Annotated in this window: 58 protein-coding genes (2 of these 58 cut by a window edge); 19 read left to right on the forward strand and 39 right to left on the reverse strand. The window is 73.3% G+C overall.

Annotated features, from left to right (window positions below; all coding sequences use genetic code 11):
• Both FHX45_RS06280 and FHX45_RS06285 read left to right on the forward strand, forming a co-directional pair.
• Window positions 1–111, forward strand: the final stretch of a protein-coding gene (locus tag FHX45_RS06280) for a N,N-dimethylformamidase beta subunit family domain-containing protein (protein WP_167097503.1). The gene continues 1,377 nt to the left of window position 1, outside the view; 111 of the gene's 1,488 nt are visible here — the last part of the coding sequence; its start codon lies off the left edge, out of view; it ends in the stop codon at window positions 109–111.
• Between the two features lie 139 nt (window positions 112–250).
• Window positions 251–1,447 (forward strand): MFS transporter, encoded by a 1,197-nt coding sequence (locus FHX45_RS06285; RefSeq protein WP_341771371.1) that lies wholly within the window; start codon window positions 251–253, stop codon window positions 1,445–1,447.
• On the opposite strand, the gene FHX45_RS06290 is transcribed toward FHX45_RS06285, so the two are convergent.
• The 8 genes from FHX45_RS06290 to FHX45_RS06325 form a co-directional block, all read right to left on the reverse strand.
• On the reverse strand, window positions 1,434–3,071 hold the full coding sequence (locus FHX45_RS06290; protein ID WP_167097505.1) for an ATP-binding cassette domain-containing protein: 1,638 nt from the start codon (window positions 3,069–3,071) through the stop codon (window positions 1,434–1,436). The genes FHX45_RS06285 and FHX45_RS06290 overlap by 14 nt on opposite strands.
• A 50-nt stretch (window positions 3,072–3,121) precedes the next feature.
• Window positions 3,122–3,538: a TA system VapC family ribonuclease toxin gene (locus FHX45_RS06295; protein ID WP_167097507.1), complete on the reverse strand. Its 417-nt coding sequence runs from the start codon at window positions 3,536–3,538 to the stop codon at window positions 3,122–3,124.
• The gene (locus FHX45_RS06300; protein ID WP_167097509.1) at window positions 3,535–3,762 is read right to left on the reverse strand and encodes an antitoxin; all 228 of its coding nucleotides are present in this window, start codon (window positions 3,760–3,762) and stop codon (window positions 3,535–3,537) included. The genes FHX45_RS06295 and FHX45_RS06300 overlap by 4 nt, the downstream gene beginning before the upstream one ends.
• A 38-nt stretch (window positions 3,763–3,800) precedes the next feature.
• The gene (locus FHX45_RS06305; protein ID WP_167097511.1) at window positions 3,801–5,003 is read right to left on the reverse strand and encodes a cytochrome P450; all 1,203 of its coding nucleotides are present in this window, start codon (window positions 5,001–5,003) and stop codon (window positions 3,801–3,803) included.
• A 155-nt stretch (window positions 5,004–5,158) separates the two neighbouring features.
• Window positions 5,159–6,208, reverse strand: a complete 1,050-nt coding sequence (locus FHX45_RS06310; protein ID WP_167097513.1) for an LLM class flavin-dependent oxidoreductase — start codon at window positions 6,206–6,208, stop codon at window positions 5,159–5,161.
• Complete coding sequence (locus tag FHX45_RS06315; protein ID WP_167097515.1) at window positions 6,208–6,714, reverse strand: SRPBCC family protein; 507 nt, start codon at window positions 6,712–6,714, stop codon at window positions 6,208–6,210. The genes FHX45_RS06310 and FHX45_RS06315 overlap by 1 nt, the downstream gene beginning before the upstream one ends.
• Before the next feature lie 53 nt (window positions 6,715–6,767).
• Entirely contained in the window at window positions 6,768–7,268 is a 501-nt protein-coding gene (locus tag FHX45_RS06320) for a winged helix-turn-helix transcriptional regulator (RefSeq protein ID WP_167097517.1), read from the reverse strand.
• Between the two features lie 118 nt (window positions 7,269–7,386).
• Window positions 7,387–7,923: a DUF4232 domain-containing protein gene (locus FHX45_RS06325; protein WP_167097519.1), complete on the reverse strand. Its 537-nt coding sequence runs from the start codon at window positions 7,921–7,923 to the stop codon at window positions 7,387–7,389.
• Between the two features lie 153 nt (window positions 7,924–8,076).
• On the opposite strand from FHX45_RS06325, the gene FHX45_RS06330 reads away from it, so the two are divergent.
• On the forward strand, window positions 8,077–8,940 hold the full coding sequence (locus tag FHX45_RS06330) for an exodeoxyribonuclease III (protein ID WP_481725934.1): 864 nt from the start codon (window positions 8,077–8,079) through the stop codon (window positions 8,938–8,940).
• Between the two features lie 44 nt (window positions 8,941–8,984).
• Here FHX45_RS06330 and FHX45_RS06335 read toward each other — a convergent pair whose 3' ends face one another.
• Window positions 8,985–10,103: an NDMA-dependent alcohol dehydrogenase gene (locus FHX45_RS06335; RefSeq protein WP_167097523.1), complete on the reverse strand. Its 1,119-nt coding sequence runs from the start codon at window positions 10,101–10,103 to the stop codon at window positions 8,985–8,987.
• 162 nt (window positions 10,104–10,265) lie between these two features.
• Here FHX45_RS06335 and FHX45_RS06340 point away from each other — a divergent pair, with 162 nt between their 5' ends.
• Window positions 10,266–10,607 (forward strand): DUF1330 domain-containing protein, encoded by a 342-nt coding sequence (locus tag FHX45_RS06340; protein ID WP_167097525.1) that lies wholly within the window; start codon window positions 10,266–10,268, stop codon window positions 10,605–10,607.
• A 111-nt stretch (window positions 10,608–10,718) separates the two neighbouring features.
• Window positions 10,719–11,288, forward strand: coding sequence for a TIGR03086 family metal-binding protein (locus FHX45_RS06345; RefSeq protein ID WP_167108510.1), 570 nt, complete (start codon window positions 10,719–10,721; stop codon window positions 11,286–11,288).
• Window positions 11,289–11,316: 28 nt separating this feature from the next.
• On the opposite strand, the gene FHX45_RS06350 is transcribed toward FHX45_RS06345, so the two are convergent.
• The 10 genes from FHX45_RS06350 to FHX45_RS06395 form a co-directional block, all read right to left on the reverse strand.
• Entirely contained in the window at window positions 11,317–12,138 is an 822-nt protein-coding gene (locus FHX45_RS06350) for an HpcH/HpaI aldolase/citrate lyase family protein (protein WP_167097527.1), read from the reverse strand.
• Window positions 12,135–13,343: a CoA transferase gene (locus FHX45_RS06355; protein ID WP_167097529.1), complete on the reverse strand. Its 1,209-nt coding sequence runs from the start codon at window positions 13,341–13,343 to the stop codon at window positions 12,135–12,137. The genes FHX45_RS06350 and FHX45_RS06355 overlap by 4 nt, the downstream gene beginning before the upstream one ends.
• Window positions 13,340–15,265 (reverse strand): SUMF1/EgtB/PvdO family nonheme iron enzyme, encoded by a 1,926-nt coding sequence (locus FHX45_RS06360; RefSeq protein WP_167097531.1) that lies wholly within the window; start codon window positions 15,263–15,265, stop codon window positions 13,340–13,342. Before FHX45_RS06360 ends, FHX45_RS06355 begins: the two co-directional genes overlap by 4 nt.
• Window positions 15,262–16,158: a ribokinase gene (locus FHX45_RS06365; protein ID WP_167097533.1), complete on the reverse strand. Its 897-nt coding sequence runs from the start codon at window positions 16,156–16,158 to the stop codon at window positions 15,262–15,264. Before FHX45_RS06365 ends, FHX45_RS06360 begins: the two co-directional genes overlap by 4 nt.
• The gene (locus tag FHX45_RS06370) at window positions 16,155–17,483 is read right to left on the reverse strand and encodes an ADP-ribosylglycohydrolase family protein (RefSeq protein ID WP_167097535.1); all 1,329 of its coding nucleotides are present in this window, start codon (window positions 17,481–17,483) and stop codon (window positions 16,155–16,157) included. Before FHX45_RS06370 ends, FHX45_RS06365 begins: the two co-directional genes overlap by 4 nt.
• 153 nt (window positions 17,484–17,636) lie before the next feature.
• Window positions 17,637–18,797, reverse strand: coding sequence for an ADP-ribosylglycohydrolase family protein (locus FHX45_RS06375; RefSeq protein ID WP_341771372.1), 1,161 nt, complete (start codon window positions 18,795–18,797; stop codon window positions 17,637–17,639).
• Window positions 18,798–18,920: 123 nt separating this feature from the next.
• Complete coding sequence (locus tag FHX45_RS06380) at window positions 18,921–20,201, reverse strand: ABC transporter substrate-binding protein (protein ID WP_167097539.1); 1,281 nt, start codon at window positions 20,199–20,201, stop codon at window positions 18,921–18,923.
• A gap of 26 nt (window positions 20,202–20,227) precedes the next feature.
• A complete protein-coding gene (locus tag FHX45_RS06385; RefSeq protein ID WP_167097541.1) occupies window positions 20,228–21,055 on the reverse strand; it encodes a carbohydrate ABC transporter permease in 828 nt (275 codons plus the stop codon).
• 5 nt (window positions 21,056–21,060) lie between these two features.
• Entirely contained in the window at window positions 21,061–22,017 is a 957-nt protein-coding gene (locus FHX45_RS06390; RefSeq protein ID WP_167097543.1) for a carbohydrate ABC transporter permease, read from the reverse strand.
• The gene (locus tag FHX45_RS06395) at window positions 22,014–23,039 is read right to left on the reverse strand and encodes a LacI family DNA-binding transcriptional regulator (protein WP_167097545.1); all 1,026 of its coding nucleotides are present in this window, start codon (window positions 23,037–23,039) and stop codon (window positions 22,014–22,016) included. The genes FHX45_RS06390 and FHX45_RS06395 overlap by 4 nt, the downstream gene beginning before the upstream one ends.
• 513 nt (window positions 23,040–23,552) lie before the next feature.
• On the opposite strand from FHX45_RS06395, the gene FHX45_RS06400 reads away from it, so the two are divergent.
• On the forward strand, window positions 23,553–24,560 hold the full coding sequence (locus tag FHX45_RS06400; RefSeq protein ID WP_167097547.1) for an LLM class flavin-dependent oxidoreductase: 1,008 nt from the start codon (window positions 23,553–23,555) through the stop codon (window positions 24,558–24,560).
• Window positions 24,561–24,600: 40 nt separating this feature from the next.
• Here the strand turns inward: FHX45_RS06400 and FHX45_RS06405 are convergent, their stop codons facing one another.
• Entirely contained in the window at window positions 24,601–25,335 is a 735-nt protein-coding gene (locus FHX45_RS06405) for a GAF and ANTAR domain-containing protein (RefSeq protein ID WP_167097549.1), read from the reverse strand.
• A 265-nt stretch (window positions 25,336–25,600) separates the two neighbouring features.
• Between FHX45_RS06405 and FHX45_RS06410 the strand changes: the two genes are divergently transcribed.
• The gene (locus FHX45_RS06410) at window positions 25,601–25,945 is read left to right on the forward strand and encodes an anti-sigma factor antagonist (protein ID WP_167097551.1); all 345 of its coding nucleotides are present in this window, start codon (window positions 25,601–25,603) and stop codon (window positions 25,943–25,945) included.
• 4 nt (window positions 25,946–25,949) lie between these two features.
• On the opposite strand, the gene FHX45_RS06415 is transcribed toward FHX45_RS06410, so the two are convergent.
• The 5 genes from FHX45_RS06415 to FHX45_RS06435 all read right to left on the reverse strand — a co-directional run bounded on the left by FHX45_RS06415 (window position 25,950) and on the right by FHX45_RS06435 (window position 31,364).
• Window positions 25,950–26,705 (reverse strand): ANTAR domain-containing protein, encoded by a 756-nt coding sequence (locus tag FHX45_RS06415; RefSeq protein ID WP_167097553.1) that lies wholly within the window; start codon window positions 26,703–26,705, stop codon window positions 25,950–25,952.
• Window positions 26,706–26,826: 121 nt separating this feature from the next.
• Window positions 26,827–27,819, reverse strand: a complete 993-nt coding sequence (locus FHX45_RS06420; protein WP_167097555.1) for an LLM class flavin-dependent oxidoreductase — start codon at window positions 27,817–27,819, stop codon at window positions 26,827–26,829.
• 140 nt (window positions 27,820–27,959) lie between these two features.
• Window positions 27,960–28,964, reverse strand: coding sequence for a glucose-6-phosphate dehydrogenase (coenzyme-F420) (fgd, locus tag FHX45_RS06425; protein ID WP_167097557.1), 1,005 nt, complete (start codon window positions 28,962–28,964; stop codon window positions 27,960–27,962).
• A gap of 162 nt (window positions 28,965–29,126) precedes the next feature.
• Window positions 29,127–29,936, reverse strand: a complete 810-nt coding sequence (locus tag FHX45_RS06430; protein WP_167097559.1) for a helix-turn-helix transcriptional regulator — start codon at window positions 29,934–29,936, stop codon at window positions 29,127–29,129.
• A gap of 123 nt (window positions 29,937–30,059) precedes the next feature.
• Window positions 30,060–31,364, reverse strand: a complete 1,305-nt coding sequence (locus tag FHX45_RS06435; RefSeq protein WP_167097561.1) for an MFS transporter — start codon at window positions 31,362–31,364, stop codon at window positions 30,060–30,062.
• A 111-nt stretch (window positions 31,365–31,475) separates the two neighbouring features.
• Between FHX45_RS06435 and FHX45_RS06440 the strand changes: the two genes are divergently transcribed.
• The 4 genes from FHX45_RS06440 to FHX45_RS06455 all read left to right on the forward strand — a co-directional run bounded on the left by FHX45_RS06440 (window position 31,476) and on the right by FHX45_RS06455 (window position 34,378).
• Entirely contained in the window at window positions 31,476–32,381 is a 906-nt protein-coding gene (locus FHX45_RS06440; RefSeq protein ID WP_167097563.1) for a DUF6772 family protein, read from the forward strand.
• Window positions 32,378–32,713, forward strand: coding sequence for a hypothetical protein (locus FHX45_RS06445; protein WP_341771374.1), 336 nt, complete (start codon window positions 32,378–32,380; stop codon window positions 32,711–32,713). Before FHX45_RS06440 ends, FHX45_RS06445 begins: the two co-directional genes overlap by 4 nt.
• A gap of 15 nt (window positions 32,714–32,728) precedes the next feature.
• Complete coding sequence (locus FHX45_RS06450; protein WP_167097565.1) at window positions 32,729–33,757, forward strand: substrate-binding domain-containing protein; 1,029 nt, start codon at window positions 32,729–32,731, stop codon at window positions 33,755–33,757.
• Window positions 33,758–33,967: 210 nt separating this feature from the next.
• Window positions 33,968–34,378, forward strand: coding sequence for a DUF6292 family protein (locus tag FHX45_RS06455; RefSeq protein WP_167097567.1), 411 nt, complete (start codon window positions 33,968–33,970; stop codon window positions 34,376–34,378).
• On the opposite strand, the gene FHX45_RS06460 is transcribed toward FHX45_RS06455, so the two are convergent.
• Both FHX45_RS06460 and FHX45_RS06465 read right to left on the reverse strand, forming a co-directional pair.
• A complete protein-coding gene (locus FHX45_RS06460; RefSeq protein WP_167097569.1) occupies window positions 34,369–34,746 on the reverse strand; it encodes a DUF5994 family protein in 378 nt (125 codons plus the stop codon). The genes FHX45_RS06455 and FHX45_RS06460 overlap by 10 nt on opposite strands.
• 167 nt (window positions 34,747–34,913) lie before the next feature.
• The gene (locus FHX45_RS06465; protein WP_167097571.1) at window positions 34,914–35,819 is read right to left on the reverse strand and encodes a DivIVA domain-containing protein; all 906 of its coding nucleotides are present in this window, start codon (window positions 35,817–35,819) and stop codon (window positions 34,914–34,916) included.
• Between the two features lie 496 nt (window positions 35,820–36,315).
• On the opposite strand from FHX45_RS06465, the gene FHX45_RS06470 reads away from it, so the two are divergent.
• The 5 genes from FHX45_RS06470 to FHX45_RS06490 all read left to right on the forward strand — a co-directional run bounded on the left by FHX45_RS06470 (window position 36,316) and on the right by FHX45_RS06490 (window position 39,670).
• Window positions 36,316–36,669 (forward strand): hypothetical protein, encoded by a 354-nt coding sequence (locus FHX45_RS06470; RefSeq protein ID WP_167097573.1) that lies wholly within the window; start codon window positions 36,316–36,318, stop codon window positions 36,667–36,669.
• Window positions 36,666–38,039 (forward strand): ferric reductase-like transmembrane domain-containing protein, encoded by a 1,374-nt coding sequence (locus tag FHX45_RS06475; RefSeq protein WP_167097575.1) that lies wholly within the window; start codon window positions 36,666–36,668, stop codon window positions 38,037–38,039. The genes FHX45_RS06470 and FHX45_RS06475 overlap by 4 nt, the downstream gene beginning before the upstream one ends.
• Window positions 38,040–38,043: 4 nt before the next feature.
• Window positions 38,044–38,478 (forward strand): FMN-binding protein, encoded by a 435-nt coding sequence (locus FHX45_RS06480; protein ID WP_167097577.1) that lies wholly within the window; start codon window positions 38,044–38,046, stop codon window positions 38,476–38,478.
• Window positions 38,475–39,233 carry an FAD:protein FMN transferase gene (locus FHX45_RS06485; RefSeq protein WP_341771375.1) on the forward strand — a complete coding sequence of 253 codons (759 nt, stop codon included), beginning with the start codon at window positions 38,475–38,477 and terminating at the stop codon, window positions 39,231–39,233. The genes FHX45_RS06480 and FHX45_RS06485 overlap by 4 nt, the downstream gene beginning before the upstream one ends.
• A gap of 134 nt (window positions 39,234–39,367) precedes the next feature.
• The gene (locus tag FHX45_RS06490) at window positions 39,368–39,670 is read left to right on the forward strand and encodes an STAS domain-containing protein (protein WP_167097579.1); all 303 of its coding nucleotides are present in this window, start codon (window positions 39,368–39,370) and stop codon (window positions 39,668–39,670) included.
• A gap of 62 nt (window positions 39,671–39,732) precedes the next feature.
• On the opposite strand, the gene FHX45_RS06495 is transcribed toward FHX45_RS06490, so the two are convergent.
• The 7 genes from FHX45_RS06495 to FHX45_RS06525 all read right to left on the reverse strand — a co-directional run bounded on the left by FHX45_RS06495 (window position 39,733) and on the right by FHX45_RS06525 (window position 48,891).
• Window positions 39,733–39,888, reverse strand: a complete 156-nt coding sequence (locus FHX45_RS06495) for a DUF6131 family protein (protein ID WP_167097581.1) — start codon at window positions 39,886–39,888, stop codon at window positions 39,733–39,735.
• A 175-nt stretch (window positions 39,889–40,063) separates the two neighbouring features.
• Window positions 40,064–41,659, reverse strand: a complete 1,596-nt coding sequence (locus FHX45_RS06500; RefSeq protein WP_167097583.1) for a gamma-glutamyltransferase — start codon at window positions 41,657–41,659, stop codon at window positions 40,064–40,066.
• Window positions 41,659–42,993, reverse strand: coding sequence for an MFS transporter (locus FHX45_RS06505; protein WP_167097585.1), 1,335 nt, complete (start codon window positions 42,991–42,993; stop codon window positions 41,659–41,661). The genes FHX45_RS06500 and FHX45_RS06505 overlap by 1 nt, the downstream gene beginning before the upstream one ends.
• A 36-nt stretch (window positions 42,994–43,029) precedes the next feature.
• Window positions 43,030–44,139 (reverse strand): NAD(P)/FAD-dependent oxidoreductase, encoded by a 1,110-nt coding sequence (locus FHX45_RS06510; protein WP_167097587.1) that lies wholly within the window; start codon window positions 44,137–44,139, stop codon window positions 43,030–43,032.
• Window positions 44,136–45,167: a Gfo/Idh/MocA family protein gene (locus FHX45_RS06515; protein ID WP_167097589.1), complete on the reverse strand. Its 1,032-nt coding sequence runs from the start codon at window positions 45,165–45,167 to the stop codon at window positions 44,136–44,138. Before FHX45_RS06515 ends, FHX45_RS06510 begins: the two co-directional genes overlap by 4 nt.
• Window positions 45,164–46,792: a hydantoinase B/oxoprolinase family protein gene (locus FHX45_RS06520; RefSeq protein WP_208405826.1), complete on the reverse strand. Its 1,629-nt coding sequence runs from the start codon at window positions 46,790–46,792 to the stop codon at window positions 45,164–45,166. Before FHX45_RS06520 ends, FHX45_RS06515 begins: the two co-directional genes overlap by 4 nt.
• 35 nt (window positions 46,793–46,827) lie before the next feature.
• Window positions 46,828–48,891, reverse strand: coding sequence for a hydantoinase/oxoprolinase family protein (locus tag FHX45_RS06525; RefSeq protein WP_167097593.1), 2,064 nt, complete (start codon window positions 48,889–48,891; stop codon window positions 46,828–46,830).
• A gap of 117 nt (window positions 48,892–49,008) precedes the next feature.
• Between FHX45_RS06525 and FHX45_RS06530 the strand changes: the two genes are divergently transcribed.
• The gene (locus tag FHX45_RS06530; protein ID WP_167097595.1) at window positions 49,009–50,070 is read left to right on the forward strand and encodes a substrate-binding domain-containing protein; all 1,062 of its coding nucleotides are present in this window, start codon (window positions 49,009–49,011) and stop codon (window positions 50,068–50,070) included.
• Between the two features lie 4 nt (window positions 50,071–50,074).
• On the opposite strand, the gene FHX45_RS28350 is transcribed toward FHX45_RS06530, so the two are convergent.
• The gene (locus tag FHX45_RS28350; protein WP_279588847.1) at window positions 50,075–50,206 is read right to left on the reverse strand and encodes a hypothetical protein; all 132 of its coding nucleotides are present in this window, start codon (window positions 50,204–50,206) and stop codon (window positions 50,075–50,077) included.
• 249 nt (window positions 50,207–50,455) lie between these two features.
• On the opposite strand from FHX45_RS28350, the gene FHX45_RS06535 reads away from it, so the two are divergent.
• Together FHX45_RS06535 and infA are read left to right on the forward strand one after the other, a co-directional pair.
• A complete protein-coding gene (locus FHX45_RS06535; protein ID WP_167097597.1) occupies window positions 50,456–51,256 on the forward strand; it encodes a GNAT family N-acetyltransferase in 801 nt (266 codons plus the stop codon).
• Complete coding sequence (infA, locus tag FHX45_RS06540; protein ID WP_167097599.1) at window positions 51,246–51,467, forward strand: translation initiation factor IF-1; 222 nt, start codon at window positions 51,246–51,248, stop codon at window positions 51,465–51,467. The genes FHX45_RS06535 and infA overlap by 11 nt, the downstream gene beginning before the upstream one ends.
• Window positions 51,468–51,557: 90 nt before the next feature.
• Here the strand turns inward: infA and FHX45_RS06545 are convergent, their stop codons facing one another.
• The 4 genes in view from FHX45_RS06545 to FHX45_RS06560 are tightly spaced (at most 45 nt apart) and all read right to left on the reverse strand, a layout consistent with a single transcriptional unit that may run on beyond the window.
• Window positions 51,558–53,162, reverse strand: a complete 1,605-nt coding sequence (locus FHX45_RS06545; protein ID WP_167097601.1) for a protein kinase domain-containing protein — start codon at window positions 53,160–53,162, stop codon at window positions 51,558–51,560.
• A gap of 9 nt (window positions 53,163–53,171) precedes the next feature.
• Window positions 53,172–53,768, reverse strand: coding sequence for a CPBP family intramembrane glutamic endopeptidase (locus FHX45_RS06550; RefSeq protein ID WP_341771376.1), 597 nt, complete (start codon window positions 53,766–53,768; stop codon window positions 53,172–53,174).
• Window positions 53,765–54,655 (reverse strand): NAD(P)H-binding protein, encoded by an 891-nt coding sequence (locus FHX45_RS06555; RefSeq protein ID WP_167097603.1) that lies wholly within the window; start codon window positions 54,653–54,655, stop codon window positions 53,765–53,767. The genes FHX45_RS06550 and FHX45_RS06555 overlap by 4 nt, the downstream gene beginning before the upstream one ends.
• 45 nt (window positions 54,656–54,700) lie before the next feature.
• On the reverse strand, window positions 54,701–55,270 hold the final stretch of the coding sequence (locus tag FHX45_RS06560) for an aldehyde dehydrogenase (RefSeq protein ID WP_167097605.1). Its footprint extends 891 nt past the window's final position; the window shows 570 of its 1,461 coding nt (coding positions 892–1,461); its start codon lies off the right edge, out of view; its stop codon occupies window positions 54,701–54,703.

A 55,270-nucleotide genomic window follows, 5' to 3' on the forward strand; every position in this document is an offset into this window, starting at 1 on the left:
CACACGGCCGTCACCGCCATCACGACCCGGCTGCTGCGGGCGTTCGCCGACGGCCCCACCGGCACCACCCACCCCGCCACCGACAACCTCGCCGCGCTCGGGGTGCACTGACCGAACAGGACTCCCGGCCCGGCCGGTTTTCCCGCCTGCCGGCCGTTTTCGGCACCACGTCGCGACCGCACCACGCCGGTCACGGTGATGGCGGGTTTCCGCCAGCACCGCGCCGGGCCCGCCCCCTACCGTCGGTGCGGTGCAAACCACTCTTTCGCCTGCCCCGCAGGTGCTGCGCGCGCCGGTCGTGGGGTTCCTGACGCTCGCCGCCGCCCTCGGCACCGCCACCCTCTACCCACTGCAACCCTCGATCGCGGAGGTGGCCGGGTCGCTGCGGGTCCCGCCGGCCGTGGTCGGTTCGGTGCTCGCCTGCGGTCCGGTCGGGTACCTCGCCGGTCTCGCGGTGCTGGTCCCGCTCGTGGACCGGTTCCCGCCGCGGACCGTGGTGGCCGCGCAGTTCGCCGCGCTCGCCGGCGCCCTGGCCCTGGCGGGGGCCGCCGGTTCCGCCGTGGTGCTCGGATTGGTGCTGGCCGTGATCGGCGCCGGCTCCGCGGTGGGCGCGCAGCTGAGCTCGGTGGCGGGACGGTTCGCCGATCCGCCGCGCCGGGCCACCGTCCTCGGCGTGGTGACCTCGGGGATCTCCGCGGGGATCCTCGCCGGCCGGATCGGCGGCGGCTGGCTGACCGAGCTGATCGGCTGGCGCACCATGCTTCTGGTGTTCGCGATCGCGTGCGCCGCCATCGCGATCGCCGCCCGGTTGGTGCTGCCCGCCGCGGTGGGCAGCGCCGGGACCGGCTACCTGGCCACCCTGCGCGGGTTGCCGCGGCTCTACGTCCACTTCCCGCTGCTGCGGCTCGCCGCCGCCCGCGGCGCCCTCTGGTTCTTCGCGTTCTGCGCCGTGTGGGCGGGCATCGCGGTCGCGCTGTCCCAGCCGCCGTTTTCGTATTCACCGGAGCGGATCGGCGCGTACGCGGCGGCCGGGTTGCTCGGCATCGTCGGCACCCGGGTCGCCGGCGCGTGGACCGACCGGGCCGGGGCGCGACGGGTGATCCTGGCCGGACTCGCCCTCGCCGCCGCGTCGGCGGTGACACTCGCCGTGTGCCTGGCGAACACGGCCCTCACCCTGCTGTGCCTGGGCCTGTTCGACGCCGGGCTGTTCGCGGCGCAGGTGGCCAACCAGAGCACGGTGCTCGCGCTCGACCCGGCGGCGCCCGCCCGGTTCAACAGCGCCTACATGGTCGTCTACTTCGTCGGCGGCAGCATCGGCACCGCGGCGGGTGCGGCCGCCGTGGGCTGGTTCGGCTGGCCCGCCACCGCGGCCATCGGCGCGGGGGCGGTCCTCGCCGCCGCGGCGATCACCGCGGCCCGCCGGTCCGCAGGTGTCACACCTCGGTGACCGTGCCGCCGGCGACCGCCAGCCGGCGGGTGAGGCGCACCGCGTCGAGCATGCGGCGGTCGTGGGTCACCAGCAGCAGCGTGCCCGGGAAACCGTCCACAGCGGACTCGAGCTGTTCGATCGCGGGCAGGTCCAGGTGGTTGGTCGGTTCGTCGAGCACCAGCAGGTTGACCCCGCGCGCCTGCAACAGCGCCAGCGCCGCCCGGGTGCGTTCGCCGGGCGAGAGGGTCGCGGCCGGGCGCAGCACGTGCGCGGCCGCCAGCCCGAACTTGGCCAGCAGGGTGCGGACGTCGGCGTCGGCGAGCTCCGGGACCTCCCGCGCGAACGCCTCGGCCAGCGGGAGGTCAGCGAGGAACAACCGCCGCGCCTGGTCGACCTCACCGACCCGCACCCCGGGGCCGAGCGCGGCGGTGCCCTCGTCCAGCGGGACGCGGCCGAGCAACGCGGCCAGCAGGGTGGACTTGCCGGCGCCGTTGGCCCCGGTGATCGCGACCCGGTCCGCCCAGTCGATCCGCAGGTCCACCGGCCCGAGCGTGAACCGGCCGCGGCGGACCACCGCCGACCGCAGCGTCGCCACCACGGTGCCGGCCCGCGGGGCCGCGGCGATCTCCATCCGCAGCTCCCACTCCTTGCGCGGCTCCTCCACGACCTCCAGGCGTTCGATCATCCGGTCGGTCTGGCGGGCCTTCGCGGCCTGCTTCTCGGTGGACTCGGCGCGGAACTTGCGGCTGCTCTTGTCGTTGTCCCCGGCCTTGCGGCGCGCGTTGCGCACGCCCTTCTCCATCCAGGCGCGCTGCGTCCGCGCCCGCGTTTCCAGCGCCGTCCGGGTCGCCGCGTACTCCTCGTAATCCGCGCGGGCGTGCCGCCGGGCCACCGCGCGCTCCTCCAGGTAGGCGCTGTACCCGCCGCCGTAGAGCCGCACCTGCTGCTGCGGCAGGTCCAGCTCCAGCACCCGGTCGACGGTGCGGGCGAGGAATTCACGGTCGTGGCTGACCAGCGCGGTGGCCGCCCGCAGGCCGGTGACGAACCGCTCGAGCCGGTCCAGCCCGTCCAGGTCGAGGTCGTTGGTGGGTTCGTCGAGCAGGAAGACGTCGTAGCGGCTGAGCAGCAGCGACGCCAGCCCGGCGCGGGCCGCCTGCCCGCCCGACAGCGACGTCATGGGCTGGTCCAGGTCGACCGTCAGGCCCAGCTCCTCGGTCACCTCCGCCGCCCGGTGATCGAGGTCCGCGCCGCCGAGCGCGAGCCAGCGGTCGAGGGCCACGGCGTAGCGGTCGTCGGCGCCCTCGGCTCCGGCGGCCAGCGCCTCGGTCGCGGAGTCCAGTTCCGCCTGCGCGGCGGCGACGGAGGTGCGCCGGGCCAGGAACGCGCGCACCGACTCGCCCGGCCGGCGGTCCGGTTCCTGCGGCAGGTGCCCGACCGTGGCGGTCGGCGGGGTGAGCCGCACCTCGCCGTCCTCGGGGCGGGCCAGGCCGGCGAGGATCCGCAGCAGGGTCGACTTGCCCGCCCCGTTCACGCCGACGAGCCCGACGACATCGCCCGGCGCGACGACGAGGTCGAGGCCGGAGAAGAGGACGCGGTGCCCGTGCCCCGCGGTCAGGCCGGTCGCCAGGAGGGTCGCACTCACCCGGCCACCCTAGTCGTTGCGCCAGGCCCGACCGGCGGGCGAGGTGCCGATCAAGCGCCGGGCTGAAAGGGGATCGCCGGAAGAAGATCGGTGACGTCCGCGTGCAGCTGCGCCAGACCTTGGTCGAAGGTGACCAGGCGGCCGCCCCGGCTCCGCGCCAGATGCGCGAGATAGGCGTCGGCCACCTGACGGTGCCCGAAGACACCGTCCAACAGCACCTCGCCGTAGGACACCGAGTCCGGCCAGAACGTGTGCCGGTCGCTGCGCCGCAACGCTGCCAGTACCGCTTGCGCACTGCCCGCGGTCTGCCCTTCCCGAAGCAACAGGCGGATCAGGCTGCCCTCGGTGATCGGGCAGGTGGCGAACGTGTCCTCGCTCTCGGTGAACCACGCCTCCGCGGACCGGTGGTGAACGTGGTCGGCCACCACCAGCGCGATCAGCACGTTGGCGTCGAGCAGGTGCGTCACTGATCGTCGTCCAGGGCACGAACGTCCTCGGTCGTGATGACCTTGCCCAGGCTGACCACCGGCAAGCCGGTGGACGGGCTCTGGGTCACCCCCGTCACCTTCCCCTGACCCAGCCCCCGGCGCATGAGCTCCGCCACGATCTCGCTCAACGTGCGGGACGTGTCGCGAGCGATCGACAGCGCCTGCCGGTGCAGGTCCTCGGGCAGATCAATGGTGGTTCGCACTCTTACATCATAACACCTCTGCATCAAGATGCATGCCACTACTGGTCCCAGGTGAGCAGCATCCGCTCCGGCCCGCGGGTGAACATCCCTTCCTTCCACGCGATGCCCGCCTCGCCCTCGGCGAAACGCAGGCCGGGCAGGCGGCGCAGCAGCGTGCCCAGCGCGACCTGGAGCTCCATCCGGGCCAGCGGGGCGCCGAGGCAGTGGTGGACGCCGTGCCCGAACCCGATGTGCGAGGTGTCCCGGCGGCGCAGGTCCAGCCGGTCGGGGTCGGGGAAGGCGTTTTCGTCGCGGTTCGCCGAGGCGAGCGCGGGCAGGACCGCCTCCCCGGCGCGCACCGTCACCCCGCCCAGCTCGACGTCCTCCAGCGCGTACCGCGCGAAGCCGGCACCGACCCCCAGCGGCACGAACCGCATCAGCTCCTCGACCGCCTGCGGCACCAGGCTCAGGTCCGCGCGCAGCACCGCCAGCTGCTCCGGGTGCCCGAGCAGGGTGTAGACGAAGTTCGGGATCTGTGACGCCGTGGTCTCGTGCCCGGCGACCAGCAGCCCCATCGCGAGCATGACCAGTTCCTCTTCGGACAGCCGGTCCTCGTCGTCGCGCGCGGCGACCAGCCCCGTGAGGAGGTCGTCGCGCGGCTGCGCCCGCCGCTGCGCGATCAGGTCCTCCAGGTAGGCCCGCATGCGCCCGGTGCACTCCTGCACCTCCTCGGGCGAGTACTTCGTGGTGGCCAGGAACGCGTCGGACCAGTACCGGAAGTCGCCGCGGTCGGCGTACGGTACGCCGAGCAGCTCGCAGATCACGGTCACCGGCACCGGCAGCGCGAAGGACTCCACCAGGTCGGCCGGCGGACCGGCGGCCACCATCTCGTCCACGAAACCGTCGGCGATCTCCTGCACCCGCGGCCGCAGTTGCTCGACGCGCCGCACCGTGAAGGCCTTCATGACGAGCCTGCGCAGCCGGCTGTGGTCGGGCGGGTCCGTGCTCAGGATCCCGCCGGGCAGCGAACGCTGCGGGCGCAGGCGCGGCTCGTCGTGCTCCAGGCTCGCCGCCCGGCTGAACCGCGGATCGCCGAGCACGACCTTGACGTCCTCGTACCGGGTCGCCAGCCAGCCCGGTTCACCGTAGGGCAACCGCACCCGGACCAGTGGCTGGTTCGCGCGCAGCTCGGCGAACAACGGCTCCATGTCCAGCCGCTCCAGCTCGCCGAACGGGTAGCTGCGGGGTTCCGCGGTGGTCATCAGCAACTCCTCGCCGGGTGAACCGGTGGATTTCCCACCTCTGTCGAGACCATTGGACTGACCCGGCGTCAGGGCCGCAAGCCCCCGATCGCCGTAGCCGCCGGTCACGCTCCGCGCCGGCGGGCAGGTCGCGCGGACCGGCGCTGATGCGCGCGTCAGCGGGTGCCGGCCTCCCGCACCAGCTCGATGGCCCTGCCGAGGGTGGCCAGCCGCTCCGCCAGGCTGTCCCCCGCCGGGTACAGGCGCACCGTGTCCACGCCCGCGTCCCGCCAGACCCGCAGCCGCTCGCGCACCATCGGCTCGGTCCCGATGAGCGTCGTGGCGAGGACCATGTCATCGGTGACCAGCCCGGCGGCGCCGTCCCGGTCCCCGGCCTGCCACCGCTCGCGCACCTCGGCCGCGACCTCGGCCCAGCCCTGCCTGCTGTAGGCGCGGTTGTAGAAGTTCGCCGAGGCCGAGCCCATCCCGCCGAGGCTGAACGCGAGTTCCTTCTTCCGGCCGGCCACCATCGCCCGCAGCGCGTCCTCGTCCCGGGCGAACGCGACCTCGGCGCCCTGGCACACGTCCAGGTCGGCCCGCGACCGCCCGGCCTGCGCGAGCCCGTCGTCCAGGTGGGCGAAATACGCCTGCGCGGCGCCCTCGGGCACGAAACTCGTGCCCAGCCAGCCGTCGGCGACCTCCCCGGTCAGCCGGAGCATCGCCGGGGACAGCGTCGCCAGATACACCGGGATGTCGTGCTCGGCGCGCATCGACAGCCGCATCGGCACCGCCCCGCCGCCCGGCAGCGGGATCCGGTACGCCGCCCCGTCGTAGCTGATCCGGCCGCCGTCGAGCACCCGCCGGACGATCTCCACGGTCTCCCGCAGCCGGGTCAGCGGCCGGGCGAACGGCACCCCGTGCAGCCCTTCGATCACCTGCGGCCCGGACGCGCCCAGTCCCAGCAAAAATCTGCCACCGGACAGATTGGACAGTGTGATCGCGGTCTGCGCCACCGCGACCGGCGTCCGGGTGCCTACCTGCATGATGCCGGTGCCGAGCACCATCCGTTGCGTGCGCGCGGCGAGGTAGCCCACAGTGGACGGTGCGTCGGATCCCCAGGCCTCGGCGACCCAGCAGACGTCGAGGCCGAGTTTCTCCGCCTCGAGCACGAAGTCCGCGACCTCGCCGAAGCCGCTGGAGGCTTCGACGGTCGTCGCCGTGCGCATCAGCCCTCGGCCCGCTGCTTGAGGTGTTCGAGAGTGGCGGCCATGTTGCGTTCGAACTCGCGCATCCGCACGAAGACGATCTTCTGTTCCTTGTCCGGCATCCGCTCGATCGCCAGCGACAGCCCGGAAGGCCCCGGCCCCAGCTGCATCCACTGCGACAGCTCCGTGCCACCGTCACGCGGGTCCAGCCGGAACCGCCAGAGCGCACTGGGCCGGTCCGGGTCCTCGACCGCCCAGGCGAACACCCGCCCGGGCTCCAGCTCCACGACGTGGGACGTGCTCGCCCACTCCCCCAGCGCCTCGTGCCGGCTCCGGCCCACGAACCGCGCGCCCAGTGCCGGGCCGGTCGCGCCGTCGAGCCACTCGACCGACTGGAGCTCCTCGCTCATCTCCGGCATCAGCCCGATGTCGGTCACCAGCGCCCACACCCGCTCCGGCGGGGCGGCGACCCACGTCCGCACCTGAACCGTCGGGGTGTCCGCGTAGCGCGCGCCCGTCCACTCCATCGCGGCCGTCCTCCTCGTCGCCGGGTCCGGCCACAACCGTTGCTTAACGAGACTTAGCTTGTCAAGAACCTGTTCTGGACGTCCGGCCTGCTCTTGAGCCGTTCCGGGTAGCCCGGGCCCATCCGCATGGCGACCTCGCCGGCACGCAGCGGTTCGCCGCAGTGCGCGCACACCACCTCGCCGTGCGTGTCGTGGCCGCACGTGACGTGGTGGAGGGCGATCGGGGCGCCCTCGTCACCCGCGAGCCACCGGTCGCCCCAGTGCGAGAGCGCGGCGAGCACCGGGAAGAAGTCCCGGCCCTTCTCCGTGAGCAGGTACTCGTGACGACGGGGTTCGTCCTGGTAGGGCCGGCGCTCCAGCAAACCCTGCCCGACGAGCCGGCGGAGGCGGTCGGTGAGCGTGTTGCGGGCGATGCCCAGGGACTGCTGGAATTCGTCGAACCGGCGGATCCCGTAGAACGCCTCCCGCAGCACCAGGGGCGTCCACGCATCGCCGAACAGGTCCAGGCTGCGCGCGATGGAGCACGGCCAGTTCGCGAACGACGTCCTCTGCATCCGGCCAGCGTAGCCGGTTGCGAAGCGGAACTGTCCAGGTCAGCAACTCCGCGGCGCGCTACTTGTGGACGGCGGACCGTCCGCCCCGTGCGTGCCCTGACACGGGGCGGACGGGCGCTCAGGCGGCCGGCCCGGCGGGCGCCGGCCCCGGCGTCGCCGGCCCGACGTGGATCGAGTGGCTCTCCGGCGTCGCGTCGACCGGGCCCAGCGTCCAGGTCACCGTGATCCCCCGGTCCTCCGGGTGTTCCGGCTCGACCGTGACGGCCAGCGGTGTCTGCTGCCGCTCGGGCGAGACGACGGTCCACGTCAGCTGCACGTAGGCCGAGGCACCGTCGCGCAGGTACACCGCCGGCGAGTCCTCCGGCGCGTCGTTGGCCACCAGCACGTCGTGCGCCCCCACCAGGCCCACCGGCACCACACCCGGGACGACGCAGGCCGCCCCCGGCTTCGCGGTGAACTGCAGGTACCCGCCACGGGTGCCCGCGGCCGCACCGCCGTAGCTCAGCGTGGTGTCCACCTGCTGCGTGTCCGTGCACCGCGGAACGGCCGGTTCCGCCTGGGCGGTTCCGACGGCCACCGTCCCGACAGCCGCCCCGACAGCCGCCGCGGCGGCAGCCACGGCCCCGGCGCGCCACCACATTCCAGCACTCCTCATCGATCTCCCCTTTCGCGTGAGCGATTCACCTCGTCGGCCTACATCGGGGAAGACGCTCACGGCGACGGGGAGGTGCGCCGGTGTGGGATTGGTCCCACACGGGCAACCCGCGCGGCCCGGCGGATCCCGCCCGGCGGCGTTAGCGTGGACGGCGTGCGCGTGGCGACCTGGAACGTGAACTCCGTGAAACAACGGATACCGCGGCTGCTGCCGTGGCTGGACCAGCGGCGCCCGGACGTGGTGTGCCTGCAGGAGACCAAAGTGGCCGACGACGCGTTCCGCGAGCTGCTCGGCGACGAGCTCGCCCGGCGCGGGTACGAGGTTGCGCTGGCCGGGGAACCGCGGTGGAACGGGGTCGCGATCCTGTCCAGGGCCGGGCTGGAGGACGTGGTCACCGGCGTGGCCGGCGCGCCCGGCTTCCCGCACCCGGAGGCCCGTGCGGTGGCCGCGACCTGCGGCGGCGTGCGCGTGCACTCGCTGTACGTGCCGAACGGCCGCACCCCGGGATCGGAGCACTACGAGTACAAGCTGGCGTGGCTCGCGGCGTTGCGGGACGTCGTCGCCGGCGGGCCGGACGCGGTCCTGCTGTGCGGCGACATGAACATCGCACCCACCGACGCCGACGTCTTCGACCCCGCGGCGTACGCGGGCCACACCCACGTCACCCCCGCGGAACGCGCCGCGCTGGCCGAGCTGACCGGACTCGGCCTGCGCGACGTGATCCGGGACCGCTGGCCGTCCGAACGCGTCTTCACCTACTGGGACTACCGGGCCGGGATGTTCCACCAGGACCTCGGGATGCGCATCGACCTGGTGCTCGCGTCGGCGCCGGTGGCGGGCCGGGTCGCCGCCGCCTGGGTCGACCGGCACGCGCGCAAGGGCACCGGGCCGAGTGATCACGCCCCGGTGATCGTCGACCTGGACGAAGCCCCGGACGGCGACATCGGCCCGGTGGTACCGCCCCCGTCCGCGCCCCGGGCTCGCCGGGGGCGGGTCACCCTGCCGCAGTCGAAGTGATCGCGATCGGCCACGGCGAGCGGCGGTGAGGTGCGCGGGGCGGCTCAGCCGTCGTGGAGGATGACCCCGCGGATGTTGCGCCCGGCGTGCATGTCGGCGTACGCCTGGTTGATCTCGTCCAGCCGGTAGGTCGTGGTGATCAGCTCGTCCAGCTTGAGCGTGCCGGCCCGGTACATCCGCGCCAGCCGGGTGATCTCGTAGGACGGCGTGCCCATCCCGAAGATCACTCCCTGGATGCGCTTCTGCATCATCGACAGGGCCCACAGGTTGATCGGCAGGCCCTCGTCCCGCACGTCGCCGATGCCGGTCACCACCACGGTGCCGAACTTGCCGATCGCGTTGACCGCCTGGGCGACGTGCTCGCCGGTGGTGACGCCCACGGCGACGATCGCGGAGTGCGCGCCCTGGCCGTTGGTGACCGACCGGGCGAAGTCCGCGGCCTCGCCGAGGTCGCCGAACGCGTGGGTCGCCCCGAACTCCAGGGCCTTGTCCTGTTTGGACGCCACCGGGTCGACCGCGATGACGTGCGCCGCGCCCCGGGCCCGGGCGCCCTGCACCGCGTTCATGCCCACGCCGCCGACGCCCATGACGATCACGGTGTCGCCGGCCGAGACCTCCGCGCCGTACTCGGCCGAGCCCCAGCCGGTCGGCACACCGCAGGACAACAGTGCGGCGACGGGGAACGGGATGTCCGGGTCGATCCTGGTCAGCGAGTACTCGGGCACGATCGCGTGCTGGGCGAAGGTGCCGACCATGGTCATCTGGGCGACGTCCGCGCCGTCCAGGTGCGCCCGGTAGGTGCCGTCGGCCATACAGCCCGTGAGCGCGTACATGCCGAGGTCGCAAAGGTTGCCGCGGCCGGACGAGCAGGCCTCGCACCGCCCGCAGGAGGGCACGAACTGCGCCACGACGTGGTCGCCGACGGCGAGGTCGCGCACCCCCGGGCCGACCTCCTCCACGACCCCCGCGCCCTCGTGCCCGCCGATGAGCGGCAGGTGGGGCGTCGGCATGTCCCCGGTGCTCGCGTGGTCGTCGGAGTGGCACAACCCGGCCGCGGCGAACCGCACCCGGACCTCGTGCTCCTTCGGCTCGTCCAGGTCGATGTCCACGATCTGCCACTTGCCCGGCTGTTCGAGCAGCGCCGCCGCACGGGTTCGCATCATTGCCCACCTTCACCTCGACCAGACGCCGACCTGGCGAAGGTAGAACAGGTTCTACTTCGCGTCAAGAAGCCCGGCGCACGGGGGCCGTTACCCCGCAGGTAATGGACGCTGGTCCGGCTGTCCCGGAGGATCGGGTGAACACCGACGGAGAGGACGGACGACATGACCGCCTACGCACTGGCCCACCTGATGCCCGCCGAGCCGCACCCGGACGTCTGCGAGTACCTGGAGCGCATCCAGGCCACGCTCGACCCGTTCGGCGGCCGGTTCGTCGTGCACGGCGCGGCCGTCGAGGTCCGCGAGGGAAGCTGGCCCGGCCACCTGGTGATCATCGAGTTCCCCACCCTGGCGGACGCCCGCGCCTGGTACGACTCCCCCGCCTACCAGGCGATCCTGCCGCTGCGCGCCGATCACATCGACGGCGACCTGCTGATCGTCGACGGTGTCGAGCCCGGGCACGACTCGGCCGCGATGGGACGAGCCATGCGCGCCGCCCTGGCGTAGTGCGTGACCGCCCGGCCACCGGGCGCAGTCCGCGCGGCACGGGTGTCGAGTGCGGCGCCCGCCGTTCGTCCTCGGGAGGTCATCGCGGGGAAGGAGTTCACGGTGGAGCCGATGGATCTGATGGAGCGGTACCGGCGCGCGCAGGACGGGCTGGACGGGGTGCTGGCGGCGGTGCCGGCCGGCCGGTGGGACGCGCCGTCGAGGTGTGCGGAGTGGTCGGTGCGCGACGTCGCCGGTCACCTGATCTGGGGCCAGTGGCAGATGCGGTCGTGGGCGACCGGCGAGGCCGGCCCGGACCGCGCGGGCGCGCCGGGTTCGCCGCACCCCGGCGCGCTGACCGGGGACGACCCGGTGTCGGCCTGGCGTGCCGCGCGGGCGGCGTCGATGCCCGAGCTGACCGGGAAAGCGCTTGCGCGGCCCACGCGGATCACCGGGATCGGCGACGTACCGCTGGCCGCGGTGGTGCCGCTCATGATCACCGACACCATCACGCACACCTGGGACATCGGGCGCGCGCTGGGGATGGACGTCCGGCTGGACGCGGACCTGGTGGCCCTGGCCGGCGACTGGGCCCGCGCCCACGTGGTGCGACGGCCCGGCTACTTCGGACCGGAGGTGCCGCCCCCGGACGGGGCGGACGCCCAGACCCGGCTGCTGGCGTTCCTCGGCCGCGCCGCCTGAACCACGCGCGTCCGCTGCCGGACGGGAACTATTCCCCGGCGAGGGCGAGCACCGTGCGGGCCTGCTCCAGCATCGCGACGTCGAGGAAGGTGCCGTCGGCCAGGGCGATCGCGCCGACACCCGCCGCCGTGGCGTCGTCCAGCCGGGACAGCACCTCGCGAGCTCGCGAGACCTCCTGCTCGCTGGGCCGGAACGCGGCGCGGATCGTGTCCAGCTGGGACGGGTGGATCGCCGTGCGGCCGCGGAAGCCGAGTGCCCGCCCGGCCCGGCAGGACGCCGCGAGGCCGTCGAGGTCGCGCACGTTCGGGTAGACGGACATCACCGGCGGCACCAGGCGCGCGGCCCGGGCGGCGACGACGACGCGGCTGCGCGCCCAGGCCAGCCCGGCGTCGTCGGTGACCCCCAGGTCCGAGCGCAGGTCCGCCTCGCCCAGCCCGATCGAGGCGACCTGCGGCGAGGCCGTCGCGAGGTCCAGCGCCCGCTCGACCCCGAGCGCCGACTCGATCAGCAGGTGCAGCTCGCGGCCGGGCAGCGCGGCGGCCAGCGCGCGCACCTCCTCGGGCGACTCGACCTTCGGGATCCGCGCCCCCACCTCGGCCGGCAGGCTCCGCACCGCGTCGAGGTCCGCGGCGTGCCACGGCGTGCTGGCGTGGTTGATGCGGACCTGCACCGGCCGTCCGGCCGGCGCCAGCAACCGCACGGCGTGGTCGCGCGCCTCGTCCTTGCGGGCCGGTGCGACGGCGTCCTCCAGGTCGGCCAGCACCACGTCGGCCGGCGACGCCAGCGCCTTCTCCACGCGATCCGGCCGGTCGGCCGGCACGTACAACAAGGTCAGCGCCGGCGCGCTCATACCGCCCCCTCCGCCCGCAGCCGCGCGATGTCCGCGGCCGAGAAGCCCAGCTCGCCCAGCACGTCCGCGGTGTCGGCGCCGTGCGGCCGCCCGGTGTGCGCGATGACGCCGTCGTGGTCGGACAACCGGAAGATCGGCCCCTGCACCAGCGTCGGCCCCAGCTCCGGGTCCTCGATCTCGTGGATCGTGCCCAGCGCCCGGAACTGCGGATCGGCCACGATGTCCGCGGCGTCGTAGATCGGCGCGACCGCGGCCTGCGCGGCCTCGAACTCGGCGATCACCTCGTCCCGGCTCCGCTGCCCGATCCACGCGCCCACCGCCTCGTCCAGCTCGTCGGCGTGCTTCGCGCGCTCGGCGCCGCTGGCGAACCACGGCTCGTCGATCAGGTCCGGACGTCCGACCAGCCGCATCACCCGCTCGGCGATCGACTGCGCCGACGTGGACACCGCGACCCACTGCCCGTCACCGGTGCGGTAGGTGTTGCGCGGCGCGTTGTTCACCGACCGGTTGCCGGTGCGTGGCTGCACCGAGCGCAGCTGGTCCCACCGGGTGATCTGCGGGCCGAGCATCGCCAGGATCGGCTCGACGATCGCGGTGTCGACGACCTGCCCACGCCCGGTCCGGTCCCGCGCCGACAGGGCGACCATGATCGCGTAGGCGGTGGCGAGCGAGGCGATGCCGTCGGCGAGCCCGAACGGGGGCAGCGTCGGCGGGCCGTCCGGTTCGCCGGTCGCCGCGGCGAACCCGCTCATCGCCTCGGCGAGGGTGCCGAACCCGGGCCGTCTCCGGTACGGGCCGAGCTGCCCGAAGCCGGTGACGCGCGCCAGGACGAGCCGCGGGTTGCGCGCGGACAGCTCGTCGTAGCCGAGGTCCCAGCGTTCCAGCGTGCCGGGCCGGAAGTTCTCGATGATCACATCCGACCGCTGCGCCAGCGCCAGGAAGACCTCGCGCCCGCCGGGGCTGCCCAGGTCGGCGGTGATCGTGCGCTTGTTGCGGCCGAGCGTCTTCCACCACAGGTTGACGCCGTCCTTGGCGGCGCCGTGGTGGCGCGCCGGGTCGGGCCGGTCCGGGTGTTCGACCTTGATCACCTCGGCACCCATGTCGCCGAGGTGCATCGCGGCCATCGGCCCGGCGAACAGCGTCGCCGCGTCGACCACGCGCAGCCCGGCGAGGGCACCCGCGGCGGGGTCACGGGAAACGGTCACGCGGTCACCTCCGGCAGGTCCCAGGCGCAGCGGAACCCGACGGTCGCGCTGCGCGCCAGCCCCAGCCCGGGCAGCAGCAGTTTGACGCTGTAGTCCGGGTCGTGGCGGCCGCCTTCGAGGTACCAGTCCGAACCTTCCGCGCGGTAATCGCTGCCGCCCTTGAGGATCACGAACCGGGTGCGCCCGTCGGAGTGCTCGCTCTCGGTCCAGTTCCACACCGCCGGTTCGCCGCGGCGCAGCAGACCGGTCTCGCCGGCGAGCTGCCATTCGTCCTCGGTGGGCAGCCGCCCACCGCGCCACGCGCAGTACGCGCGGGCGTCGTCGAGGTCCACATAGGTCACGGGCGCGCCGGGATCGGTCCTCCCGGCGAGGAAGCGGTGCGGCTGCGCGGGACGGTAGCCGGTGGCCGCCACGAATTCGGCGAACTGCGCGCGGGTCACCTCGGTCGCGGCGACCGCGACCGGGTTGGCGAGCACACCGTCGCGTTGCAGGGTGCGCGCGTCGTGCAGGCGCGGCGGCAACGGCTTCCACTCGTCGACATACGGTGCGCCCTGGTACATCCCGGTTTCGCGGGCGCGGTGCCGCACGGTCAGCACGTACGGCCCGGCGGGCACGACCACCGCGTCCGGCTCGGGTTCGCCGGTCGTGCGGACCGGTTCGCGGCGGATCGCGAGGCGGTGCGGGAACCGGGCGTCCGGGTCGTGCGGCAGGTCCGGCAGGTCCGCGACCCACGCGGGTTCCTCCGCGGCCCGCAGGAATGCCGCGATCCCGCGGGCGGGCACCCCGGGCCCCAGCAGCGGCGCGGCACCGGGCACGACCGGACCGGTGTAGTCCTCGTCGCCACGGTTCACGACCGTCCACAGTGTCTGGTCACCGAGGTCCCAGCGCGAGCCGTACACCCCGGCCTCCTCGGCGCCGGGCGCGAGTTCGGCCAGCGGGGTCCATTCCCCGTGCAGCAGCAGGTCCCCGGCCGCGCGCTGGACGGTGACCATGCGCCGCACGGTCGCCGCGTCCCGGCGGGACCAGCCCACCCACACGCCGAACACGACCTCCCACACCATCACACCGGCGCCGTTGAGCCACGCCGACTGGAGCTCCTCGGTGTGGTCGCGGTGCCAGCGGCGGACGTGGTGCTGCATGTGCCGCCGCTCGTACCAGTGCGCGCGCAGCACACCGGGCACCGGCGAGTCGGCGAAGAACTGCGCCCACGACGAGGCGTGGTCCTCGATCCGCTCGACCGGCAGCTTCGACTCGCCCTCCAGCACGATGCCCGGCTTGGCGCGTTCCAGCGCCTCCACGAACTCCGGCTCGGCCTTCTTCAACGTGTCGAGGAAGACGCCGTCGGCGTCCAGGTCGGCCACCAGCGCGGCGAGTTCGGCGAGATCGTCGCCCGCGCGGCGGGTGCCCACGTCCCACGGGTTGTAGTCGACGAACACGTGCAGGCCCGCGTCGTGGAAGTGCCGCACGAGCTCGGTCAGGCCCGGCACGTCACGGTAGAAGTCCCACTGGTTGCGGTCGTCCAGGCCGATCACCGGGTAGGCGTGCCACAGCACCACGGCATCCAGCCCGCCGAACCGGTCCCGGGCGTCGGCGAGGAACCGCTCGGGCGTGAACCGGCCGGTGCCGAAGTCGTAGAGCAGCTCGTCCCACAGCCACACCTGCGCGACGGTGCGGCAGCGCGCTGCCCAGGCCGCACCGGGCCGGGAGTACGCGGCGCCGGTGTAGCCGTGGCGGCGGCGCGCGTCCTCGCGCCACTCACGCAGGCGCTCGCGCCACGCCGGGCGGTCGGCGGGGTCGTGCGGCCCGGCGAAGATCTTCGCCTCGTCCAGCGCGGCGAGCTGCTCGCCGGTGACCGGGCCGAGCGGGACGCCGGTCGGCCGGTCGATCGGGCGCGGCACGAGCGGGTCGAACGTGTAGGTCATGTCGCGCTCCCCTCGGCGACCTCCGCCGCGGTGGGTACGGCGTCCTGCGCGCCGGGGCGGGTGACTGCCAGCGCAGCGGCGACACCGGCGATCCAGGCCGCCTCGGGCAGGGCGAGCCCACGCGCCAACGCGGCGGCCAGCACCCCGCAGAACGTGTCACCGGCACCGGTCGTGTCGACCGCCGCCACCCGCTCGCCGGGGATGCGCACCGGTTCGGCATCGCGTTCGGCGACCAGCGAACCCTCGGCACCGAGGGTGATCACGACCGCCGGCACGAGGTCGAGCAGCACCCTGGCGAGGTCCTCCGGCGAGCCGCCGGTGCGGGCGAGGTCGGCCGCTTCGTGTTCGTTGACGATGAGCAGGTCCACCACGTCCCACAGGTCGGCGGGCAGGTCGCGCGAGGGCGCGGCGTTGAGCGCCATGACCGCACCGGGCCGCCGGGCCGCGGCAGCCGCGCGCACCACACCGAGCGGGATCTCCAGCTGCGCGAGCACGACGTCGGCGTGCGCGATCCGGTGCACCTGCGCGTCGGTGAGCGCCAGGCGGGCGTTGGCACCGGGCGCCACGACGATCGCGTTCTCCCCGTCCGGGGAAACGGTGATCAGCGCGGTCCCGGTGGGAGCGTCCACCCTGGACACCAGGTCGGTGCGTACCCCGGCCCGCTCCAGCGACGCCAGCAGCAGCTCCGCGGACTCGTCGGTACCGAGCGCACCGGCGAACGTGGTCTCCGCGCCCCCGGCCCGGGCGGCGGCGACGGCCTGGTTGGCCCCCTTGCCACCGGGGCTGCGGCGCAGATCGCCGCCGAGGATCGTCTCGCCACCACCCGGGTGGCGCGGCACCTCGACGACGAGGTCCACATTGGCCGAGCCGACGACCACGACCTGCCCGGTCATGCGGCACCTCGTTCCACGGTCAGGGCGGCCGTGCGGGCCGCGAGTGCGGTGATGCGCTGGTCCCCGCCGGGCAGGGACGTGGCGATGCGGTCGTCCAGCGGTTCCGCCCACTGCCCCGGCACGCCGTGCACGGCGCCGACCACCCCGCCGACGGTGGCCGCGGCGGAGTCGGTGTCCCAGCCGGCGGTGACGGCGATGGACACGCTGGGGCCGAACTCGCCGCCGCCGCGGGCGAGGGCGTAGGCGATGACGGCCGCGTTGTTCAGCACGTGCACCCAGTGCAGGTGACCGTAGGCGGCGTGCAGCCGGTCGAGCCCGTCCCGGGTCTCCAGATCCGCCAGCGACCGTCCGAACCGGACCGCCTCCGCCAGCCGGCTCTCCGGTGGCAGCACGGTTTCCGCCGCGTCGAGCACCTCGTCCACGGTGCCGCACACCATGGCCGCGGAGGCGAGCGCGGCGGCCCACATCGCGCCGTAGCGGCCGTTTCGGGTGTGGCTCAGCCGCGCGTCGGTCCACGCCATCCGCGCCGCGGCACGCACGTCGCCGGGCGAGACCCAGCCGAACACGTCGGTGCGGATGAGCGCGCCGATCCACTCGCGGAACGGGTTGTGGTGCGTGGCGGTCTCGGGCACCGGGCGGGCGTCGAGGATGTTGCGGTAGGCGGCGCGTTCCGCGGTGAACACCCGCCCGGCGGGCAGGTGGTCCAGCCACAGCTGGGCCACGTCGTCGGTGGTGAACCCGCGGCCGTGCCGCTCGAGCAGGGTGAGCGCGAGCATCGGGTAGTTGAGGTCGTCGTCCTCCGGCATCCCGTCGATGTTCTCCTCGAGCGAGGTCGCGGCGGAGCGCCGGTTCCACGGCCACCGCCGCGCCACCTCCTCCGGCAGGCCGACCGCGGTGAACCAGCGGTCGAGCGGCCAGCGCCCGGTGGCGCGCAGGATCTCCTCGATGCCCTCGCGCGGGATCTTCTCCACCGGCTTGCCGAGCAGGCAGCCCGCCGCGCGGCCGGTCCACGCGCCGAGCACCCGGTCCCGGCCCGCGGGCAGGTCCGGCGCGGGCGGGAGCAGCGCGACGATCGCGTCCCAGTCGTCCGGCTCCGCCGCCGCGGGCGGGGCCGGCAGCGCGGCCAGCTCGTCGAGCAGGTCACGGGCCAGCGCGCGCAGCTCCGGGGTCGCCGGGTGCGGTCCGGCCCCGCTCACCGCGGGCACCGGGTCGCCGCCGGCCGCGACCCAGCGGTCCCGGATCGCGCCGACGTCCCGGCCCTCCGCGGCGGACTGGACCAGCTCGTGCGCCAGCAGGTCCTCCGGCTGGGCCCAGGTCAGCCTCACGATCCCTCCCCCGTCCGCCGCGGCAGCGGCACCGAGCCGGCGGGCACCGGCTCGGCCGCCGGGTCGGCCGCGCCGGTGACGATCACCGGGTTGTCCCAGTCGAGCCGCACGGTCACGCCGCCCTCCTCACGCGCCCCCAGCTGATGTCGTCCATCACGCCTGCTCCAGCGCGTCGAGGGTGCGCAGCCGCGCCAGCGCGCGCTCCCGGTCGGCCTTGAGGATGTCCGCAGCCGCGGACGCCATCAGCCGCCCGGTCTCGCGGAGGTCCATCCGGCTCGCCTCACCGATCGCGTCGACCCACTCGGCCGGCACCACGGCGGTGCCGCCGAGACCGGCGCACAGCGCACCGGCCATGACGGCGATCGAGTCGGCGTCCCGGCCGTAGTTCACCGCGCCGAGCACCGCACCCCGGTAGTCACCGCGGTGACCGAGGACGAACCCGAGCGCGGCCGGCAGCTCCTCGATGGACTTGGTCCGCGACGGGCGCCGCGCGTCCAGCGACATCTGCCGGTACTGCGGCCCCACCGAGTCGAACGGCGCGACCGTGTCCCGGATCAGCCGGGCCAGGGCACGTTCCTCGTCGTCGGTGCGGGGCGCCGTGGTCCAGCCGTCGAACGCGTCCACCACGGCGCGCAGCGCGGCCGCGGTGCCGTCGTGGGCGACGTCCAGCGCGGCGGCCACGACATCGGTGACCCCGGCACCGGGAGTGACCGACGCCGCGACCATCGCCGCGAACACACCGGCCGCCTCCCGGCCGTAGCTGGACTGGTGCGCACCGGTCAGGTCGATCGCCTCGGCGTAGGCACCGCGCGGGTCCCCGGCGTTGGCGAGCCCGACCGGCGCCACGTACATCGCCGCGCCGCAGTTGACCACGTTGCCGACCCCGGCCTCCCGCGGGTCGACGTGCCCGTAGTGGAGCCGGGCGACGATCCACTTCTCCGCGAGGAAGACCCGCTGCAGCAGCAACGCGGTCGACTCCAGCTCGGGCACCCACCGGGGTTCGCCGATCATCAGCGGAACCAGGTCCTCGGCCATCGCGTACGCGTCGAGGTGCGCGCGGCGCTTCGCGTACACCTCGACGAGCGCACGGGTCATCAGGGTGTCGTCGGTGACGTGCCCGTCCCCCTTGTGGTACGGCGCGATCGGCCGCGCCTCCCGCCAGTTCGGGAACCACGGACCGACGATGCCGGTCACCCGGCCGCCGTGGCGTTCCTCGATCTGTTCCGGGGTCCACCCCTCGGTGGCGCCACCCAGCGCGTCCCCCACGGCCGCCCCGGTGATCACCGCCACCGCTCGGTCTTCCAGCCAGGTCACCGGCTTCACGATTCCCTTCTCAGATGGTCGAAATGTCCCGCGTACGCAAGCACCGCCCGAAGCGGCGGAGCCGTTCGCGCCGCTTCGCGACCGGCGCCGCCACGCAGGTCATCAGGACGATGTTCACCGGTTGATGGAGTTCCAGCCGTCGGTGAGAGCCTTCGACAGACCGGCCGCGTCCAGCTGCTTCGCGAGGAACTTCTGGTAGGCCGGGGTCGCGACGGTGTCCTTCCACTGCGCGTACTTGTCGACGAACAGGTACGGCGCCGAGGTCAGGTACTGGCCCGAGGACAGGATCTGCTTCCAGCCGTTCTGCGCGCCGAGCTTGGTGGTGAGCGCCTGGCGGGCGGAGGTGGTCGCCGGGATCAGCGTGTCGGCCTGGTTGAGCGCGGCCAGGTTCTCGGTGCTGGTGAAGAAGTCGATGAACTGGGCGGCCTCCTTGACGTGCTTGGAGTCCTTGCTCACCGACAGCGTCTGCGGGTTGGCGGCCTGCGCGGGACCGGCCGGGCCGGCCAGTGTCGGCAGCACGACCCAGTCGAAGCCCGCGGGCGCGTCCTTGGCGATGTTCGCGGCCTGGAAGGAGCCCTGGATGGTCATCGCGGTCTGACCGGCGTAGAACGGGGCCAGCGCCTTGGCGCCGGACTGGGTCAGCGTGACCGGCAGGATCGAGTTGTCCTGGTGCGCCATCGCGTCCACCAGCTGCGGCAGCGCCATCTCACCCTGGCCGATGCTGATCTTGGCGTCGGTGCCGGTGCCCTCGAAGTACTTGCCGCCGAAGCCCGGGGCGAGCGCGACCATCGCGGCCGTCGGGCTGGACAGGCCCCAGCCGAGGCCGTAGGCACCGTCGCGGGTGGTCGCCTTGGCGATGTCGCGCAGCTGGTCCCAGGTCATCGTGTCACCGCTCGGGACGGTGACACCGGCCTTGGCCAGCAGGGCCTTGTTCGCGAAGACCACATAGGACTGCAGCTCGGTCGGGTAGGCGATCACCTTGCCGTCCACGGTGACCGAGTCCAGCACACCCTTGGGGATGTCGGCCTTCTTCTGCTCCGACAGGTAGGGCGTCAGGTCGGCGAGGTAGCCGTCCTTGGCGAACGGGGCGACCCCGGCCGCCTCGTAGTGGATGATGTCCGGCGCGCTGCCCGCGTTGAACTGGGTGACCAGCTTGTCGTAGACGCCGTCCCAGCCGGCCGGCACGACCTCGACCTTGATGTCGGGGTGCGCCTTGTTCCAGTCGTCGACGATCTTGTTCGTCGCCGCGATCGCCGCGGGCTGGTCGGACAGGGACTGGAACTTCAGGGTCACCGGACCGCCGCCGCCACTGTCACCGCTGCCGCTGGAGCACGCGGTGAACAGCAGGCTCGCGGCCGCCGCGAGGGCGGCCACCACCACACGTCGAGACTTCATTGACCGACCTTTCGTTTTTCCGGGGTTCATCCCTTCACCGCCCCGGCCATCAGCCCACTGGTGAGCCGCCGGCGCAGGATGGTGAAGAAGACGATGCTGGGGATCGCGGCGAGCACGGCGCCCGCGGCGAGGGGTCCGAGAGCCACCTTGCCCTCGCCGCCGATGAACATGTTCAGCGTGATCGGCAGGGTGTAGTTCTCCGGCGACTGCAACAGCACCAGCGCGAAGAAGAACTCGTTCCACGAGGAGACGAAGCTGAACATCGCCGTGGCGACGATGCCGGGCGCCAGGAGCGGGAAGACGATGCGGCGCAGCACGGTCCAGCGCCCGGCGCCGTCCATCGCGCCCGCCTCCTCCAGGTCGACCGGGATCGCGGTGACGTACCCCTGCAGCATCCACAACGCGAACGGCAGCGTGTAGGTGGTGTGCACCAGCGTCAGCCCGGCGAGGCTGTCGGCCAGCCCGAGGGTGCGCAGGATCAGGAACAGCGGCAGGATCACCAGGACCACCGGGAACACCTGCGAGGTCAGGATCCAGCCGACACCGGCGGCGCGGATGCGGCCCTTGAGCCGGGCGAGCACGTAGGACGCCGGCAGCGCGATGAGGATCACCAGCGCGGTGGACACCAGCGCGACGACCAGGCTGTTGCCCGCGGAGTGGACGAGGCCCTGGCGGTCGAGGGCGTCGGCGTAGTTGTCCCAGTGCCACTGCCGCGGCAGCAGGTTGACGCTGAGCGAGTTGAGCTCGCCGGAGGACTTCACCGACGCCGAGATCAGCCACAGCAACGGGAAGCCGAGGAACAGGATGTAGGCGGCCAGTGCCAGGTACTGGGCGGGACGCAGCAGTGCACGCATCGTCGTCACCGCCCCTGCCCGGCGCGGTCGTCGCGGAACTGCGACCGCAGGTAGACGGCCAGCAACGCGACGACGATGATCACCAGCACCAGGCCCATCGCGGCCGCGTAGCCGATGTTGCGGTTCTTGAACGCTTCGAGGTAGATGAAGAGCACCGGCACCATGGTCTTTCCGCCCGGCCCGCCCGCGGTGAGGACGTAGACCAGCGAGAACGAGTTGAAGTTCCAGATGAAGTTCAGCGACGTGATCGAGGCGATGATCGGCCGCAGGCTGGGCCAGGTGACGGCGGTGAACCGCCGCCACGCCCCGGCGCCGTCCACGGACGCGGCCTCGTGCAGGTCCTGGGGGATCTGCTGCAACCCGGCCAGCAGGGTGACCGTGGTCTGCGGCATGCCGACCCACACGCCGACGACGATCACCGCGGGCAGCGCCGTGGAGAAGTCGCCGAGCCAGTTGATGTCGCCCGGCAGCCCGACGCTGCCCAGCACCGCGTTGAGCGGGCCGCCGTTGGCCGAGTAGATCATCTGCCACATGATGGCCACGACGACCGGCGGCATCGCCCACGGGATGAGCGCGAGCACGCGCGTCAGGCCCTGCAGGCGCAGGCCGGAGTTCAGCAGCAGCGCGAGACCCATCGACGCGGCGAGCTGCAGCACGGTGACGCCCACCGTCCAGATCAGACCGATCCGCAGCGAGTCCCAGAAGAACGTGTTGCCGAGCAGCTTGGTGAAGTTGTCCACGCCGGCGAAGCCGTAGTCGGGGTGGCGCACCAGGCGGGCGTCGGTGAAGGCCAGGGCCAGGCCCATCACCAGCGGAGCGACGCTGAGCACGAGGATCGGGATCAGCGACGGCATCACCAGTGCGATCGCCTCGCGGCGGCGGGAGCGCGCCAGGGTGCCCGTGCGGCGGTTGCGCGGCGCCGGGGCGGGCGCGGGGGCGCGGGTGTCCGCGGCGACGGTCATCGCCGACCTCCCTCGGTCAGCCCGCCGGCGGCGGGAACGGTGGAACCCCGCACGATCAGCTCCGGGCCGACCGTGACCTGACGCGCGTCCTGGTCCGGGTCGTCGGCGAGGCTGAGCATGAGCCGCGCGGCGGCCCGCCCGCGCTCGGTCGAGCCGAGGGACACGCTGGTCAGGGTGGGGTGGAAGACGCGGCCGAGCTCAGTGTCATCCATGCCGGTCACCGCGATGTCGCCGGGCACCGACAGGCCCAGTTCCCGGATGGCGTGGATGGCGCCGATGGCGAGCAGGTCGTTGGCGGCGACGACGGCGTCCAGGCGGTCCGGGGCGCTCGCGAGGAGCCGCCGGGCGGCCACCAGCCCGGCGGCCACGGTGAAGTCCTGCGCGATCTCGACGGTGTTGCCCGGGCCCGCGGCGGTGTCGAACCCGCGCTGGCGGGCCTCGCCGGGGGTGGTGTCGAGGGGACCGTTGAGGAAGCCGAGCTTGCGGCGGCCCAGTTGCCGCAGGTGCCGGACCGCTTGACCGATGCCACCCGCGGAGTCGGTGGACACGGAGCTGATCCCGTGGGCGTCCAGGGCGCGGCCGATGACGACGACCGGGACGGCGGCGCGGGTGATCTCCTCGATGAGGCGGTCGTCGGTGCGCAGCGGGCTGATGATCATGCCGTCGACGAAACCGCTGTTGAGGCTGCGCACCAGTTCGGTCGTCGAGGTCGAGGTGTCGCCGGTGCTCATGACCACCACGCGGTACCCGTGCGGGGCAAGCACCTCGTGGATGGCGCGCATGGTCTCGACGTAGACCGGGTTGCCGATGTCGGCGACCGCGAAGGCGATCTGGAAGGTCTTCTTCATCCGCAGGGAGCGGCCGATGGCGTCCGGGCTGTAGCCCAGCTCCTCCGCGGCCGCCCGGACCCGCTCGACCATCGCCGGGCTCGCCCCGGTGCCGTGCAGGGCGCGCGAGGTCGAGGCCAGGGACACCCCGGCTCGTTCGGCCACCTGGAGCAGCGTGGCCCGTGTTGACGTCATTGGCACTCCGTCGTCGTCCGTCGCCGCTGGAAACGTTTCCGCCTCATGCGGCGGTATGACTGGAAACGATTCCAAGCGGTGCCCGGAATAGTGACACCCGCCGGGCGAGGTGTCAATACCGCGGGTATCGGAAGACGTTGGCCGCGGCATCGCCGCAGGTCACGGCACGTTCCGCGCGGCGGCCGCTCGCCCCGGGCACCGGCCCCCGCGTTACCGGAAGGCGTCTGCGTGGCCCGGTGGCCCACTGCTCGGACGTGCGGGGCGGCCGGCCGGTCACCTCGGCCACGTCGGGGTGCACAAGCGAGTTCCTGCTTGAGCACCCCGGGGACCACGAGGCTGAGCGGCTACTGCTACGCCGTCGGCGGTCGGTGCGGCCTGGATCCGGGCGATGACCTGGGAGCCCACGGGGTCGGCTGGGGCGCCGCGCTGGCCGATCACCAAGACGGGTGCGAGGTGGTGCGGCTCTCCCTCGCCGCCCCCCGGATTCCGGTGCGGCCTTGGACAATACAGCTTGTGAAGAAGATCGGTTTCCTCTCGTTCGGCCACCACCAGCCCGGCACCCCGACGCCCACGGCCGCCGACGCCCTGCGGCAGATGGTCGAGCTCGCCGTGGCCGCGGAGGCACTCGGCGTCGACGGCGCGTTCCTGCGCGTGCACCACTTCGCGCCGCAGTTCTCCACGCCGTTCCCGTTGCTCGCCGCGATGGCCGCCCGCACCGACCGGATCGAGCTGGGTACCGCGGTGATCGACATGCGCTACGAGAACCCGCTCTACCTGGCCGAGCAGGCCGCCGCCACTGATCTGCTGAGCGGCGAGCGCCTGCAGCTGGGCATCAGCCGCGGCTCTCCGGAACCGGCGTTGCACGGCGCGTCCGCCTTCGGCTACGTCCCGGCGGACGGTGAGACCGATGCGGACATGGCGCGCCGGCACACCACGATGTTCCGCCGCGCGCTCTCCGGTGCAGCCGTCGTGCGCGCCGATCCGCAGATGACCGGCCGTCCCGGGATGCTCGCCGTCCAACCCACGTCGCCCACGCTGGCGGAGCGGATCTGGTGGGGCAGCGGCACCCGCGCCACCGCGAAGTGGACCGCCGAAGTGGGCCTGAACCTGATGAGCTCCACACTGCTCACCGAGGACACCGGGGTGCCGTTCGACGAACTGCAGGCCGAGCAGATCCGGATCTTCCGCGAGGAATGGGCGCGGCAGGGCCACCTCCGCGAGCCGCGGGTCTCGGTCAGCCGCAGCGTCATCCCGATCACCACCGACACCGACCGGCGCTTCTTCGGGCGGGAACGGGACAGCCGGGACGAGGTCGGGTACCTCGACGGCGGGACCGCCCGGTTCGGCCGCACCTACGCGGGCGAGCCGGACGTCATCGCGGAGCAGCTCGCGGCGGACGCGGCCGTGCAGGCCGCGGACACGGTGCTGGTCACGGTGCCGAACCAGCTCGGCGTCGGGTACAACGCCCATCTGCTGGAGTCGATCGTCCGCGACGTGGCACCCGCCGCCGGCTGGCGCTGAAACGCACGCCATCGCGCCCGGGACGCCGGAGCGGACCGGGTCAGAACTCGCGCAGCGTCTGCGCCAGCCGTCCCGCGTGGTGGGCCGCCACGAGCGTGGCCGCGACGTCGCGCAGCTTGATGTTGGCCTGCTGGGACATCCGCTTCAACGCGGCGAGCGCCTCGTCCGCGGTCTGGTTGCGGTGGCGCATCAGCAGGCCCTGTGCCTGGGCGATCACGGTCCGCGTGCGCAGGGCAGTCTGCACGTGCCCGAGCAGCCGCAGGTTGTCCTGGTAGAGCGTGTGGTTGTCGAACGCCACGCCCGCGTGCAGCGTGAACAGCAGCGCCAGGTCGTGCGAGTCCTGGCCGAAGCGGCCCGGCTCGGCGGACAGCACGCTGAACGCCGCCGCCGAGTCCGTGCCGGGCAACGGCAGCGTCAGGCAGCTGCCGAAGCCGTGCCGGCGCAGGTGGTCGGCGTAGGCGGGCCACCGGTCGTCCGCGGCGGTGTCGTCCAGCCGCCGGGGCTCGCGGTAGGTCAGCGCCTCACCGACCGGATCGGGGACGGGTACCGGCAGGTCCGGCAGCGCCCTGCCCGCGGTGGCCACGACCTCCGCCGTCCCGTCCGCGGTGGTCACCGTGATCGCGGCGCGGTCGCATCCCGGCAGCAGCGTGACGGCCCGTGCCACGTACCGGGCCAGGGTCGTGGCGACGTCGTCGTCGTCCACCAGCCTGCCGATTTCGGCGAGCTCCTCGGCGATCGTGATGACCTCCGGAGCGGTGAGGACCGTTTCGCTCATGACACCTCGTCTCGTCGGCGAGGCACCGGGGGACGCGACCCGGCCCGGTCCTCGTTCCGCCAGCCTAACCGCGCCATGAGGTAGGCTCGGACGCGTCACGGTTATACAAGCAGCTGTGGCTCGCCCTTCTGTCGACGCGAGGCGGCGCGCGGTGCCGCGCTCCGTCCCCCGAGCGAGCCCGAGGTCGCTGTTGTCCCAGACCGTTTCCTCCCCCATGGCCGGCCGAGCCGGCGCCGTCGTGTCCTTCCGGCGACCAGGAGATCGCGTGACCAGCCTGAAAGTGGAGTGGACCTACCGGCCCGGCGCGCTCGTCGTGACGGTGACGGGTGAAGTGGACGCCGGCACGATCGGCCGGCTGCGTGACGGCCTCGAGGCGGCGCGGACGGGCGCGCCGGTGCCGCCGCCACCCGCGGTGGTGCTCGACCTGACCGGGGTCGGGTTCATCGGTTCCAGCGGGCTCGCGCTGCTGGTCGAGGTGTCCGAGGAGTGCGCGGCGGCCGGGCAGGAGCTCACCCTGGTGTGCGCGAGCCGGCCGGTGCTGCGCCCGCTCCAGCTGACCGGTCTCGACGAGGTGTTCACGATCACCGGGACCCTGCCGCCCGCGCCCTGACCGATCACTCCGCGGTGAAGTCGTCCGGCTCGACGGCGTGCCCGGTGTGCTCGGAGACGAACCGGGCGGAGATGGTGTGCAGCTTGACGTTCTCCCGCTGGGACTGCCCGACCAAGAGCTGGAACGCCTCGTCGGCGGTGATCCGCCGGGCGGCCATCAGGATGCCCTTGGCCTGCTCGATGACACCGCGGGTGCGCAGGGCCGTGCGCAGGTGCCGCACCTGTTCCTGGGTGCGCAGCGCGCGGCGGGACAGGTGCAGCACGGCATCGACCACCGTCGCGTACAGCTCCAGGTACTTCTGGTCGACGTCGCGGAACCCGTGTTCACCGAAGCCGAACAGGTTGATCGCGCCCATCGCCTCGTCCCGCACCTGCAGCGGCGAGGCGAGGTAGCTCGCCACGCCGTGCCCGGCCGCGACCTCCACGAAGCCCGGCCACAGCTGCCGCGCGGTGCTCACTGCGACCCGGACCACCTGGCCCGTGCGCGCCGCGCGCAGGCAGGGCCCGTCGTCGTCGGCGTACTGGGCCTGGTCGATCAGGGCCGCGCGCTCGTCGGTCGCGGCGACGGACCGGGCACCGGTGCCGTCCAGCACGGTGATGGACGCCATGTCCGCCCCGGGCACCACCCGGACCACCTGCTCGCAGACCACGCGGAGCAGGACGCCGAAGTCGTCGGTGTTCCCGACCGTGCCGGCCAGTTCCTCGAGGGCACTGGTCACCTCGTCCAGGTGCTCCAGCTGGCCCGCCACACCGTCGCTCATCGTGGTCCTTCCCTACCGCAGCCGACCGGGAACGAGCGGCGATGACAGCACCGGGCCCGCACCCGGTCGCTGTGTGCTCAACAACCCGGCCGATATTACCCGGCGCCGGCCGGTGCCCTGGTCAGATGGCCGCCGCCATCGCGTTCGCGGTCAGTTCCACCGAGCGCACCCGGTCGGCGACGTGCTGGGCGTGGTGGGCGAGGATCAGTTCGTCGGCCTGGGCTTCCGCGGCGAAATCCGCCAGGTAGGCGCGCACCTCGTCCGGGGTGCCGACCGCGGTGTAGCGGGTCATCGCCGCGAGGCCCCGGCCGCCGGGCGAGGCCAGGAACGCGTCGATCTCCGCGTCGGTGAAGTTGGCGCCCGCGCGGCCCTGCGACAGCATCGCCCGGGCGCGGGCGCGGTAGGCCACGGTCCGCTGGGCCTCGGCCTCGTCGTGGTCCTCGGCCGCGAACGCGTTCGCCCCGGCGATCACGTACGGCTCGGCCAGCTGCGCCGAGGGCTGGAACCGATCCCGGTACAGCGCGACGGCCTGGTGCAGGGCGTCCGGGGCGAAGTGCGACGCGAACGCGTACGGCAGCCCGAGCTGTGCGGCCAGCTGCGCCCCGAACAGCGACGACCCGAGGATGTAGAGCGGCACCACGCCCTCGGCCCGCGGCACCGAGCGCACGCCGTGCACGGCCTTGCCGCTCAGGTACGCCTGTAGTTCCAGCACGTCCTGCGGGAAGGAGTCGGCGGAGGACGGGTCGCGCCGCAGCGCCACGGTGGTCTGCTGGTCGCTGCCCGGCGCGCGCCCGAGCCCGAGGTCGATCCGCCCGGGGAACAGCGTCTCCAGGGTGCCGAACTGCTCGGCGATCACCAGCGGCGAGTGGTTGGGCAGCATGATCCCGCCCGCGCCGAGGCGGATCGACGAGGTGTGCTCGGCGACGTGCCCGATCAGCACGCTGGTCGCGCTGGAGGCGATGGAGGCCATGTTGTGGTGCTCGGCGTACCAGACCCGCCGGTAGCCGCTGCGCTCGGCGGCCTGCGCGAGCGCGACGCTGGCCGCGAAGCTCTCCCGCGCGGTCTGGCCGGGCGCGATCGGCGCGAGGTCCAGGACGGACAGGACTGGGGACATGACGGCTCACCTTTTCTGCGTCACGGGTCGCGCGGCGCCGGAATCCTTCGATATATCGCTATTTCCCGAAATTACCCTCGCCGCCGCAGCGGCCGCACCATGACACCGCTCACGGGCGCGGCCCGTGAGCGGTGGGCACCTCAGGCCAGCGCGCGCAGGCGGGGCAGCACGTCCTCGGTGAACTGGGTGAGGAAACGCTCCTGATCGTGGCCGGGACCGTGGAAGACGAGGTGGTTCAGGCCGGCGTCCAGGTACGGCTTGATCTGCGCGACCGCCTCGTCCGGGTCGGACGCCACGATCCAGCGCTTGGCGACCTGCTCGATCGGCAGCTCGTCGGCCAGCCGTTCCATCTCCTCGGCCGAGGAAACCGAGTGCTTCTGCTCCGGCGTCAGCGACAACGGCGCCCAGAACCGGGTGTTCTCCAGCGCGGTGGCGTGGTCGCGGTCGTAGGACATCTTGATCTCGATCATCTTGTCGATGCCCGCCACGTCCCGCTCCGCCGCGGCCGCCCCTTCGGCCACCGCCGGCATCAGCTTGTCGGTGTAGAGCTCCATGCCCTTGCCGGAGGTGCAGATGAACCCGTCACCCGCGCGGCCGGCGTACTTCGCGACGACCGGGCCGCCCGCGGCCACGTACACCGGGACCGGCTGCTCGGGCCGGTCGTAGATCTTGGCGTTGACCAGCTGGTAGTACTCGCCGTCGAAGGAGACGTCGTCGCTGGTCCACAGCTCGCGCATGAGCGAGATGGCCTCCCGCAGCCGGGCGAACCGCTCCTTGAACTCCGGCCACTCCCGCCCGGACACCGCGATCTCGTTGAGCGCCTCACCGGTGCCCACCCCGAGGATGACCCGGCCGCCGGACAGCAACGACATCGTCGCGAACGCCTGCGCGATCACCGCCGGGTTGTACCGGAACGTCGGAGTCAGCACGCTCGTGCCGATCTGCACCCGGCTGGTCCGCTCCCCGACCGCCGACATCCACGACAGGGCGAACGGCGCGTGCCCGCCCTCGTGCCGCCACGGCAGGAAGTGGTCCGACACCATCACCGAGTCCAGGCCCAGCTCCTCGGCCCGCACGGCGTACTCGACCAGATCGCGCGGACCGAACTGCTCCGCCGACGCCTTGTAGCCGACCTTCAGACCCACGTCTTGTCCTCCCTCACTGGTTGCTCCCCACCCAACCTACTGCGCCCGGGAGGAATTCCTCAGCCGCGCGGGTCCGGGAACTGGTCGTCGCGCCACTCCCCGGATGTGATCTTGGGCGCTCGGAGAACTCGCGGTGGACCGCGACGGCCTAGCGCGGCTCGCTCACGGCAGGACCATCAGGCGGCGCGCCTGGACCACGGCCTCGTGGCGGGTGTGGGCGTCCAGTTTGCGCATGGCGGAGCCGAGATACGCCTTCACCGTCTCCCTGGACAGCGACAGGCGCTCCGCGACCTCGGCGTTCGTGCGGCCGAGGGCCACCTGGGCGAGCACGTCCATTTCCCGTGTGGACAGTCGCACGCGCGGCTCCGGCACCGGCCTGCCCTCGCCGAGTTCGACGAGTCGTTGCGCGGCGGCGTAGAGACGGCAGCGCGCCTCCGGGTCCGGCAGGCCACCGGCGATGGCCCGCAGCTCGGAGTGCACCGCCCGCAGCTCCTCGCGGGTGGCGCCCGGGGACAGCGAAGCCGCCCGGTCGGTCAGCTCGTCGCGGGCGGCCAGCTCGCGGGCCAGCCGCCTGCCGGACTCCATCAGCGCGTCCCGGACCCGGTCCCCGAAGGTCACCGGCCGCCGGACGGCCCCGTAGAGCACGCCGCGGCACCGGCCCGCCGTCTGCACCGGCACGGCGATGACCGACGCCAGCCCTTCGGCCAGCACCGGGCGGTCGTAGTCGTGGGTGATCGTGCGCGCGGAGCCGTAGTCGTTGACCGTGATCGGCCTGTTCTGCATCAGCACCCGGCCGCCCATACCGACGCCGGGCAGGACGTCCAGGTTGTGCAGTGCGGTGGTGCGGGTACCGACGAACCCGGACAACCGCAGGCGGCCACCGGACACCTCACCGCCGAACACGACCGGCAGGCCCGCGGCGCGGGCGGCCCCGGCCAGCTCGACCTGCAGGACCGAGCGGGCGTCAGACATCGGCGTCCGTCCTCCTCGAACCACACCATCGTCGGTCGCCCCACGGTACCGGCGTACCCGGGGCACGTCGATACCGGCGGGGCACAGCTACCCCCGGACGGGGGTAGCCGCCCGGCCCGGCCGTCACCCTCCCGCCGGGGCGGTGACCCGCTCGGCGCGCCCGCGCAGGTGCTCGGGTTCGGCGATGAACCGGGCGCCCACCACCGACAGCAGGCACAGCACCCCGCAGACCACGGCGATCGGCCAGGTCTGCCCGCCCGAGGCGGTGGTCAGCGCGGCCGCGACGAACGGGATGCAGCCGCCGACGACCGCGCCCGCGATCTCCCGGGTGAACGTGACACCGGTGTAGCGGTAGCCGACGGGGAACAGCTCGGACATCATCGTCGCCTGCGACGCCAGCGTCAGGTCGTTGCAGAGCGTGTAGAGCAGCACCAGTGCCGCCCAGATCACCACCGGTGTGCCGGTGTCGAGCAGGAAGAAGAACGGGTAGAACAGCAGCGCCGCCGCGGTCGCGCCGGTGATCATCACCGGGCGGCGGCCGAACCGGTCGCACAGCCAGCCCGCGGTCGGCACGGTGACCACCTTGAGGGCGTTGGCGATGACGATGCCGAGCAGGCCGACCCAGGCCGCCGTGCCCACCCGCTTGGACAGGTAGCTCAGCGCGTAGACCGAGGGCAGGTAGCTGATCACGTTGGGCGCGACGGAGATCAGCATGCCGGGCAGGATCTTGCGCCCGGAGGTGGCGAACAACGCCCGCAGCGGCGCCCGGGTGCCGTGCCCGGCCGCCTTCGCGCGGGTGAATTCGGGGCTGTCGGGCACCCGCAGCCGCACGATGATCCCGGCGACGCCGACCAGGCAGCTGAGCAGGAACGGGATCCGCCAGCCGTAGCGGGCGAAGTCGGCATCCGACATCAGCGCCGAGGTCAGGAAGAACACCCCGGTCGCCACCAGCGAACCGACCGCGTTGCCCAGGGTCGGCGCGGCGGCGTTGATGCCGCGCGCCCGGGTCGAGGCGTGCTCGGCGGACAGCAGCATCGCGCCCGCGTACTCGCCGCCCGCGCCCAGCCCCTGCACGACCCGCAGCAGCACCAGTGCCACCGGTGCGAACACCCCGGCGGTGGCGTAGCTGGGCAGCACCCCGATCAGCGTCGAGGCCACGGCCATCACCATCAGCGTCACGAACAGCATCGTCCGGCGCCCGACCCGGTCACCGAGGATGCCGATGATCACGCCGCCGACCGGCCGCGCGAAGAACCCGACGGCGAACGTGGCCAGCGACGACAGGGTCGCGACGGCCGGATCGCCGGAGGGGAAGAACACCTGCGGCAGCACGAGGGCTGCGGCCGTGCCGTAGAGGGAGAAGTCGTACCACTCCAGCGCCGTGCCCACGGTCGAGCCGACCGTGGCCCGGCTGATTCCCAGTCTCATCGCAGACCCTTCGTTGCGTCTGGGGAACGTCTACATTAACGTTCATGTTGGCGACAGGCTACGAGTTCACTTTCGCCTAGGTCAAGGGATGGAGACCCAGTTTTGACTCCCATGAACGTTAATGGCACGGCGTTGTCGAAGTACAACCCGCTGGCGCGGGTGCTGTGCTTCGACACCTTCGACACCACCACCCACGGCTGGACCGAGCTGCTCGGCAACTACGACGGCCGCGGCGACCTGGACACGGTCGACGACCACATGCGCGACTTCCGCCCGCCGCAGCTGTCCTCGTGCTCGTTCTTCGACGTCGGCACACACGGGACGCTGAGCGGAAACTACGCCCTCAAGCTCGCGACCCGCCCCTACCCCGGTCACACCGCCACCGGCATCCGGCGGCTGACCATGGCCGGCCGCGGCCGGGTCCGGATCGAGACGCACTTCGCGTTCAAGGCCGAGGCGACGGTGGGGCACGAGGCGCCGGCGTCGGTGGCCTGGGACGGCAACCGGCACCCGTCGGAGTCGCAGTTCGGCGCGTTCACGGTGGCTACCGACATCTGCTCGGACGGCGGCGTGCGCTACCACAACGTCATCCGCTACCAGAACACCAACCTCGACGGCGAGATGACGAACCGCTGGATGTACCCGGTGGTGCCCGAGCCCACGCCCCGCGACCACCAGGAGGGCAAGTTCGCGCTGCCCTACGCCGCCGACTTCACCGCGCCCGACCCCGCCGACTGGCGGACCTTCGGCGAGCCGCTCGAGATGTGCGTCAACGAGGTGCCCACCAAGATCAACTGGCACTACCTGCGGTGGGACATCGACACCAGCACGAGGTCCAATGTGGAGCTGCAGCTCAACGACCGGGTGATGGACATGCGCGATGTGCCGGTTCCGCTCTACCCCGACCGCTACGGCACGCTGGACAACCTGCTCAACTTCTACTTCTCCGTCCGCACGCACTGCGGTATCCGCAATTTCCTGTTCCTGGACTCGATCCTGATCTCGGTGGACTGGTGAGGCACGACATGCGCTCGACGATGACGGCGGTCCTGGAACGCAACACGGTGGTCCGCGAGGACTTCGCGACCGAACCCTACGAGCTGCCCTGGGCGCAGGAGGCCCGGTTCTTCGTGCAGGCGCTCGAGGCGGACGGTCCGCTGACCTTCCGCACCGAGATCTCCCCCGACGGGCTGCACTGGTGCCCGCTGGACGACGCCGAGCACCGCATCGACTCCCCCGGCCTGATCAGCTGGCCGGTCCACGCGTTCGGGCAGTGGCTGCGGGTGCGCTGCACCGTGGGTCCCGGCGCGGCCGGCAAGCTGCGCATCTATCTTGTTGGCAAGGGTTGATCCGGAGGTCGGCTGGTGGTGCGCGCTCGGCGGGTCACGTTGCGTGACGTCGCGGACAGGCTCGGCCTGTCCGCGAACACGGTGTCCCGCGCGTTGTCGGGTAAGGACCAGGTCAGCGATGCCACCCGGGAGATGATCGTGGCCGAGGCGCGGCGGTTGGGCTACGTGCCCAACAGCCACGCCCGGTCGCTGGTCTCCGGGACCACGATGGTGCTCGCGCTGGTCATCACCAACCCGTCCAACCCGTTCTACGCCGCGCTGATCTCGGCGGTGGAACGGCAGTGCCGGCTCGCCGGGTACTCGGTGCTGCTGCTGGTCACCGAGGAGAACGAGGACAACGAGGAACGCGCGGTGCAGCAGCTGCTGCGCTTCGGCGTGGACGGCGTGCTGGCCGTGCCGATCCAGCAGCGGCCGGGCGCGTGGGCGGAGCTGACCGCCGCCGGGCTGCCGGTCGTACTGCTCAGCCGGGACATCCCCGAGCTGGGGTTCGACTTCGTCGGCACGGACGTCGAACAGGCGGTGGCCGACGCGGTGACGCGGGTGGCCGGGCCGGACCCGGGTCCGGCGTGGCTGTTCGAGGAGGACCTGGAGATCAGCACGGTCGCCGCGCGGATCGCCGGGTTCCGGCGCGCCCTCGGCGGCGATTCGCTGGTGCTGAAGGTGCCGGGCCACCGCACCCGGGACGCGGCGCTGCCGTGGCGCCCGGACGACGCCTACCGGCTGGCGGCCGGGCTGATCACCCGGGAGCACCACCCGGAACTGGTGGTGACCGGCAACGACTACTTCGCGCTCGGCGTGTACAAGGCGATCCGGGAGTGCGGCCTGACGGTGGGCGGGGACGTGCGGGTGGTGGGCTACGGCGACCACCCGTTCGCCGCCTACCTGGAGCCGGGTCTGACCACGATCCGCCTGCCCGCGGACGACGTCGGCACCGCCGGTGTGGACCTGCTGCTGCGGCGCATCGCCGAACCGGACCGCCCCCGCGAGACGGTGCTGCTGAGCGCGACGCTGGTGGCACGCGATTCGGCGCCGGTGCCGGCCTGATCTCGTCCCCGCCGTGGTCCCGCGCGTGCGACTGCCGTGGGCCGCGTCAGCGTCGCGATCTCCGGGGGCGTCGCCCGAGCGGATCGTCTGCTGATCCTTGCCCGGGCGCATGCCGCGCCGGGTGGTCACCCCGGGGCGTGTCCGGTTTCGGTGCGGTGCCGGGCGCGACGGGATGTCCCGGTGCTCGTGGACGCCGCCTAGGCTGTGACCATGGATCCACAGTCCGCCGGGTTGACCGCACTGAGCCGGGGGCTCGCCGGGTATCTCCGGGCCGTCGCCGCGGCCGTGGGTGTTCCGGCGGAGGCCACCTCGTTCGAGGTCAGCGACACCGTCACCGCCTACCTGGGGCTCAGCCGGCGGTGGCCGTCCCGGCCCGGCGAGGATCTCATGCTCGTGTGGAGCGAACGCAGCGGCTGGGCGGTCGCCGTGGAGACGGCGCCGGAGGAGGCGCCGCTGGTGCTCGCCTGGTTCGCGGGCGCCGAGGTGGTACCGGAGCCCGCCGCCGTCGCCAAGTTCGTCACCGGCGTGCTCGAGGCCGAGCGCTCCACCGCGGCGCAACCGGTGTTCGCCGTGGACGTGGGGCGCACGGAGCTCGCCGCGCGGCTGGCGCGCTACGCCTGAGCGGGCGGCACCACGACCAGGGTGAAGCTGTCCCCCGCCGAGGTCGTCACGTCCACGGTGTCCTGATCCGGCAGGAGATAACCGGCCAGCGGCGCGAGCGAACCGTGTCCGCCGAGGCGGCGAGCGGAGGGATCCCACGTCGTTCTCCGGTAGGCGATCCGGTCGATCGGCCCGAGACGGGCTGCCAGCACCGCGCGCAGTGCCGGCAGCTCCGTGGACAGGTCATGCGACCGGGGCCACCAAGCCCCGTCGACGTACCCCGGGGTGGGCGCCGTCGGGTTCTGGCTCGCTCGGAGCTTCAGCCGCGGCGGCCCGGCGGCCGTGACGGCCTTCGGGGTGGTGGTGCGAACGTGCGGGCCCGACGACATGCCGGTACTCCTGCCCCCGGCCCGGAACGGGCCGGCGTCGATGCCGAGAACGACCCCGGCTGACCCCCGGGTCCGATTCCTCTCGACACTGGGAACGCTACACCCTCCCGGGCCGGTCAGCGCCGTCCTGACCAGCATTTTTTCCGCAGGAGGCGGTGGGGTGCCGGTCAGGCGTCGGCCGCTGCGGCCTGCTCCCGCTGCGCCCGGCGCCGGGCCTTCGCCGCCAGCATCGCCGGGCTGATCTTGCCCGTCTCGGCCGGCTTGCGCGGCTCGGCGACCACCGGCGCCTCCGGGTCGCTCTCCTCCTCCGGCACGACCGCCGCGTCTGCTTCCGCTTCCTCGGCGATCTCGGGCTCAGCGGCTTCGGGCTCGACGGCCGCGGCGGGGGCGTCGTCCTCCGCCGCGGACTCCGCGGGCTCCTCGTCCACTTCGTCCACTTCGGACCCGGCCGCGTCCTCGTCCACCTCGTCCACCTCGGACTCCACGGACTCCACGGACTCCACGGACTCCACCGACTCCACGGAAGCGCCGAGGATCTCCTCGATCCGCACTTCGACCGCCGGGATGGCGGCGGCTTCGTCCGTCGCGCTGCCGATGATCTCCCCGATGCGCTGCAACTGGTCGAGGACCTCCTGGCGGGTGCCGCGCAGCCGCTCGACCTCCTCCTCGGCCGCCCGGATCATCGCGCGGACCTGCTCCTCCGCGCGCCGGGTCACGTCCTCGCACCGGCGGCGAGCCTGCTCGGCCTGGTCCTCGTAGGCCTTGCGGGTCTCCGCGGCGTCCCGTTCGGCCTGATCGCGGATCTCCCGCGCCTCGATCTCGGCCTGCGCGATGATGCGCTCCACGCGTGCGCCGATGTTGCCGGAGCCGATGACCTGCAGGGGCACCGACAGGTCACCGCCCATTTCGGACAGCCGCCGCTCCTTCTCCTCCAGCTCGCTCGCCAGGTGACCGGCCCGGGCACGCAGCCGGCGGATGTAGGCGTCGACCTCCCGGCGGTCGTAACCCCGCAGAGCCCCGGAGAACCGGACCTCGCGCTCGGCCAGGATGTCATTGCCACCGCTGTTGACCATGCCCCGAGTCTCGACCGCGCCACCGGCGCCCGCAAACGGCAACTCCCCGTTCGGCTGAAGATCAGCGGCGGCCGAGCACCTGCCAGACCCCGCGACGGGCCAGCGCACGGTAGCCGTCCGGCACCTCGTCCCCTCCGGCCACCATCGCCGCGCGGACGGATGACACGGAGGGGCTCCGTCAGGTGACCGCGGGCGCGCGGGGCGTCACCAGGACGGGTGATATAGCGGAGGACGGCCGATCGCCCGATCGAGCCGGGACCCCCGAGGTCGTCCGCCCCTGTCGCGCGGGGGCGGATCGGAGGACAGTGGACACCAGGTCTCGTCATTGCCCGGGCAGCGACGCCGGCCAGGCCCCCGGTGGTTCAATCCGTGTGCCCCGGGGGCCGCCCCGCCCCGGGCGTGACGGGCAGGCGGACGCATAGCTTTCACACAGGTTGTTCCGGGGCCGGTCTCAGCCTCCGCGGTCACCATCGTGGTGCCCGGACAGGAGGCTCCCGTGCCAGACAACGAAGATCGACACAGCGGCTCACGGTGGGAACCGGCCACCCCGCCGCCGCCTGCCGAGCCGGCGAGCAGCGCAGCCCCACCCCCGCCCGGCGCACCCCGGCGGACCATCGGGCTCGGTGTCGCGCCCGCCGTCGCCGTGGCCGTGCTCGCCGTCGGCGGCGCGGGCGGCTTCGCCGTCGGCCGCGCCACCGCCGGCCCCGGCGGCACCACGAACCCCGGCTCCGGTCACTTCGGCCGGGCCCCGCGAGGCTACGGCCAGCCGCCGCCGGGCTTCGGCGACCGCGGCCGGAACGGCCAGGGCAGCCAGAACGCACCGGGCGGGGCAAACGGGACGAACACGTGACCACCCTCGCCGCACTCCCCCGCGGGCGCGCCCGGTTCGACAGCGGGGTGCGGCTGGCCGCCGGCTCGGCGCTGTGGCTGGCCCTGCTGCTGGTCGCCTACTGGTGGGCGGCCGGCGGCGGAATCCGCGATCTCCCCGGCTGGGTGAGCGGCCTGAACTCCGCCGGCCGGCTCACCGGGCTGCTGTCGGCGGTCCTGCTGCTGGCCCAGGTGCTGCTGATGGCACGCGTCCCGCTGCTGGAACGCGCCTTCGGGCAGGACCGGCTGGCCCGGACGCACCGGCTCACCGGGTTCACCTCGTTCGACCTGATGCTCGCCCACCTCGTGCTGATCACCTGGGGGTATGCGGCCGGCGCCGTCACCGCGGTGCCCGCCACGTTCTGGGACCTCGTCACGCGGTACCCGGGAATGCTGCTGGCGCTGGCCGGGACCGTCGCACTGGTGATGGTCGTGGTGACGAGCATCCGGGCCGCTCGCCGCCGCCTCCGCTACGAGTCCTGGCACCTGCTGCACCTCTACGCCTACCTCGGCGTCGGGCTCGCGTTGCCGCACCAGCTGTGGACCGGGCAGGAGTTCACCGCCTCGACGGCCCGGACCGTCTTCTGGTGGACGACGTGGGCGGCCGCCGCCGCGGCGGTGCTGGTGTGGCGGGTCGGCGTGCCGGTGACGCGGAACCTGCGGCACCGGCTGCGGGTCACGTCCGTGGTCGGCGAGGGCGACGGCGTGTACTCGGTGTACCTGACCGGCCGGCACCTCGACCGGCTCCCGGCGGAGGCCGGGCAGTTCTTCGGCTGGCGGTTCCTGCGGCGGGACGGGTGGACGCGCGGCAACCCGTACTCGCTGTCCGCGGCGCCGGACCGGCACAGCCTGCGCATCACGGTCCGGGCCACCGGCGACAACAGCGCGCAGATCGCCGCGCTGCGTCCCGGGACGCCGGCCCTGTTCGAGGGCCCATTCGGCAGGCTGACCGGACGGGCGCGGCAGAGCCGCAAGGTCGCGCTCATCGGCGCCGGGGTCGGCATCACGCCGCTGCGCGCCCTCGCCGAGGGACTGGACTACGCACCGGGGGAAGCCGTGGTGCTGCACCGGTTCCGCGAGCGGCCGCTGTTCGACCGGGAGTTCCGGGTCCTCGCCGCGGAACGCGGGCTGCGGCTGGTGTGGCTGCCCGGTCACCGCCGTGCACCCGGGTCGTGGCTCGGCGACGGGATCCCGGCCGACGACGTCACGGGGCTGCGGCACTGGGTGCCCGACATCGCCGAACGCGACGTGTACGTGTGCGGCCCCGGCCCGTGGGCCGCCGCGGTGCGCCGCGCCGCCCTGGCCGCCGGCGTGCCCGCCGAGCGGCTGCACACCGAGAACTTCGCGTGGTGACCGCATGAAAGGCATCAGCCTGTGGGTCCTCAGCACGATCACCGTCCTGGTCCTGTTGTTCGGCTACCACACCTCCACGTCGAGTTCGATGGCGAGTGGTCCCGGCGTCGTGGCGACGCCGGTGCCGACGCCCGCGCCGGGCACCGGCACCCCGGCGGCCGGCGGCTCGACGGTGACCGGCCCGGTCGCGCCGACGCGGTGGGGCCCGGTGCAGGTCCAGCTGACCGTCCAGAACGGAAAGATCAGCAACGTCCAGGTGGTGCAGTACCCGAACGGCAACTCGCGCGACCGCGAGATCAACGACTACGCGCTGCCCGTCCTGGTGCAGGACACGCTCAACGCGCAGAGCGCCGACATCGACATGGTCAGCGGAGCCACCGTCACCAGCGAGGGCTACCTCCAGTCGCTGCAGGGCGCGCTCGACAAGGCGGGCCGGTGATCCCCGCCCGGTACGTCGAGCACGTGATGGGCATGCCGATCAGCCTCGCGCTGCGCGGCCGGCACACGCGGGACGCCGCGGCGCGGGACGCGTGGGCGGCGGTGATCGCGGAGCTGCGCGCCGTCGACGCGGTGTTCAGCACCTACCGGCCGGAATCGGTCATCTCCCGGCTGGGCCGCGGCGAGATCGGCGTGGCGGACTGCCCGCCGGAGGTGGCGGAGGTGCTGGCGCTGGGCGAACGGGCGGAGCGCGAGTCGGGCGGGGCCTTCGCGATCCGGCGTCCGGGGCTGGACCCGAGCGGCGTGGTGAAGGGCTGGGCGGCCGAGCGCGCCGCGGAGCACCTGCGTGCGCTGCCGGCGACCGACTTCTGCCTGTCCGCCGGGGGTGACATCGTGTGCCGCACCCTCGACCCGGGCGGCCCGCCGTGGCGGATCGGCATCGAGAACCCGGCCGATCCGAGCCGCGTGCTCGCGGTGGTGCCGGTGTGCACCGGCGGGGTCGCCACCTCCGGCACCGTCCACCGCGGCGCGCACCTGGTGGACGGCCGCACCGGGCGGCCGCCGGTGGACGTGGCCTCGGTGACCGTGGTGGCCGAATCGCTGACCTGGGCCGACATCGACGCCACCGCGGCGTTCGCGCTCGGCCCCGCGGCGGCCGGCTGGCTCGCCACCCGCCCCGGGCGGCGGGGCCTGGTGGTGTGGGCGACGGGGGCGACCACGGTCATCGGCGGACGGCCCACCGCGCTGCCCCGCTGACCGACGGGGGCACCACAGCTGGTTCCCGGGCTGCCCCGCCTGCCGCACGCCTCGTCCCTGGATCGGGTGAATCGGTGCCGAAACAGCTCCCCGGCGGTTGAACCCTGTTCAGACTATCGCGGGAGGTGGGCCGCATGACGGAGCGGGCGGAGGTCGACATCCGGACGGCGGTACTCGACGACGAGGTGGTGCAGCTGCAGGTGGCCGGCGACGTGGATCTGCTCACCGTGCCGTGCCTGGCGCGGGCGCTGGCGGCGGCCGCGCGGCTGTCTCCGCGCCGGGTGGAGGTGGACCTGTCCGCAGTGGACTTCCTGTCCGTGTCCGGCGCGGCCGAGCTGGCCCTGGCGGCCGTGCGGATGCCGGTGCAGGTGCGGCCGGCGAGCCGCGCCTCCCGCGCCACCCTCACCGCGACGGGACTGGACCACCTGCTCGGCTGAACCGGTGCGCACACGGAAGTGCCGGCCCCCGCGCGGGGAGCCGGCACTCGTGTCGCGCCGGATCAGTACCAGTGCGCCCTGCCGCCGACCTTGCGGCCGGTGGAGCCGAGAATCGCCAGTACCGCACCCACGACCAGAAGCACGATTCCGATCGTCCAGATGATGTTGATACTGGTCAGCAGACCGACGATGAGCAAGATGACGCCGAGAACGATCATGGCAACTCTTTCTGTCGGCAGGACGGGCCGCGCCGCCGGTCCTGTTCCGATGGGGACTGCGCAGCGATACCCGGATGGGTGATCTCGCAAACCCCGGACTCCGTCGAACCGGGCAGAAGTTGCTTCGTCGCGACCATCACGTTGCGCCACGTAGACCATCGGGGGTCTGAACCGGTCAGTAACCCTCCGCGGCCCCGTTGCGGCGCGGATCCGCACAGGACCGCAGCACGTCACCGGTCAGCGTGATGCCCTCGAAGTTGCCGGTCAGCGAGTGCCACGGGCCGAGATCACGCAGCCACAGCCCGCGCTCGGCGCAGCGGCGGCGGAACTCCCGGTCGACCTCCGGCGCGAACCCGTGTTCGAGCGTCACTCCCGGCAACCACCCGGACGCCGGTTCGTGCGGCCGCACCCCGAAGCGCGGCGCGACCACCGACTCCTCGATGGACAGACCGAAATCGACCAGGTTCACCAGGTTCTGCAGCACGCAGGCGACCAGCGACACCGACGGCGACCCGGACGCGATCACCGGCACCCCGTCGCGCAGCACCAGGTTGGGTGCCAGGTAGACGGTGGCCCGCTCCCCCGGCCACGGCATCCCGCGCTGGAAGAACGACCCGCCGCCGGACAGCTGGAAGCCCTCGGCGAACAGGCCGTTCATCCAGGGCGAGGCCATGTGCGAGTGGGTGACCGAGGCGATGTTGCGGTGCTCGTCCACGACGGTGACGTGGATCGTGCCGGGGACCGGCACCGCGGCTGCCGCCGGGCGCGCACCGTGCCGTTCCAGGCGCGCCAGCCGCCGGGCCGCGTAGTCCTTCGACAGCAGGGTTTCCACGTCCGTGGCGGCCGTGCGCGGCGGGGCGTGGTAGACCTCCTGGTGCACGGCGGTCAGCGCCTCCAGCGTCGACACCGAGGACCACGCCGGGCCCCAGGACGGCAGATCGGTCAGCTCCAGCACGTTCAGCGCCTCGATGAGCTGGCACCCGCCGTCGTCCGGCGGTGCCGACGTGACGATCTCCACATCCCGGTAGGTGCCACGCAGCGGCGCGTGCCAGCGGGCGGTGTAGGCGGCGAAGTCGCCGGGCGTGATGACCCCGCCCCCGCGCCGGCACTCCGCGCTGAACGCGCGCGCGAAGTCGCCGAGGTAGTAGTCCAGATCCTCGTCCCGCAACCGCTCCAGCGTGCGCGCCACCCGCTCCTGCCGCAGCGTCTGCCCGGGCGCGACGAGGCTGCCGCCGGGCAGGAACGCCTCGCGGGCCTGCTCGTGGCACCCGAGTTCGGCCCGGTGCGCGTACATCTCGCCGAACAGGTACGGGTTCACCGCGAACCCGTCGCGCGCCAGGGCGATCCCGTCCCGCAGCAGCCGGGACCGGGACAGCCTTCCGAACCGCTCGTGCGCGGCCCGGAAGGCCGGCCACCACCCGGGGACCGGCACGCCCCGCCCGGTGGTCAGGTCGGCGCCGGTGAACCCGGGCAGCGGCGCGAGCGGCGCGGCGACGTTGCCGTTGAGGTAACTCGCCGCGCCGGTCCCGGCGTCCCAGTACAGCATCTCCAGCCCGCCGGTCAGCGCCGTCATGTGCGGCTCGACCACCAGCTGGGTCGCGGCCGCCGCGAGCGCGGCGTCCGCGGCGGTGCCGCCGTCGCGGAGCACGTCGAGCCCGGCCCGCACCGCCAGCGGGTGCGAGGTCACCACCATCCCGTGGCGGGACGACACCGGCTCCTTGCGGCCGTAGGCGGCGCTGCGGGCGAGCTCACCGGCCACCGCGGCGTCCATCAGGACTCCGCCAGCGACCGGTGGCGCTGCTCGTCGACCGCGCCCGGCATCGCGAACAGGGCCACCAGGATCGACACGGCGCAGATCGCGGACATGTACCAGCCGAACGCGGCGTTGGTGCCGGTGAGGTCGAACAGCCACACCGCGATCAGGCCGGCGGTGGAGCCCAGCGCCGTGGTGCCGATGTTGTAGTTCAGTGCGGACGCGCTCGCCCGCACCTCGGCCGGGAAGCTCATCACGTAGGCGGTGGTGAGCGGCGCGCCGACGAAGTTGTTGATGAAGGTGAACGCGACCACCGCGACCACCGCCAGCCACAGCGACCCGGACCCGATCGCCAGGAACGTCGGCACCGTCAGCAGGACGAACAGGCCGTAGCCGACGACGAGCGGGATGCGGGCGCCGTACCGGTCGGCGAGCCTGCCGCCCCAGATCGCGGGCACCGGGCCGATCGCGTAGGTCAGCAGCGACGCCAGCAGCGCGTTGTTCTCGGCGAACCCGGCCTTGACCATCGCGGTCACGAAGTACGCCTGGATCACGAACGACCCCACCCGCTGGCCGGCGCCGAGACCGATCGCGCGCAGCATCGCGCCCCAGTGCTCGCGCACCGCGGTGCGGAACGGCTTCTGCTTGACCTTGCTCGCCTCGGCCAGCTCGGCCATCTCCTTGAACTGCGGGGTCTCCTCGACGTGCCGGCGGATGTAGATGCCGATCAGCGCCATCGGGATCGCCAGCAGGAACGGGATCCGCCAGCCCCAGTTGTTGAACGCGGCCGCCGGCATCGCCGAGATCACCAGGTAGGCCACCAGGGTCGCGAGCAGCGGACCGACCGAAGTGGACGCCACGGACAGCCCGGCCAGGTAGTTGCGCCGGTTGCCGCGCTCGTGCTCGAAGATGAAGTTCGCCGCCGTGGTGTACTCCACGCTCGCCCCGATGCCCTGCAGGACCCGGCAGAACAGCAGGATCACCGGCGCCGCGATGCCCACGGCCGCGTAGGTCGGCAGCACGCCGATGCCCGCGGTGCCGACGTTCATCACCGCGATCGTCAGCAGCAGCACGAACCGGCGGCCCTTCAGGTCGGCCAGCGGCCCGAGGAAGATCGCGGCCAGCGGCCGCAGCGCGTAGGACAGCACCACCCCGGCGTAGGTGGACAGCAGCGCTGCCGTCGCGTCTCCGGCCGGGAAGAACTGACGGGAGATGATCACGGCCAGCGTGCCGTACAGGCCGAAGTCGTAGTACTCGACGACGTTGCCGAGCATCGCGGACAGGATCACCTTGCGCCGTGAGCGCAGGTCCGCACCGGTCGCCACGCTGCGCCGGATGTCTTGGTCGGTCACGGTTCTCCTCGGTGGGTCACGGTTCTCTCGGGGGGTTCAGGGCCGGAAGCGGTCCGGCCGGAAGGGCGCGAGCATCGGGTGCGGTTCGCCGGTGCGGATCTCACCGGCCAGGAGCTCCCCGGCGATCAGGCCGAGTGTGGCGCCGGAGTGGGTGAAGGCGACGAAACAGCCCGGCACGGTGGGCAGCTCACCGAACACCGGCTCGCCGTCGCCGGGTACCGGCTTGCGTCCGAGCTTCCAGGACGCCGCGGTCAGCGTGACCTCACCGTCGAGCAGGGCGGACGCCTCGGCGACGAGCTCCTTGACCACCGTCTCGTCGATCGTGCACGTCCCGTCGGCGGCCTCGGTGATGCGGTCCTCGTACCAGTGGTGGTCCAGCGCGAACGTGCCGCCGGGATTCGGCCGCACCGCCACCCGCGGGGTGTTCAGCACCGCGCTCATCGCGGTCTCCGCCGGTTCGGTGAGCACGAGCATCGACAGCGGCGAGGCGTCCGGAATGGACACTCCCAGCTCCGCGACCACCGCGGGGGTGGCCGCGCCGCAGGCGACCACCACCGCCTCGGCGTCGAACCGCCGGCCGCCGGTGGTGGTCACGCCGGTGACCGCGCCCGCGGCGGTGGTGACGCTCGCGCGCCCCGCACCGGTGACGATCCGCCCGCCCAGCGCGGTGAACTCGGCCGCCAGGTGGTCGATCAGGTGCGGCAGCGAAACCCAGCCCTCGCCCGGGTTGCGCACCGCCACCTCCGGCACGGCGGCCGGGTGCAGCCCCGGGACGGCCGCGGCGGCCTCGGCGGGAGCGAGCAGCCGGGAGTGGTAGGCGTGCGCGACCTCGCCTCGGTGCCGCTCCTCGGTCACCGCGCGGTCGGGGTGCCAGTAGAGGGCGCCGTCGAAGCGGAGCCACTCCCGCGCGGGATCGGCGGCGAACAGCGTGCGGTAGCGGTCGATCCCGGCCACCCGCAGCGCGTGGTAGGCCGCGGACCGGCGGCCGGCGGAGTTGAGCCACGACAGCGACCGGCCGGACGCGCCGTCGGCCAGTTCACCGGCGGTCACCAGGACCACCGTCGCGCCGTCGCGCTGCAGGTGCGTGGCCGTGGAGACGCCGAGAACGCCCCCGCCCACCACCACGACGTGCTTGGCTGCGGTCATCGGGAAAGATCCCCCTTCCGGGCGTGTGCCCGCTCGATGATGCGCAGGACGTCCACCGCGTCCCGCGGGTCGACCGGGAGCTCGCCGCCGCCGTCGAGCGCGCCGGCGAGCAGCCGGTAGAACTGGCCGTAGTCCCCCGGGTCCGGCTCGACGCGCCGCGTGTGGCCGCGCACGCCGAGCGTGCCCCAGTTCTCGCGCGGCTCCCGGCCGAAGCCGTCGTCGCCGGGCCGGGCGCCGCCCTGGAGCGCGTCCTCCTGCGGGTCCAGGCCCCACTTCGTGTACCCAGCCGTGCTGCCGAGCACGTGGAACCGGGGCCCGGGCAGCGCGGCGACCCCGGACATGAACAGCCGGGAACGCGTGCCGCCGGTGTGGGTCAGCAGCACGAACGAGTCGTCGTCGCCGGCGCCCGCACCGCGGCGGGCGAGGTCGGCGTGCACCGACTCGACCGGGCCGAACAGCAGGCGGGCCTGGTCGATCAGGTGGGTGCCCAGGTCGAACAGGATCCCGCCGCCGTCGGCGATCCCCGCCCGCGCCTTCCAGTCCCGCGGCCCCTGAGGTTTCCACCACTCGAACCGGGACTCGAAGGTGTGCACCGAACCGAGCTCGCCGTGCTCGACCAGCCGCCGCAGCGTCCGGAAGTCGCCGTCCCAGCGCCGGTTCTGGAACACGGTCAGCACCCGCCCCACCCGGCTGGCGTGTTCGATCAGGGCCTCGCCCTGTGCGCTGGTGGTGGTGAACGGCTTGTCCACCACCACGTGCAGGCCGTGGTCCAGCGCGGTGGCCGCGAGACCGGCGTGTGTCGCCGGCGGGGTGCCGATCACCACCAGGTCGATCTCGCCCGCCCTGGCGAACACCTCATCCGGTCCGGACAGGACAGTCGCGTGTGGATAGCGTGCCGTGGCCTGTGCCGCCCGGTCCGGGTTGCCCGTCACGACGAAATCGAGCGAGTAGGCGTCGTCGGCGGCGAGGAAGGGCGCGTGGAAGATCCGCCCGGAGACGCCGAACCCGATGACCGCGGTGCGGATCACGGCTCCACCCCGTACACCGCGCGCGCCCGGTCGGCGGAGATCCGGCCCTCGGCCACGTCCCGGCGCACCCGCCCGGGATCGCGTTCGGACGGCGGACCGTAGCCGCCGGCACCGGCGGTGTGGATGGACACCCGGTCCCCGGGCTGCAGCCGGGTGTAGCCGTGCTCGACCGGTTGCGCACCTTCGGACAGCTCGACCCCGGCACTCGCGCCCGGCCCGCCGCCGAAGAGCCCCCACGGCCGCGACTTCTGCCGCGAGGTGTCCAGCCAGAAGTGCACGTCGTGCTCCTCGACCCGGACCGTGCGCCGGATGCCCATGCCGCCGCGGGTGCGGCCGTCCCCGCCGGAGCCGTCGATGAGCGCGTACTCCTCGACCACCAGCGGGTACTCGGTCTCCAGCGCCTCGACCGGCAGGTTGCTGGTGTTGGTCATGTGCACCTGCACGCCGTCCATCCCGTCCTGGCCCAGCCGGGCGCCGCAGCCGCCGCCGATGGTCTCCAGGTAGACGAAGTAGCGGCCGGTGCGGCTGTCTACACCGGAGAAGTGCACCCCGGTGTTGGCGCCGTTGCTCGCCGCGGTCACCGTCTCCGGCACGGCCGCGGCGAGCGCGCCGTGGATCAGGTCGACCACCCGCTGGCAGGTCTCGCTGCGGCCGTTGACCGCGGCGGGCTCGACGCAGTTGAGCACCGACCCGCGCGGCGCGGTGATGGTGACCGGCCGGTGCAGCCCGGCGTTGGCCACGATGCCGGGATCCACCAGCGTCTTGAGCGAGTAGTAGACCGCCGCGTACAGCGCGGTCCACACGACGTTGACGCTGGCGCGGACCTGCTCGGGCGCGGTGAAGTCGAAGGCGACCTCGTCGCCGCGCACGGTCACGGTGACGCCGAGGTCGAGCTCCTCGTCCAGCTCCGGGCAGTCGAACCGGTCGGTGAAGGTGTAGGTGCCGTCCGGCACCTTCGCGATCGCCGCCCGGGTGCGCCGCTCGGTGTAGTCCAGCAGCGCCCCGGCCGCCGCGACGAGCGTGTCCCGGCCGTACCGCTCGGCGAGCTCGGTGTACCGGGCGACCGCCAGCCGGTTCGCCGCGATCTGCGCCCGCAGGTCGGCGCGGCGCTCGTGCGGCACCTGGCAGTTGAGCAGGATGAGCTCGAACAGGTCGGTCTGCAGCTCACCACGGCGCATCAGCCGCACCGGCGGGATGCGCAGCCCCTCCTGGAAGATGTGCGCGTGGCCGCGGTCGCCGAAGTCGGCGTGGTGGGCCAGGTTCGCCACCCACGCGGTGATCTCGCCGCCGGTGAACACCGGGGAGACCAGCACGATGTCCGGCAGGTGCGAGCCGCCACCGGTGAACGGGTCGTTGCCGATGAACGCGTCGCCCTCGTCGATCGCGCCGGCCGGGTAGCGGCGGGTGATCTCGTCGACGATGCCCATCAGCGAGCCCAGGTGCAGCGGCGAGCCGCCCTCGTCCTGGGCGAGCATCCGGCCACTCGCGTCGAACAGCGACGCGGTGCAGTCGCGCCGTTCCTTGATGTTGGTCGAGTAGGCGGCGCGCACCAGCGTCTCGCCCATCTCCTCCACGATGGACGACAGCGCGGAGCCGATCACCTCGACCAGCACGGGATCCTGCATGCTCTTCCTTTCCGGGGTCTTCCTCTCCGGGCGGGTCATCGGCCGACCGTCACGACGAGGTTGCGCAGCTCGTCGACGACGGCGACGTCGCCGGGGAGCAGCAGCGTGGTGGTGTCCATCTGCTCGACGACCGCCGGGCCGGCGATCCGGTGGCCCGGTTCCAGCAGCCTGCGGTCGTACACCGGGCAGTCGGTGAACCCACCGCTTTCGGGCAGGTAGACCTCCCGGCGGGCACGCACGGCGGCGCTCGCGTCCGGGTCGCCCGGCACGGTCCGGTGCAGCTCCGCGCGGGCGACCTCGCCTACGGCCCGCAGCCGGAACGTGACGACCTGCACCTCCTCCTCGGCCGAGGAATACCCGTACATCCGCTCGTGCTCGGCGGCGAACCGCTTGATCAGCTGGCCGATGGTGTCCGCGGTGATCCCGCCCTCGGGCACCGGCACCGGCAGCTCGTGGTTCTGACCGGCGTAGCGCATCTCCGCGAACCGCTCGGTGCGGCGGCGCTCGGCGGGGATGTTCTCCTCGGCCAGCCAGGCGCCGGCCGCCGCCGCCAGTTCGCCGAACACCCCGGCCACCGCGTCCACGGTATCCACTGTGTCCGGATCAAGACGGCAGATGCGGGTGCGCAGGAAGTCGGCCCGGATGTCGGTCATCAGCAGGCCGGCGGCGCACTGCGCACCCGGGGTCTCGGGTACCAGGACGGTGCGCATGCCGAGTTCGCGGGCCAGCCGCACCGCGTGCAGCGGACCGGCGCCGCCGAAGGGCACCAGCACGTAGTCGCGCGGGTCGTAGCCGCGTTGCACCGAGATCACCCGGATCGCCCTGGCCATGTTCGCGGTGACGACCCGGATGATCCCCTGCGCCGCGTCCAGCACGTCCATACCCAGCGGACCGGCCACAGTGGACACCGCGGCGCGGGCCGCACCGGCGTCGATCCTCATCTGCCCGTCCAGCAGGTACTCCGGGTTGAGGATGCGCAGCACGACGTTGGCGTCGGTGACGGTCGGCTCGGTGCCGCGGCCGTAACACGCCGGACCGGGGTCGGCGCCGGCACTTCCCGGACCGACCTTGAGCGCACCACCCGCGTCGATCCACGCGATCGAGCCGCCGCCGGCGCCGACGGTGTGGATGTCGAGCATCGGCGCACGCACCGGCCTGCCGTCGATCTCCGTTCCGCTGGCCGCCTTCGGCACGCCGTCGCGCACCAGCGACACGTCCGAGGACGTCCCGCCCACGTCGAAGGTGATGATGTCCGGATATCCGGCGGCGCGGGCGATCCCGGCCGCGCCGACCACCCCGGTGCTGGGCCCGGAGAGCACCATCCGGGAGGGCATCCGCTCGGCGGTCTCGAACGGGATGATGCCGCCGTTGGACTGGGTGACGTGCGGGGTCGCACGCAGCCCGAGCTCGCTCAGCCGGGTGCGCAGCCGGGCCAGGTAGCGGGCCACCACCGGGCCGAGGTAGGCGTTTACAACCACTGTGGACAGCCGCTCGTACTCGCGGAACTCGGGCAGCACGGCGGAGGACACCGACACGTGCACGCCCGGCAGCTCCTCGGCGAGGATCCGCTCGGCCACCCGCTCGTGCCCGGGCTCGGCGAAGCTGTAGAGGAAACAGACCGCGACCGCTTCCACCCGCTGCTCGCGCAGCCGCCGGGCGAGCGCGCGCACCTGGTCCTCGTCGAGCGCCCGCTCGATCCGGCCGTCGTGCCGGACCCGCTCGTCCACCTCCAACCGCAGGTCGCGCGGCACCAGCGGAGCCGGCTTGGCGGCCTGCAGGTCGTACAGCGACGGCCGCCGGCCGCGGCCGAGTTCCAGCAGATCGCGGAACCCGGCGGTGGTCAGCAGGCCGGTGCGCGCGCCGCGCCCGGTGAGCAGCGCGTTCGTGCCGACCGTGGTGCCGTGGGCGAAGTAGCCGACCTCGCCGAGGTCGCGCCCGCCGATCTCGTCGAGCAGCTGCGACACCCCCGTCACGATCGCCCGGCCCGGGTCGTCCGGTGTGCTGGGCACCTTGCGCACGTACAGGCGCCCGGTCTGCTCGTCGAGGGCGCAGACGTCGGTGAACGTGCCACCGGTGTCGACGCCGATCCGAAGTGTCATGTGCGTGGGCCTCGCTTGGGTGAGAACCTTCTCAGTACCTGTTGGGTGAGAACCTTCTCAGGCGGTAGTAGCATCAGTCAAGACGTTCCGCGCAAGCAATGCTGGGGAGGCGCGCAGGTGACCACGCATGGAGCCTCGCTGATCGACGTGGCGCGGGTGGCCGGGGTGTCGACGGCGACGGCCGGCCGCGCGCTCGGCGGGTACGGCCAGGTCAGCGAGCGGACCCGGGAACGCGTGCTGGCCGCGGCCGCCGAGCTGGGCTACCGCCCCAACGGGCTGGCACGCAGCATGGTGACCGGCAGTACGCACACCATCGGCGTGGTGGTGACCGACGTGGCGAACCCGTTCTTCGCCACCGCGCTGCGCGGGATCACCGACGTGACCTCCCCGGCCGGGTTCGAGGTGCTGCTGGCCAACACCGGCGGCGTGCTGGCGGCCGAGCAGCGGGCGGTCGCGGTGATGTCGGAGAAACGGGTGGACGGCGTGATCGTCGCGGCCGCCCAGCCCGGCGAGGGCACGCACCTCAAGCACGCGATGGACGCCGGGGTGCCGGTGGTGCTCATCGACCGGCAGGTCAGTGGCGTGCCCGGGGCGGACAGCATCACCGTGGACAACGACCACGCGGCCGCGGAGGCCGTGGCCCACCTGCTCGAACTGGGGCACCGGCGGATCGGCGTGATCACCGAGGCCGGTGACCAGCTGTCCCGCGTGGCCACCGGCAACCGCCGGCGCGGCCTGTTCCCGAGCGCGGTGCGGCTGCGCGGCTACGTGGGCGCGCTGACCTCGGCGGGCCTGCCGGTGGAGGAGTCCCTGGTCGCGTCGGCCCGCTACGACCGCGAATCCGCCTACGACGCGATGGTCCGCCTGCTGGGCCTGGCGGACCCGCCGACGGCCGTGCTGTGCACCGACAACGTGCTCGCGTCGGGCGCCTACCGCGCGGCGCAGGACCGCGGCCTGCGGATGCCGGAGGAGCTGTCGCTGATCGGGTTCGACGACGAGCCGTGGACCACGCTGGTACGGCCCGAGCTGACGATCGTCGAGCAGCCCACCTACGACCTGGGCGCCCGGGCCGGGCGGCAGCTGCTGGACCGCATCACCGCCGGGGACGTGCCCCGGCGGCCGCAGCACGTCCAGCTCCGGGCCAAACTGGTCGCCCGGGGCTCCACCGTGCCCAGGTAGGCGCTCAGGCCTCCTCGCCCGGCCCGCTCGGCGTGCGGTCCTCCGGCAGGGAGCTGTCCTCCTCACCGAGACCCTCGTCCTGCTCGGTGGCGGGGCGGGCCTCCTCGTCGAGTTCCTGCCGTTGCGGATCGGTCATCGGCACACACCTCCATCCCTCCCGCGGCATACCCAATCCGGCTCGGCGCACGCCCGCGGGCCCCTCAGGAAAACTGGGTGACGGGAGCACGCCGCGCCGCTAGGGTTCCGGGGACCGTGACCCGATGCCAGGAGGTGAGACCCGTGAACGCTGTTTCGATGTGGGTGCTCCCCTCGTCGTCACGGTCGGGCGACTGACGTAGGGGTTGCCGGGAGCGCCGCGATCAGGCACTCCCGAAAGGTGACCACTATGGACACTTCGCGTTTCACCCCGGGCGATCCGGCGGTGGAGATCACCCGCATCGGGCCGGGGGCGTGGCACGCGCTGGACGACGGCCGGATCGCCGGCCGCGGCGAGGCCACCACACGGCCCGACGGCCGGGTCTTCCTCAGCGTCGACGCCTGGCACCGGCCCGTCTTCGACCGGCTCGCCCGGGCGATGCTGGCGGCACTGCCGGAACCGCTCCACACCGTGGTCGACGAAACCGACCACGAACTGCTGACCGCCTGGCGGCAGGCCGGTCTGCGGATCCGCCGGCGCGAGTGGCACTACCTCGTGCCCACCGATCCCGGCATCACCGGGCCGGCCGCGCCACCCCCGGGCGTCACGATCGTGCCGGCCGGGTCCGCGGAGGACGACCCGTTGCGGGAGCTGGACCGCGTCGTCCGCGGCGAGGTCGAGGCCACCGTGGGCTGGCCGGCGATGCCGGCCGAGGTGGTGCCGCGGCCGGGCGGCGACACCGTCGGGGACCCGGCGAAGTACGCGGTGGCGGCCGAGGACGGCGAGTACGGCGAGTACGTCGGCCTGGTCCGGGTGGTCCGGGTGACGCGCCTGCCGCGGATCGGGTTGATCGCCGTGCGCACCGCCCGGCAACGCCGGGGCATCGGCCGTGCGCTGCTGACCCACGCGCTGGGCGTCCTGCACCACGCGGGCATCGAAACGGCGTCGGCCGAGGTGAACGAGGCGAACGCGGCGGCGACGGCGCTGTTCGAGAGCATCGGCGCCCGGCGGGCGGACAGCACCGTGGAGCTGGTGCGCCATGGCCGGTAAGGGCGGTATCGAGGTGGAGGGAACCGTGGTCGAGTGCCTGCGCGACGCCCGGTTCACGGTCGAGCTGGCCAACGGGCACCAGGTGCTCGCCCACGTCAGCGGCAAGATCAGGAGGAACTTCATCAAGATCCTGCCGTACGACCGGGTCCTGGTGGAGCTGAGCCCGTACGACCTTGGCCGGGGCCGGATCCTGTTCCGGTACCGGAGCTAGGACCGCGGGCCAGGAGGCCGGGCGACCCCTGGCAGGGCGTGGCCGCGGCCGGCCGTTTCCGGGAGAACGGCGGCCGCGTGCCCGGTCGGCTCAGCCCCGGTCGCCGTGCCCGTGGCCGTGACCGTGGCCCCGGCCGGAGCGGCCGTCCTTGGTGTCCTTGCCGTCCCCGTTGCCGTCCCCGCCGGTGCCGCCGTTGTGGTCACCGCCCGGCTTGGTGTTCGCGACCGTCGGCGTCGGCGACGGTGGCGTGCTCGTCGTGCTGGACAGCGCGGTGTCGCTGTCGATGAGCGGCGCCGGCGACGCGGGGACGAGACCCAGCCGGTGCGGCTCGGTCACCACCCGGCCGTCGGCGAGGGTGCGGGCGATGGTGACCGTGACGGTGTCGGCCGCGACGACCGCGGGCGCCGTGGTGACCGTCACGCCGGTGACCCCCGCCCAGTACGCGCGGTAGGAGTCCAGCCCCTGCGCCTGCAGGTGCGGGCCGAGGTGCGTCCAGGCGGCCTCCGGCCGGTCCGGCAGCAGGGCGTAGTACTCGCTGACCACCCCGGTCAGCGACGCCGCGTCCAGCGCCGGGGCGGGTGCGGGCGGCCGGGCCGGTGCCGGTTTCCCGGGGGTGAGCTGCGTGACCAGCACCACCACCGCCGCCAGCGCGACCACGACGGCCGCCAGCGGCAGCAGGAACCGGCGCGTCCGCCGAGGCGTCCCCGCCACCGGCGCCGTGTCCAGCCGGGTCCCCGCCGGTGCCGTGTTCCCGGCCGGCACGGACGGCTCGACCGGCTGGACCGGCACCGTGGGCGCGGACGGCGTGACGACCGGTTGCGTGCGCGCGCGGGCCGGGTTGAGCGCGCGGGGCGGCACCGGCTGCCCCTCGGCGACCGCCTGGAGCGCGGTCCCCACCTGGACCGTGCCCGGCCGCCGGGCGGGATCGGGCCGCAGCATGGCCACCAGCACCGGGGCCAGCGGGCCGGCCAGTTCCGGCGGCGCCACCTCGCCCGCCGCCACCCGGTGCAACAACGCGATGGAGTTCTCGTCCTCGCCGAACGGGGGCACGCCCTCAACCGCCGCGTACAGGGTCGCGCCGAGGGAGAACACGTCGGAGTCCGGTGTCGGCTCCGCTCCCCTGGCGATCTCCGGCGCGAGGTAGGCGGGAGTTCCGGCGACCACACCGGCCTGGGTGAGCGCGACGTCGCCGGTCGCGCGGGAGATGCCGAAGTCGGCGATCTTGGTGGTGCCGTCCGCACCGACGAGCAGGTTGCCGGGCTTGACGTCGCGGTGGACGATGCCCGCGGCGTGCGCGGCCGCCAGTGCCGACGCGGCCTGCATCCCGATCCGCGCGACCGCCTCGGGGGCGAGCGGCCCCTGCTCGGCGACGACGGCCGCGAGGCTGCGGGAGGGCAGGTACTCCATCACCAGCACCGGCAGGCCGTCGTGCTCGGCGACGTCGTGCACGGTCACCGCGTGCGGGTGCCGCAGGCGCGCGGCGATCCGCCCCTCGCGCAGAATGCGGGCGCGGGCCTCGGCGCCCTGCGCCGGCCCGGGCCACAGCTGCTTGACCGCGACCGGCCGTTCCAGCCGTTCGTCGAGCGCGAGCCAGACCACGCCCATCGCGCCCGCCCCCAGGCGGCTGCGCAGCCGGTACCTCCCGGCGAGCAGCCGGCCGGCGCCGTCCACGGCCAGCCCATCCGTAGTCGTCACCGGAACAGGTTACGGATCCGGCTCCCGCGGAACGAGGGTGGGCAGGCGCCACACCATCAGCGCCGACCACACCAGGTGCGTCAGCAGCGGTGCCCGGACGCCGCCGCTCGCGTGCCGCTGCCAGGCGAACAACGCGCCCATCACGGCCGACGCCGCCACCAGCGCGGGGTTGCGGGTGGCGGCGGTGACCAGGACGTAGAGGGCGGTCGATCCGGCGGGCCCGACGGTCTGCTGGACGGCGCCGCGGAAGAAGACCTCCTCGCCCACGCCGTTGGCGAGCGTGGTCAGCAGGACCGCGCCCCGGTGTCCCGCCGTGGCGTAGCCGAGGACGCCCCGCAGGGCGCGGCGCAGGGCGCGGCGCAGCGGCGGGACGCGGTGGGCGAGTGCCACGCCCGCGCGGAACACCGCGAACGCCCCGAGGCCCGTCGCGACCGGAGCCAGCACCGGGCCTCCCGGGTCCGGGGGCCGGGTCAGCCCGCCGGCGATCCAGATGGCCGCGGTGGCACCGGTCGCGGCGAAGAACTGCGGCGACCCCGGCTCGCGCGAAAGCGACCAGCCCAGCATCCCGGCGCCGGACGCGGCCGTCAGCCCCAGCGCCGGCTTCACCTCGAGACCCGTTCGGCCGCCCGCTCGCGCAACGCGGCGGTCACCGCGGCGTCGAACCCCATCGGTTCGAACGGCACGACCTTCCGCAGGCTGTGGTCGCGGACCACCACCTCGTTGATCATGGAGTCGACGAGCGACCGCCCGGTGGCGGCGTCGACGTCGGTCACCAGCGACAGCCACCACGACGACAACCGCGGTGACAGCAGCGGCACCGGCACGATCAGCCGGTGCCTGCTCTCGATGCGGGCGACGCGGCGCAGCATGTCGCCGTAGGCGAGGACGTCCGCGCCGCCCGCCTCGAACACCCGCCCCGGCGGCACGTCCAGCAGCGCGACCAGGTAACGGACCAGGTCGGGCAGCGCGATCGGCTGTGTGCGCGTGTGCACCCACCGCGGCGCGACCATCGCGGGCAGGTGCTCCACCAGCTGCCGCGTGATCTCCCAGGAGATCCCGCCGTGCCCGATGACGATCCCGGCGCGCAGCACGGTGACCGGCACCCCGGCCTCGCCCAGCAGGCCCTCGACCTGACGGCGGCTGCGCAGGTGCGGCGAGAGGTCGTCGGCGTCGTCACCCAGTCCGCCGAGGTAGACGACCCGGGTCAGGCCGGCGCGGGCCGCGGCGGCGCCGAACGCCCGCGCCGCCTCGGCGTCCCGGCGCTCGAAGTCCGGCTCGCCCAGGGAGTGCACCAGGTAGTAGGCCGCGCCGGCACCATCGAGGGCCCGGTCGAGGGACCCGGCGTCGTGCACGTCGCCGTACACCGGCTCGCCCGCCCCGGCGTAGTCGTCCGGGTGGCGGGTCATCGCGGCCACCTCGTGCCCGGCGCCGGTGAGCGCGGGACACAGCCGCCGCCCGACGAACCCGGACGATCCCGCGACCAGAACCCGCATCGGGAAAACGGTAGCCGATGCGCAGGTGTGCCGCAGACCTGCCGCTCACCCCGCCCAGGGCAGCGGCGTGTCGTCCAGCCCCCAGTACACGCTCTTCTGCCGCAGGTACCCGAGGATCCCGTCCCGGCCCTTGTCCACCCCCAGCCCGCTCTCCTTCATCCCGGAGAACGGGGTCGAGATGCTGAACTGCTTGTAGGTGTTGATCCACACCGTGCCGGCCTGCACGCGCCGCGCCAGGCGCCAGGCCCGCCGGTAGTCCGCGGTCCAGATCCCGCAGGCCAGTCCGTACACGGTGTCGTTCGCTTGCCGGACCAGATCCTCCTCGTCCTCGTAGGGCAGCAGCACGCCCACCGGACCGAAGATCTCCTCCTGGCACGTCTTCGCCGAGTTCGGCAGGCCCTCCAGCAGCGTCGGCGGGTAGTAGGCACCGGCCGACGAGGGCACCACTCCCCCGCACAGCACCCGCGCCCCCTCTGCGCGCGCCCGGTCCACCAGGGACGCCACCCGGTCGCGATGGGCGACGGTCGCCAACGGGGCCACCTGGGTCTCCTCCGACGTGCCGGGGCCGACCCGCAACCGGGACGCGCCCGCCACGAGCAGGTCGCGGAACTCGGT

This window comes from Amycolatopsis granulosa (assembly GCF_011758745.1).
GTDB lineage: Bacteria > Actinomycetota > Actinomycetes > Mycobacteriales > Pseudonocardiaceae > Amycolatopsis_E > Amycolatopsis_E granulosa.

Coding starts and splice junctions, on each gene's coding strand:
- FHX45_RS06305 (WP_167097511.1), bottom strand. CDS start 5,003: ATGACCACCGCGGAACCCCGCAGCTACCCGTTCGGCGAGCTGGAGCGG.
- FHX45_RS06310 (WP_167097513.1), bottom strand. CDS start 6,208: ATGCGCACGGCGACGACCGTCGAAGCCTCCAGCGGCTTCGGCGAGGTC.
- FHX45_RS06315 (WP_167097515.1), bottom strand. CDS start 6,714: ATGGAGTGGACGGGCGCGCGCTACGCGGACACCCCGACGGTTCAGGTG.
- FHX45_RS06320 (WP_167097517.1), bottom strand. CDS start 7,268: ATGCAGAGGACGTCGTTCGCGAACTGGCCGTGCTCCATCGCGCGCAGC.
- FHX45_RS06325 (WP_167097519.1), bottom strand. CDS start 7,923: ATGAGGAGTGCTGGAATGTGGTGGCGCGCCGGGGCCGTGGCTGCCGCC.
- FHX45_RS06335 (WP_167097523.1), bottom strand. CDS start 10,103: ATGATGCGAACCCGTGCGGCGGCGCTGCTCGAACAGCCGGGCAAGTGG.
- FHX45_RS06340 (WP_167097525.1), top strand. CDS start 10,266: ATGACCGCCTACGCACTGGCCCACCTGATGCCCGCCGAGCCGCACCCG.
- FHX45_RS06345 (WP_167108510.1), top strand. CDS start 10,719: ATGGATCTGATGGAGCGGTACCGGCGCGCGCAGGACGGGCTGGACGGG.
- FHX45_RS06350 (WP_167097527.1), bottom strand. CDS start 12,138: ATGAGCGCGCCGGCGCTGACCTTGTTGTACGTGCCGGCCGACCGGCCG.
- FHX45_RS06360 (WP_167097531.1), bottom strand. CDS start 15,265: ATGACCTACACGTTCGACCCGCTCGTGCCGCGCCCGATCGACCGGCCG.
- FHX45_RS06365 (WP_167097533.1), bottom strand. CDS start 16,158: ATGACCGGGCAGGTCGTGGTCGTCGGCTCGGCCAATGTGGACCTCGTC.
- FHX45_RS06380 (WP_167097539.1), bottom strand. CDS start 20,201: ATGAAGTCTCGACGTGTGGTGGTGGCCGCCCTCGCGGCGGCCGCGAGC.
- FHX45_RS06385 (WP_167097541.1), bottom strand. CDS start 21,055: ATGCGTGCACTGCTGCGTCCCGCCCAGTACCTGGCACTGGCCGCCTAC.
- FHX45_RS06390 (WP_167097543.1), bottom strand. CDS start 22,017: ATGACCGTCGCCGCGGACACCCGCGCCCCCGCGCCCGCCCCGGCGCCG.
- FHX45_RS06395 (WP_167097545.1), bottom strand. CDS start 23,039: ATGACGTCAACACGGGCCACGCTGCTCCAGGTGGCCGAACGAGCCGGG.
- FHX45_RS06405 (WP_167097549.1), bottom strand. CDS start 25,335: ATGAGCGAAACGGTCCTCACCGCTCCGGAGGTCATCACGATCGCCGAG.
- FHX45_RS06415 (WP_167097553.1), bottom strand. CDS start 26,705: ATGAGCGACGGTGTGGCGGGCCAGCTGGAGCACCTGGACGAGGTGACC.
- FHX45_RS06420 (WP_167097555.1), bottom strand. CDS start 27,819: ATGTCCCCAGTCCTGTCCGTCCTGGACCTCGCGCCGATCGCGCCCGGC.
- FHX45_RS06430 (WP_167097559.1), bottom strand. CDS start 29,936: ATGTCTGACGCCCGCTCGGTCCTGCAGGTCGAGCTGGCCGGGGCCGCC.
- FHX45_RS06435 (WP_167097561.1), bottom strand. CDS start 31,364: ATGAGACTGGGAATCAGCCGGGCCACGGTCGGCTCGACCGTGGGCACG.
- FHX45_RS06440 (WP_167097563.1), top strand. CDS start 31,476: ATGAACGTTAATGGCACGGCGTTGTCGAAGTACAACCCGCTGGCGCGG.
- FHX45_RS06455 (WP_167097567.1), top strand. CDS start 33,968: ATGGATCCACAGTCCGCCGGGTTGACCGCACTGAGCCGGGGGCTCGCC.
- FHX45_RS06460 (WP_167097569.1), bottom strand. CDS start 34,746: ATGTCGTCGGGCCCGCACGTTCGCACCACCACCCCGAAGGCCGTCACG.
- FHX45_RS06465 (WP_167097571.1), bottom strand. CDS start 35,819: ATGGTCAACAGCGGTGGCAATGACATCCTGGCCGAGCGCGAGGTCCGG.
- FHX45_RS06480 (WP_167097577.1), top strand. CDS start 38,044: ATGAAAGGCATCAGCCTGTGGGTCCTCAGCACGATCACCGTCCTGGTC.
- FHX45_RS06490 (WP_167097579.1), top strand. CDS start 39,368: ATGACGGAGCGGGCGGAGGTCGACATCCGGACGGCGGTACTCGACGAC.
- FHX45_RS06495 (WP_167097581.1), bottom strand. CDS start 39,888: ATGATCGTTCTCGGCGTCATCTTGCTCATCGTCGGTCTGCTGACCAGT.
- FHX45_RS06500 (WP_167097583.1), bottom strand. CDS start 41,659: ATGGACGCCGCGGTGGCCGGTGAGCTCGCCCGCAGCGCCGCCTACGGC.
- FHX45_RS06510 (WP_167097587.1), bottom strand. CDS start 44,139: ATGACCGCAGCCAAGCACGTCGTGGTGGTGGGCGGGGGCGTTCTCGGC.
- FHX45_RS06520 (WP_208405826.1), bottom strand. CDS start 46,792: ATGCAGGATCCCGTGCTGGTCGAGGTGATCGGCTCCGCGCTGTCGTCC.
- FHX45_RS06525 (WP_167097593.1), bottom strand. CDS start 48,891: ATGACACTTCGGATCGGCGTCGACACCGGTGGCACGTTCACCGACGTC.
- FHX45_RS28350 (WP_279588847.1), bottom strand. CDS start 50,206: ATGACCGATCCGCAACGGCAGGAACTCGACGAGGAGGCCCGCCCCGCC.
- FHX45_RS06535 (WP_167097597.1), top strand. CDS start 50,456: ATGGACACTTCGCGTTTCACCCCGGGCGATCCGGCGGTGGAGATCACC.
- infA (WP_167097599.1), top strand. CDS start 51,246: ATGGCCGGTAAGGGCGGTATCGAGGTGGAGGGAACCGTGGTCGAGTGC.
- FHX45_RS06555 (WP_167097603.1), bottom strand. CDS start 54,655: ATGCGGGTTCTGGTCGCGGGATCGTCCGGGTTCGTCGGGCGGCGGCTG.